The following is a 56,080-nucleotide window of genomic DNA, read 5'->3' as shown; positions in this document are numbered from 1 at the left end:
TACAATATCGAGCGGTCCGGCGAGGACAGCTATCGGATCTCGCTGGCAGTTGCCGGCTTTGGCGTGAATGACATCATCGTCACCGCCGAGCAGGACGTGCTCACGATCGAAGGCAGGAAACCTGAGGGACCGGCGCGCGATTATCTCTACCAGGGCATCGCCGCGCGACCGTTCCGGCGGGTATTCAGCCTCGCTGACCATGTGCAGGTTAGGCAGGCCTCCATCAAGGATGGTCTCTTGATCGTCCATCTCGTCCGCGAGGTGCCGGAATCGATGAAGCCGCGACGCATCCCGATCGCGGGTACGGGCTCCCGAGCAATCGAGCAGAAGCAGGCGGCCTGACTTTGCCTGATACTTGACGAGGACACGCGTGGGCCAAGCCGCCCGCGCGGGAGATCGTAGCTGAGACAAGGAGGATAAGATGGCTTTTCGTGATCTCATTCCCTGGTCGAAGAACCAGGAGCTTACGCCGACGCGCGAGAATTTCGATCCTTTCATCACGCTTCACCGCGAGATGAACCGTCTGTTCGACGACGTGTTCCGCGGTTTCGGCTCCTTCGGTCCCATCAGCAGCCCGCTGTTGGAAGGCCGCTTCGGTTGGCCGAAGATCGAGCTCAGCGAAACCGACAAGGAGCTTACCGTCTCCGCAGAGCTTCCGGGCATGACAGAGAAGGACGTTCAGGTCGAGATCGCCAATGGCGTGCTGACGCTCAGGGGCGAGAAGAAAGCCGAGCGGACGGACAACGGAAAGTACTTCTCCGAACGCTACTACGGCGCGTTCGAGCGGCGGATCGCTCTTGATGGTGTTGCCGAAGACAAGGCGCAAGCTTCCTTCCGCGACGGCGTATTGACGATCACGCTGCCGAAATCAGAGGAAGCGCGCGAGAGCGTCAAACGCATCCCGATCGGCAAGCAATAGCATGAAAGGCGGCGCGTCCGGCGCCGCCTTTCTACTCAAACGGTGTCCTTGGAAAGGAGCGTAAAGGAGACACTCTCGATGAGCGAGGCCAATGTTAGCGCCGCCACACACCCCCTCTTCCACCCCGCCACCCATTACGGCTCACCCGCCCAGGTCCTGGCGGACCCGCAGCTATCCCGATCGGAGAAGCGCGTCATCCTGTCGTCCTGGGCATCCGACATGTTCGCGGTGGAATCCAGCCCCAGCCTGCGCGACATCCCGGGGATCGACCACAGCATTCGCCTGGCCGATATCCTTTCCGCACTGCGGCAGCTAGATGACGACGACGATCCGCCGCCACGCGGCGGCGCTGCGCTGCCGCGGCCTTCGCGAACCAATCTCTCCCATGAGGCCCCGCCTTGTTGACGCCGACTATTTTGGCTTTGGCATGGGTCAATCAGGCGTCCGCGCTGCTGGCGATGCCATGGTTCGCGTGGCAGCGGGATTTGCTTTCTCGCGACATCTTGCGCGCCGGAACCCGGCTGGACCGATAGAGAGAGCGGACGTGAAGCGAGCAATATCGCCTGCATTCGGCGCCGTGCTCGGCGCGCTCATCATCATCGTGCCGGCGGCAGGTCAGGTCCCGAATCTGAAAACCGGGGGCACGGTGCCGACGCTGGCGCCCCTGGTACGCGAAGTGACTCCCGCGGTCGTCAATATCTCCGTGCATGGCAAAATCCGCGAGGACAACCCGCTTTATCGCGATCCGCTGTTCCGCGAATTCTTCGATGTCCCGAAGCAACTCGAGAAGGAGATCAGCGCAACCGGCTCCGGCGTCATCGTCGACGGTGAGCGGGGCTACATCCTCACCAACAATCACGTGGTGGATCAGGTCTCGGCGGTCCAGATCACGACCAAGGACGGTCGTCAGTTCTCTGCCAAGGTAATGGGCCGCGATCCCGCGACCGATATCGCGGTCCTGAAAATCCACTCCCCGACCGCACTCAAGGCGATTGCACTGGGCGACAGCGATGCGCTTGAAGTCGGCGATTTCGTCATTGCCATCGGCAACCCCTTCGGCCTCGGCCAGACCGTGACATCGGGGCTTGTAAGCGCGCTCGGCCGCACCGGGCTGGGCAAACAGGGCTATGAGGATTTCATCCAGACCGACGCCGCGATCAACCCCGGCAACTCCGGCGGCGCGCTGATCAATCTGAAGGGCGAACTGATCGGCATCAACTCGGCGATCATTTCGCCGGCCGGCGGCAATGTCGGCATCGGCTTTGCGATCCCGATCAACATGGCACGCCGCGTGATGGACCAGATCGTCGAGAACGGCAAGGTCGTGCGCGGCCGGATCGGCGTCTCGCTGCAGGATATGCATCCCTCGACGGACGGCGGGCGCAGCGAGGGGGCCAGGATCGCCGACATCAGTCCGGGATCGCCTGCGGAGGCCGCCGGTCTGCGCAAGGGCGATGTCGTGCTGCGAGCCGACGATCGTCCGATCCGCAGCGCTGCGCAGCTCCGTAACCGTGTCGGCCTCGCTCGCATCGGGGAGCAGGTCAGGCTGACAATCGAGCGCGGCGGCGGGACCCAGAATGTCACGGTCGCAGTGGCGCCGATGGTGGACGCCAATGCTGCGGTTTCAAGCAGGACGCAGCGCCGTTAGAGCGTTTTCGAGCGAAGTGGATACCGATTCGCGTGAAGTACGCGTCAAAACAAGAATCTAGAGCGTTTTCGAGCGAAGTGGACACCGGTTCGCGTGAAGAAAACGCGTCAAAACAAGAATCTAGAGCTTCGGTTCTGACCCAATCAGAACCGAAGCTCTAAGCCCGCGCAATGTTTGGAATTCGGCATCGAAAAATCCTCGTCCGCCACGATGTGACGGACGAAGGTCGTTCAAGTTTTTGTTCGGCCCCGGCGCGGTGCACCGGGGCCTAGTGCATAGCCGTCGCGTTGAGGATGTTCTCGATGCTCTTGAAGTGGTCGAGCCGCTCGATCTCGCGGTCGAGCTCCGAGCCATGCTTCTCTTTCAGGTTCTCTTCCATCTCGGCGATGGTTTCCCTGAACTGGGCGCGATCGACTTCCTGGATCGAGGTCGCGACATCAGCGAGCACGGTCAGGCGATTGTCGGAGACCTCCGCAAGACCGCCGAGCACCACCATCTTCTGATGCGCCCCGCCGGTCGTGATGGTCAGGATACCCGGACGGATCGCCGCCACGACCGGTGCGTGACCGGCGAGCACGCCGAAATCGCCTTCCACGCCGGGAACATCGACCTGATCGACCTCGCCGGAGAAAGCGAGCGCTTCGGGGGAGACGAGGTCGAAGTGGAAGGTGGCCATGGTCTTTCCGTTCTTTCCGCTGTCACCCGCGGGCGTGACCCGCGGGTCCATCGATCAAAGAGTTCTGCCTTGATGGAGTGCCGGGCCAAGCCCGGCAATGACGAGTGTGCTTAAGCTGCTTCGGCAGCCAGCTTCTTGCCCTTCTCGACCGCCTCTTCGATGGTGCCGACCATGTAGAAGGCAGCCTCCGGCAGGTGGTCGTACTTGCCTTCGCACAAGCCGCGGAAGCCCTTGATGGTGTCGGCGAGCTCGACGAACTTACCCGGCGAACCGGTGAAGACTTCGGCGACATGGAAGGGCTGCGACAGGAAGCGCTCGATCTTGCGGGCGCGGGCCACCGTCAGCTTGTCCTCTTCCGAAAGCTCGTCCATGCCGAGGATGGCGATGATGTCCTGCAGCGACTTATAGCGCTGCAGCACCTGCTGCACCATGCGCGCAGTGTTATAATGCTCCTCGCCGACGACCAGCGGCGACAGCATGCGGGAGGTCGAGTCGAGCGGGTCCACCGCCGGATAGATGCCCTTCTCCGAGATCGCGCGCGACAGCACGGTGGTGGCGTCCAAGTGGGCGAAGGAGGTCGCCGGCGCCGGGTCGGTCAAGTCGTCGGCCGGCACGTAGATCGCCTGCACCGAAGTGATCGAGCCCTTCTGGGTGGTGGTGATGCGCTCCTGCAGCGCGCCCATGTCGGTCGCAAGCGTCGGCTGGTAACCCACCGCCGACGGGATGCGGCCGAGCAGCGCCGACACTTCGGAGCCGGCCTGCGTGAAGCGGAAGATGTTGTCGACGAAGAACAGCACGTCCTGACCCTGGTCGCGGAAGTGCTCGGCCACCGTGAGGCCGGTGAGGCCGACGCGCGCGCGTGCGCCCGGCGGTTCGTTCATCTGGCCGAACACCAGCGCGCATTTCGACTGTACGCTCGGATCGGGATTGCGCGGGTCCGCGTTGACCTTGGACTCGATGAACTCGTGATAGAGGTCGTTGCCTTCGCGGGTACGCTCGCCGACGCCGGCGAACACCGAGTAACCGCCGTGCGCTTTCGCAACGTTATTGATCAGTTCCTGGATCAGCACGGTCTTGCCGACGCCGGCGCCGCCGAACAGGCCGATCTTGCCGCCCTTGGCGTAAGGCGCGAGCAAATCGACGACCTTGATGCCGGTGACGAGAATTTCCGCCTCGGTGGACTGGTCGGTATAGGTCGGCGCTTCCTGGTGGATCGCGCGAACGCCTTCGGCCTTGATCGGGCCGGCCTCGTCGATCGGCTCGCCGATGACGTTGATGATGCGGCCGAGCGTACCGACGCCGACCGGCACCCGGATCGGCTCGCCGGTATCGGTCACTTCCTGGCCGCGCACCAGACCCTCGGTCGTATCCATCGCGATCGTCCGCACGGTGGATTCGCCGAGATGCTGCGCCACCTCGAGCACGAGACGGCTGCCGCCGTTCTTGGTTTCCAGCGAGTTGAGAATCGCCGGCAGGTGGCCCTCGAACTGGACGTCGACGACGGCGCCCATAACCTGGGTGACGCGACCGATCTGGTTGGCTGCTGTAGCCATTTACTCTGTCTCCTTCGATCCGAATTTCCAGATCATGATCCGACGGGTCGGATCATGATCGCATCTTTTTTTTCGCGCATGATCTCTTCGGAAAACCGGTCCCCACTTTTCCGGATCATGCTTTAAACCACGGTCAGCTTGACCGGGATATTACCTTTGGTGGCCTTCGAATACGGGCACACCGTGTGAGCTTCCTCGACCAGCGCCTGGACCTTGGCCTTATCAGCGCCTGGGATCGAAACCTTGAGTTCGACGGCGAGCGAAAAGCCGCCATCGGTATTGAGCGTCACGTCGGCCGTGACCTTTGCCGCCTGGCCGTCGACGCCATGGTTCTTGGCGACCACGAGGATGGCCTGGCCAAAGCAGGCCGAATAGCCCAGAGCAAAAAGCTGCTCGGGATTGTGGCCATCGCCGGCGCCGCCCAATTCCTTCGGCAGCGCCATTGCGAGCGCCAGCCCGCCGTTGTCGAGCACGGAGCGGCCGTTGCGTCCCCCCTTGGTGGTAGCCGATGTGACGTAAGCCATTTCGCGCTCCCTTGGTTAGACCGCCTCGGCGCCGGAAATGATTTCGATCAGTTCCTTGGTGATCATCGCCTGACGGGTTCGGTTGTAGACCAGCGTCTGCTTGCGGATCATTTCACCGGCGTTGCGCGTCGCGTTGTCCATCGCGCTCATCTGCGCGCCGTAGAACGAGGCGTTGTTTTCCAGGAGTGCACGGAATACCTGCACGGCGAGGTTGCGCGGCAACAGGCTGGTGAGGATCTCGTCCTCCTCCGGCTCGTACTCGTAGGCGGTCGCCGGACCGCCGTTTCCGGCCGGCGTTTCCACCACCAGCGGAATGACCTGCTGCGCGGTCGGGACTTGCGCGATCACCGATTTGAATTGTGAATAGAACAGCGTGCAGACGTCGAATTCGCTCGCATCGAAGCGCGCCAACACTTTCTTGGCGATGTCCTCGGCATTGACGAAGCCGAGCTGCCGCACCGCGCGCAGGTCGACATGCTCGACGATCTGCCGTTCGAACAGGCGGCGAAGCTGCTCATAGCCCTTGCGGCCGACGCAGAAGAATTTGACTTCCTTGCCCTGACCGAGCAGCGACAGCGCGTGCTCACGCGCCAATCGTACGATCGCGGAGTTGAATGCACCGCAAAGGCCACGTTCGCCGGTGCAGACCAGGAGCAGATGCACCTGGTCCCTGCCCGTCCCGGCGAGCAGCGCGGGCGCGCCGGGCGAGCCTGCGGCGGCGCTGGCGATATTGCCGATCACGGCGCCCATCTTGTCTGCATAGGGCCGGGCGGCCTCGGCCGCGGTCTGCGCGCGGCGCAGCTTTGACGCCGCCACCATCTGCATGGCCTTGGTGATCTTCTGCGTCGCCTTGGTCGAGGCGATGCGGACCCGCATGTCTTTTAGTGACGCCATTCTTCGTCCACCCCGGCGATCCGATCGGGCGATCCGACCGCTAGCCTATCCCATTGTTCTGCCCGGCGCCTGCGCCGGGCATCCGCTTCTCGTCGGCCGGAAGCCGCAGGCGCGAAGACCAGCTCCGCACCCTTGTCCGGCCGCGACGACGTTTAGGCAAACGTCTTGGCGAAACCTTCGACCACGTTCTTCAGCTTGGCGGCGACGTCGTCGTTGAGGTCGCGGCTATCGCGGATCGCGTCGAGGATGTCGGCATTCTTGCCGCGCAGCAGCGACAGCAGGCCGTCCTCGAAGGCGCGCACCTTGTTGAGCGGCAGCGGATCGAGATAGCCGTTGGTGCCGGCCCAGATCACGCAGACCTGTTCTTCCATCTTCAACGGCGAGAACTGCGGCTGCTTCAACAGCTCGGTCAGGCGCGAGCCGCGGTTGAGCAGGCGCTGGGTCGAGGCGTCGAGGTCGGAGCCGAACTGCGCGAACGCCGCCATTTCGCGGTACTGCGCGAGCTCGCCCTTGATCTTGCCGGCGACCTTCTTCATCGCCTTGGTCTGCGCCGACGATCCGACGCGCGACACCGACAGACCGACGTTCACCGCGGGACGGATGCCCTGGAAGAACAGGTCGGTTTCCAGGAAGATCTGACCGTCGGTAATCGAGATCACGTTGGTCGGGATGTAGGCCGACACGTCGTTGGCCTGGGTTTCGATCACCGGCAGCGCGGTCAGCGAGCCCAAACCGTGCTCCTTGTTGAGCTTGGCGGCGCGCTCGAGCAGGCGGGAGTGCAGATAGAACACGTCGCCCGGATAGGCTTCGCGGCCCGGCGGGCGGCGCAGCAGCAGCGACATCTGGCGATAGGCGACGGCCTGCTTCGAAAGATCGTCATAGATGATGACCGCGTGCATGCCGTTGTCGCGGAAATATTCGCCCATCGTGCAGCCGGTGAACGGCGCGATGTACTGCATCGGCGCGGGGTCCGACGCGGTGGCGGCAACCACGATCGAATATTCCAGCGCGCCCTGCTCTTCGAGCACCTTCACGAACTGCGCGACGGTGGAACGCTTCTGGCCGACCGCGACATAGACGCAATACAGCTTGATGCTCTCGTCCGGCTGGGCGTTGAGCGGCTTCTGATTGAGGATGGTGTCGAGCGCGATCGCGGTCTTGCCGGTCTGGCGGTCGCCGATGATCAGCTCGCGCTGGCCGCGGCCGATCGGGATCAGCGCATCGATCGCCTTCAGGCCGGTCGCCATCGGCTCGTTCACCGACTTGCGCGGAATGATACCCGGCGCCTTCACGTCGACGCGCATGCGCTTGTCAGCCTGGATCGGACCCTTGCCATCGATCGGGTTGCCGAGCGCATCGACGACGCGGCCGAGCAGCCCCTTGCCGACCGGCGTGTCGACGATGGCGCGGGTGCGCTTGACGGTCTGGCCTTCCTTGATCTCGCGGTCAGCGCCGAAGATCACGATGCCGACGTTGTCGTTTTCGAGGTTGAGCGCCATGCCGCGGGTGCCGTTCTCGAACTCGACCATTTCACCGGCCTGGACATTGTCCAGCCCGTAGACGCGGGCGATACCGTCACCGACCGACAGCACCTGGCCGACTTCGGTGACCTTGGCCTCCTGGCCGAAATTCTTGATCTGGTCCTTGAGGATCGCGGAAATTTCCGCGGCGCGGATGTCCATCAGCCTGCCTCTTTCATCGCGTGCTTGATCGAATTGAGTTTGGTGCGAAGCGAACTATCCACCATGCGGCTACCGACCTTGACCACAAGGCCGCCGATGATGGAGGGATCGATCTTCACGTTGAGCGCGACGTCCTTGCCCGTCACCGACTTCAGTGCGGCCTTCAGCGCGTCGAGATTCTTGTCATTGAGCGCTTCCGCGACGGTGACCTCGGCGGTCGCCTCGCCCTTGAAGTTCGCCACCAGCGCGTTGTAGGCGCGGATCACGTCCGCGACCGCAAACAAGCGGCGATTGGAGGTGAGCACTTTCAGGAACTTGGCGGTGATGCCGGAGATACCGGCCTTGTCGAGCACCGCCGAGAGCGCCTTCAATTGCGCTTCGGCGGAAAACACCGGACTGCGAACGAGGCGCTTCAGATCGGCGCTCTCATTCAGAAGGGCATTGAATTTATCGAGATCGGACTTCACGGCATCGACGGACTTTTCGTCGCGAGCCAGATCGAACAGGGCCGTTGCGTAACGACCGGCAACTCCCGAAACGGACGGATCTTCAGCAGCCACAGACGCGCTCTTTTTTGCTGTCAAATTCGCAAGGGAAAAACCGTCGCCGCTGCAGCGGCGCCTAGCGATCCAAGCCCTTGGAATTCAAGCGGGACTTCGATTTTCGACCGACACGCGGAGTGCCGGGATCGTTAAAATCGCGGCTTTGCTAGCATGGCAGGCGCGCAGGTGCAACACGACGTCACATCTAGGTGATGCCTTGTCGCACGGCCGCAACGAAGCGCCGCGAGGACCCTGTCGGCGAAATTCTGCGTGCAGGAATTTCGATCGAGAGACAGGGAGGCGACCCATCGTTCCATCGGCAATCGCATGCCTGCCCGGAGCGCGGGCGCGGGAACAAAATGGCCAGCCGCTCTCTATTCCGTGATTACTTGCGGAAATGTTTCCTAAACGTAAATCAACAGTAATCGTAAGTATTCACTGGGTTAAAAATTAGTTAAAGCGAAAGATTAGTGAAAGCTGTCGAGCGGGTACCGGCAGTAACAAGATATTTCAGCCTGATACATTCCGAATTTACTGCCCAATTCATGCCTCATTGCGAAATCACACGGCCTTGGTCGACGAAGGGACGGGGGTTCCATTTGCCACGTATGTGGCAATACTGCTTGAGGGTCTTGAATGTTGAAATACAAGAAGCCGGCTCGGGGCAACGCAACCCGGCCGTCGCGCGCGGCGCTGGCTGTCGTCGCCGCAACTTTCCTGGTTGGTGGAAGCATCACCGAAGCGTCGGCTAAATCCCGGCACCACCATCATCGCCATCACCATCACCAGGCCCGTGCCGCAACCGACGCGGCGTCGCGCGATGCCAATGCGGCGTTTGCGCCCAGCACCGGCGGCCGCAGTTTCTCGGGCGTGGCGTCCTTCTACGGCAACGAATCGGGCAGCCGCACCGCCTCCGGTCAGCGCTTCAACCAGAACGCCATGACCGCGGCCCATCGCAGCCTGCCGTTCGGCACCAAGCTGCGCGTGACCCATGGCGGCCGCAGCGTGATCGTCACCATCAATGATCGTGGCCCGTTTATCCGCGGCCGTGTGCTTGATCTCTCCACGGGCGCCGCCCGTGCCATCGGCCTGACTGGTGCCGGCGTCGGCCGTGTCACCGCCGAGGTCGTCTCCTAAAGGCGCCCCTTCAGGCGCCGTTTCCGACCAGTTTCGGTAAGCGTTGCGTAGAGTACGGCCGCGGAACTTTCCGCGTGCCGATCAGAGCCTGCCGTCAGAAACGACGGCAGGCTTTTTCATGAGTTCGCCGCCGTCATTCCGGGGCACGCGTAGCGAGCCCGGAATGACGGCGAGAGGGCTACAAAAAGCTCTGCGGATCGACGTCGACCTCGAGCTTGAGGTTGCCCGTGGTCTTCGGCCCGGCCGCCAGCCATTCGCGCAAGTACTGCGACAGATCGACCGAACGCAGCGACTTCACCAGCAGGCGGAAGCGGTAGCGGCCCTTGATGACCGCAAGCGGCGCCTCCGCCGGGCCGAGCACCTGGATGCGCTCGTCGAGCGGCGCGACCGAGGCCAGCTTGCGCCCAAAGCCTTCCGCCGTGGGCCGGTCGCCCGCCGAGATGATCAGGCTCGCCAATCGCCCGAACGGCGGATAGCCGGTGCGCTCGCGCGATTCGATCTCGCTGGCGTAGAACGCCTCGCGGTCGTTGGCGACCAGCGCCTTCATCACGGGATGCTCGGGCTGATGGGTCTGCAGATACCCGACACCGCGGCCCTGCTCGCGGCCGGCGCGCCCGATCACCTGGTTGAGGAGCTGGAACGTGCGCTCGGCCGCACGCGGATCGCCATTGCCGAGGCCGATATCGGCATCGACCACGCCGACCAGATTGAGGCGCGGGAAGTTGTGGCCTTTCGCCACAAGCTGCGTGCCGATGATGATGTCGACCCGGCCCTCCGCAATCTCGTTCAGCTCGCTGCGCATGGTCTCGATCGAGGTGATGAGGTCGCTGGAGAGCACCATGGTGCGCGTGCCGGGAAACAGCGCCGCAGCCTCTTCCTGCAGCCGCTCGACGCCGGGGCCGACCGCGACCAGCGATTCCTCCGCTGCGCAATGCGGGCAGATGTTCGGGCGCGGCATCGAGAAGCCGCAATGGTGACAGACCAGGCGCTGGCGGAAACGATGGTCGACCAGCCAGGCGTCGCAGATGGTGCAGGCAAAGCGGTGGCCGCAGGCGCGGCACAGCGTCAGCGGCGCATAGCCGCGGCGATTGAGGAATAAAAGCGCCTGCTCGCGCCGTTCCACCGCGTAACGGATCTGCTCGGCGAGCCGCGGCGAGATGAAGCGGCCCCGCGCCGGCGGCTCGCGCCGCAGGTCGATGGCCTCGATCTGCGGCATGTGCTGACCGCCGAAGCGCGAGGGCAGCGCGATACGCTGATAGCGCCCCTTGCGCGCATTGACCTCGCTCTCGATCGATGGCGTGGCGGAGGCGAGCACGATCGGGATTTTGGCGATGTGCGCGCGCACCACCGCCATGTCGCGGGCATGGTAATGCGCGCCGTCGTCCTGCTTATAGGCCTGGTCGTGCTCCTCATCGACGATAATGAGCCCGAGATCGGCATAGGGCAGGAACAGCGCCGAGCGCGCGCCGACCACCACCGGCGCCTCACCGCCCGAGATCGCCGCCCAATTGCGGGCGCGGGTGCGCGGCGAGAGCTCGGAATGCCATTCCAGCGGACGCACGCCAAAGCGCTGCGCGAAGCGATCGAGGAACTGGCCAGTCAGCGCGATCTCCGGCATCAGGATCAACGACTGCCTGTTACGGCGGATATTTTCGGCGATCGCCTCGAAATAGACCTCGGTCTTGCCCGATCCTGTGACGCCATCGAGCAGGGCCACATGAAAACTGCCGCTCGCCGCCAGCGTCCGCATCGCATCGGCGGCGGCGCGTTGCTGGCCCGAGAAGTCCGGCTGCGCGTAATCCGGATCGGGCATGGGCGGCGCTGGTGGCGGCGGCATCGGCTCGACCGTCAGCGTGCCCTCATCGACGAGGCCGTCGATCACGCCACTGCTCACGCCGGCTTCCCTCGCCGCTTCCGACTTGCCATGCAAGAGGCGGTCGGAGAGCAATTCGATCACCCGATGCCGCGCCGGCGTCATTCGTCGCGGCGGCTCGCCAACCAGCCGTACGCCCAGGCGCATCCGCTCGGGGCCGAGATTTTCGCCCATCCGCAGCGTCATCCGCAGCACCATGCCGCGGGCGGACAGCGTGTAATTGGCCACCCAATCGACGAGCGCGCGCAGCTCCGGTTTCAGCGGCGGCACGTCGAGCTTCTCGCTGACATCCTTCAGCCGGTTGTGCAGCCGCGGATCGGGCTTGGCGTTTTCCGCCCAGACCACCGCCATCACCTCGCGCGCACCGAGCGGTACCGCGACGACATCGCCGGCCTTCAGATCCATGCCGCGCGGCACGCGATAGGAATAGGTCTGGTCGAGCGCGACCGGGACCAGTACATCGACCATGGAGGTCGGCGTGAGCGAGGAAGCGTGGCTGCGCGCGGTGTCCATTCAGGAGATCGTAAGTTCCGATTGCAGGTGAGGTTAGAGCCGCTTGGCGCAAGTTAGCGAACGGTAAACGAAAGCGATGCGATATAATGGCTTAAACCATCGCCTCCAAGACAGGTCCATAAGACAGGTCCATGGCCAAAGCGCTTCCCGCCGTTCCCGTGAACGAACTCGACTGCGCCGACGAAACCGTCACGCAGGAGATGGCGCACTGGCTATCGCATCTGCGTGCCGAACGGCGATTGTCGCCGAAAACGCTGGAGGCCTATGCCCGCGACGTCCGCCAATGCCTCGCCTTTCTTGCCCAGCACTGGGGCGCGCGGGTAACGCTGCAAGGTTTTGCGGCCCTCGAGGCCACCGATATCAGGGCGTTCATGGCGATGCGCCGCGCCGACGATGTCGCCGGACGCTCACTGATGCGGGCCCTGGCTGGCCTGCGCTCGTTCGGCCGATTCCTCGAGCGCGAAGGCAAGGGCAAGGTCGGCGCCCTCTCCGCGATCCGCGCGCCCAAGGTTGCAAAGAGCCTGCCGAAGCCGATCCACGTGGCGGCGGCAAAACGCTTCGCCGATGCCGACGAGCGCGCCGGCGAGGAACGCGAGACCTGGATCCTGGTACGTGATGCGGCGGTGATGGCACTGCTCTATGGCTCGGGCCTGCGCATCTCCGAGGCGCTCGGCTTGAAACGTCGCGACGTGCCGAAACCCGGCGAAGGCGACGTACTGGTCGTGACCGGCAAAGGCAACAAGACCCGCATGGTGCCGGTGCTGCAAAACGTGTTGCAGCTCATTGCCGACTACGCGGCGACCTGCCCGCATCCGCTGCCGCCCACCGGCCCGATGTTCGTCGGCGCCCGCGGCGGCCCGTTGAGCCCGCGCATCATCCAGCTCGCCATGGAGCGGCTGCGCGGCGCGCTCGGCCTGCCCGACAGCGCCACCCCGCACGCGCTGCGGCATTCGTTCGCGACCCACCTGCTCAGCCGCGGCGGCGATTTGCGCGCGATCCAGGAATTGCTCGGGCACGCTTCGCTCTCGACCACGCAAATCTATACCGGCATCGATTCGGAACGACTGCTCGAGGTCTATCGCTCCGCGCATCCGCGGGGCTGACTTCGCTCACGTATTGACGCGTTTTTCCTCGTGTGAGGAGCGATGCCGGGTTCATCCTGACACGCTCGCGTCACATCCGCTTGGCACTTGCGTAAGCGATGTCGTTTCGGCAATCGTGACGGCGGGTCATATCGGAGAGGGGAATCATGAGCGCACACGAGAGTATGGAGCATGCCGAGCACGCCGAGCATGCTTCCGGCGAAAACAAGAAGATCGCGCTGTTGATTGCCGTGATCGCGCTGTTCCTGGCGCTCTCGGAGACGCTGGGCAAGGGGGCGCAGACCGAATCGATCAGCAAGAACGTCGAGGCGTCGAACCTGTGGGCGTTTTTCCAGGCCAAGAGCATCCGCCGCACCGCGGTGCAGACGGCCGCCGAGCAGGGCAAGCTGACCCTTGCCACCACCACAGACGATGCCATCAGGGCGACGATTCAAAAGCAGCTCGATGACTGGCAGAAGACGGCGGCGCGCTACCGCTCCGAGCCCGAAACCGGCGAAGGCACCGAGCAGCTCGCCGAACGTGCCAAACATGCCGAGCACCAGCGCGACGAAGCGACGGCAAAATACCACCACTTCGAGATCGCCTCCGCCGCCTTCCAGATCGCGATCGTGCTGGCATCGGCGACCATCATCACCGGCATCATCGCGCTGGCCTGGATTTCAGGCCTGCTGACGCTCGCCGGCATCGTCATCAGCGCGCTGGGCCTGTACTCGCCGCATTTGCTGCATTTGCATTAGCAAAATGCGCGGCGAGCCCTCTTTACCTCTCCCATAGGGAGAGGTCGCGCCGAAGGCGCGGGTGAGGGGTTACAGTCCCACGATAAAGCGAACCCCCTCACCCGAATTGCTGCGCAATTCGACCTCTCCCTGTGGGAGAGGTGAACCGAGCCCGCGGTTAGACGGTTTGGCGCGATGAGCAATCACCGCGCTTGCTGTACGCTCCTGCGGAAGCGCGCGATCAGCCGGAGCGTTCGCGCCGACCAGCCGTTGCCGTCGCCGCGCAGGGTCTCCACGATGCGCAGCTTGATCGGATCGATCAGCGCGACGGCTTTCGCGCGCATCCTCAGCACGAAATCATAGAGCGCCTCGAACCAGCGCATCTCCAGAAGCTTCGGGCGGGTCACGTCGAAGATAAAAGCGGTGACGCCGACGCCGAGAAACTTCGCGAACAGGAGGGTACCGATCGCGCTCAGCCAATGTTCGTGGGCGAGCAGCCAAAGGCCGACCAGCTTGAGCGGAAACAACGGGATCACCGGCACGATGAACACGATCAGCGTCATTGCCGGCGACAACGAATCGACCCGATCGGCAAGCCACTGCTTGAACGCGCGCAGCGGGATCAGCGCCACCACGCGCGCCACGATCGGCTCGAGGTGATCCCAAAGCCACGCCTCGATCAGGAAGATGATCGCAAGCAGGACCCAGAAAGGCTGAAGCAGGCGGCGCAGCATCTGTTGTCTCGACCCCGGCCAGATTTTACCTTCGAGCATAATCCTTTACGGACCCTGCTCAGGCCGGGCGTCGATCACATATGGATGGCCCGCTTGCCGACCGCAAGCGCAGCTTCCTTGATCGCCTCGGAGCGGGTCGGATGGGCGTGGCAGGTGCGCGCCAGATCCTCGGCGGAGCCGCCGAATTCCATGAGAACCGCGGCTTCATGGATCATTTCGCCGGCTTCGCGGCCGATGATGTGCACGCCAAGCACCCGATCGGTCTTCGCATCTGCGAGAATCTTGACGAATCCTTCCGTGGTCTGGTTGACCTTGGAGCGGCCGTTGGCGGTGAACGGAAATTTCCCGACGGTATAGGCAATGCCGGCCTGCTTGAGCTCTTCCTCGGTCTTGCCGACGGAAGAAACTTCCGGCGTGGTATACACGACTCCTGGGATAACATCGTAGTTCACATGGCCGGCCTGGCCTGCGATGATCTCGGCAACCGCCACGCCTTCATCTTCGGCCTTGTGCGCGAGCATCGGCCCGGCAACGACGTCGCCGATCGCATAGATGCCTTTCACGGTGGTCGCGAAATGCGGGTCGATCTGCACCCGGCCGCGATTGTCGAGCGCGACGCCGGCTTCCTTCAGGCCGAGGCCATCGGTAAAGGGCACGCGGCCGATCGCAACCAGCACCACGTCGGCTTCGATCGTTTCCGAAGCCCCGCCCGCGGCGGGCTCGACCTTGGCCAATAGAGTCTTGCCCGAGGTATCCACGGCGGTCACCTTGGTGCCGAGCTTGAACGCAAAGCCCTGCTTTTCAAGGATGCGCTGAAACTGCTTGGCGATCTCGCCATCCATGCCGGGCAGGATGCGGTCGAGGAATTCGACCACCATGACCTCCGCGCCGAGGCGCTTCCACACCGAGCCGAGTTCGAGTCCGATCACGCCCGCACCGATGATCAAGAGCCTTTCCGGCACCTTCTCCAGCGACAGCGCGCCGGTTGACGACACGATGCGCTTTTCGTCGATCTCGATGCCCTTCAGCCGCGCGATATCGGAGCCGGTGGCAATGACGATGTTCTTGGTCTCGACCGTCTGCGTGCTGCCATTGGCGGAGACCTCGACCTTGCCCGCGCCAAGAATCTTGCCAGCGCCCTTCAGCACGTCGATCTTGTTCTTCTTCATCAGGAAGTCGACGCCCTTGACGTTACCGTCAATGCCCTGTTGCTTGAAGTTCATCATCGAGGGCAGATCGAGTTTCGGCGCCGATACGCTGACGCCCATCTTGGCGAAGGAATGCGCGGCTTCCTCGAACATCTCGGAGGCGTGCAACAGTGCCTTGGACGGCATGCAGCCGACGTTTAGACAGGTGCCGCCAAGCGTCGGGTTCTTCTCGACCACCGCGACCTTCATGCCAAGTTGCGCCGCGCGCACCGCGCAGACATATCCACCGGGCCCGGTGCCGATGACGACGAGATCATAAGAAGCCATTTCGAAGATCCTGCTGCTGAAGTCCGTGACAGGTATTAGCGGCCGCCTGAGACATCAAGGATGGCGCTTGTCACATATGAAGCCTCGTCCGACATCAGCCAGACGATGGCGTTGGCGATTTCCTCCGCGGTGCCGACGCGCTTCATCGGCACCATGTGAGCGAGGCGATGGGCACGATCGGGCTCACCGCCGGAGGCGTGGATTTCGGTATCGATCAGGCCCGGGCGGATCCCGGCGACGCGGATGCCTTCGGCCGCGACTTCATAGCCGAGGCCGATGGTGAAGGAGTCGATCGCGCCTTTCGAGGCGGCGTAGTCGACATAGGTGTTGGGCGAGCCGAGCTTGGCCGCGACCGACGACAGGTTGACAATGACGCCGCCCTGTCCGCCATTGCGTCTCGACATTCGCTTCACCGCCTCGCGCGCGCACAGAATGCTGCCGGTGACGTTGACCGCCATCATGCGCTCGATGCGCTCGGCCGACATGTCCTCGACCCGGATCGACGGACCGACGATGCCGGCATTGTTGACGAGCGCGCCGAGCGCGCCGAATTCGTCGGCCGCCTTGAACAGCGCAAGAATGTCGGCCTCGCTGCCGACATCGCATTTCACCGCGATCGCCTTGCCGTTGCTGGCCTCGATCGCGGAGACGACTTCGTTGGCCGCCGCCTGGTTGCTGGCGTAGCCGACAACGACGCGAAAGCCTCGCGCCGCCGCGGCGATGGCGGCAGCGCGACCGATGCCGCGGCTGCCGCCGGTGATGACAACGACCTTGTCCGTCACATTCGCCCCTGAACGTTCATGCGACACCGGTCACGACGCCCGAGAAATTCGGGCGCCGCACGAAAGCAAGCTCAGAGATCCAGCACCAGCCGCGCCGGGTCTTCCAGGCTTTCCTTGACGCGCACCAGGAAGGTCACGGCTTCCTTGCCGTCGATCACGCGGTGATCGTAGGACAGCGCCAGATACATCATCGGGCGGATCTCGATCTTGCCGCCGACCACGACGGGACGCTCCTGGATCTTGTGCATGCCGAGGATGCCGGACTGCGGCGCGTTCAGGATCGGCGTCGACATCAGCGAACCATAGATGCCGCCATTGGTGATGGTGAAGGTGCCGCCCTGCATCTCCTCGATCTTGAGCTGGCCATCGCGGGCCCTGCGGCCGTAATCGGCGATTCCCTTCTCGATCTCCGCGATCGACTTGGTGTCGCAGTCCCGCACCACCGGCACGACCAGGCCCTTGTCGGTGCCGACGGCGATGCCAACGTGGTAGTAGTTCTTGTAGATAAGGTCGGTGCCGTCGATCTCGGCGTTCGCCGCCGGGATCTCCTTCAAGGCCTGCACGCAGGCCTTGGTGAAGAAGCCCATGAAGCCCAGCTTGACGCCATGCTTCTTCTCGAACGCGTCCTTGTACTGGGAGCGCAGCGCCATGACGTGGCTCATGTCGACCTCGTTGAAGGTCGTCAGCATCGCCGCCGTGTTCTGCACATCCTTCAGCCGCCGCGCGATGGTCTGGCGCAGCCGCGTCATCTTCACGCGCTCTTCGCGCGCGGCATCGTCCGCCGGCGACGGCGCCCGCACCTGCACCGAAGCCGCCGGCTGAAAGACCGGCGTCGGCGCGGAAGCCGCGCGCTCGATCGCCGCCAGCATATCGCCCTTGGTCACACGGCCATCCTTGCCGGAGCCCGGCACGGTGGAGGCATCGATCCCGCTTTCAACCGAGAGCTTGCGCACCGACGGTGCCAGCGGCGTATCCGCAGGGAGTGCCTTCGGTGCTGACGGCGCAGGCGCGGCAGCAGCCGGGGGAGGCGGCGGCGGTGCAGCCGCGGGCTTGGCCGGTGCCGGTGCGGCGGCCGGCTTGGCGGCAGCGCCTGCGGCGCCATCAGTAATCTGGCCGAGCAGCGCGCCGACCGCGACGGTTTCGCCGTCCTTGGCGATGATTTCGCCCAGTGTGCCGGCGGAAGGCGCCGGCACCTCGATCGTGACCTTGTCGGTCTCGAGCTCGACCAAGGGTTCATCGACGGCAACGGCATCGCCGGCCTTCTTGAACCAGCGGCCGATGGTGGCCTCGGTCACGGATTCGCCTAGCGTCGGAACGCGAATTTCAGTCATGGTCTCGTTTCCTTAAAACAACCTGTGCGGTCATAAACTCTAGCTGTCATCCTCCGCGAAAGCGGAGGATCCAATAGCCCGCGGCGGCTGCAATCAAGCAGCGGCAGCGCGGGTTACTGAATGCCTCGCTTTCGCGGGGCATGACGGATCGAATGTCAGTTCAACGCCTCGTCCAGGAACGCCTTGAGCTGCGCGAGATGCTTCGACATCAAGCCCGTGGCGGTCGCCGCAGCGGCCGCGCGGCCGGCGTAGCGCGGACGCCTGTTCGGCGCATGGATCTGGTTCAGCACCCACTCGAGATAGGGCTCGATGAAGTGCCAGGCACCCATGTTGCGCGGCTCTTCCTGGCACCACACGATTTCGGCGCCCTTGAAGCGGCCAAGCTCCTGCACCAGCGCCTTCAACGGCACCGGATAGAGCTGCTCGATACGCAGCAGATAGATGTCGTCGATGCCGCGCTTCTCGCGCTCTTCGTAGAGGTCGTAATAGACCTTGCCCGAGCACAGGATGACGCGGCGGATCTTGGCGTCCGGCTGCAGCTTGATCTTTTCATCCGGCAGCATCTGGGCGTCATCGTAGAGGATGCGGTGGAAGGTCGTACCCTTGGCCAGCTCCTCGAGCCGCGAGACGGCGCGCTTATGCCGCAGCAGCGACTTCGGCGTCATCATGATCAACGGCTTGCGGATCTCGCGATGCAACTGCCGCCGCAGCACGTGGAAATGGTTGGCCGGCGTGGTCGGATAGACCACCTGCATGTTGTCCTCGGCGCACATCTGCAGGTAGCGCTCGAGACGGGCCGAAGAATGTTCCGGACCCTGCCCTTCGTAGCCATGCGGCAGCATGCAGACGAGGCCGGACATGCGCAGCCATTTGCGCTCGCCCGACGAGATGAATTGGTCGAACACCACCTGGGCGCCGTTGGCGAAGTCGCCGAACTGCGCCTCCCAGATTGCCAGCGCATTCGGCTCGGCGAGCGAATAGCCGTATTCGAAGCCGAGCACCGCTTCTTCCGACAACAGCGAGTTGATGACCTCGTAGTGTCCCTGGTCACCGCCGAGATGGTTGAACGGCGTGTAGCGGCTCTCGTCCTCCTGGTCGATCAAGACCGAGTGGCGCTGCGAGAAGGTGCCGCGCTCGGAATCCTGGCCGGACAGGCGGACGTGATGGCCTTCCTCCAGCAGCGAGCAGAATGCCAGCGCCTCAGCGGTCGCCCAGTCGATGCCGACACCGCTGTCGATTGCCTTCGCACGGTTATCGAGGAAGCGCTGGATGGTGCGGTGGACGCGGAAGCCATCCGGCACTTTGGTGATCTTGCGGCCAATGTCCTTGAGCACGGCGGCATCGACGCCGGTGACACCCCGGCGCGCGTCCTCCTCCTGGTCCGCGATCTTGAAGCCGGCCCATTTGCCGTCGAGCCAGTCGGCCTTGTTCGGCTTATAGCTGGCGCCGGCCTCGAATTCAGCATCGAGCCGGGCGCGCCAGTCGGCCTTGGCCTTCTCGACCTCGCCCTCGGTGACAACACCCTCGGCGATCAGCCGCTTGGCATAGATATCCAGCGTGGACGGATGCGAGGCGATCTTCTTGTACATCACCGGCTGGGTGAAAGCCGGCTCGTCGCCCTCGTTGTGGCCATGCCTGCGGTAGCAGAACATGTCGATGACCACGGGCTTGTGGAACTTCTGGCGGAACTCGATCGCGACCTTGGCCGCGAACACCACCGCTTCCGGATCGTCGCCGTTCACATGGAAGATCGGCGCGTCGATCATCTTCGCCACGTCGGACGGATAGGGCGAGGAGCGCGAGTAGCGCGGATAGGTGGTGAAGCCGATCTGGTTGTTGACGATGAAGTGCAGCGAGCCGCCGGTGCGATACCCCTTGAGGTCGGACAGGCTGAAGCATTCCGCCACCACGCCCTGGCCGGCGAACGCCGCGTCGCCATGCATCAAGAGCGGCAGCACGGAAATACGCATGTCCGGCGGATCGCCGTGCTGGTCCTGCTTGGCGCGCACTTTGCCGAGCACCACGGGGTCGACGATCTCGAGATGCGAGGGGTTCGCGGTCAATGACAAATGGATGCTGTTGCCATCGAACTCGCGATCCGAGGAAGCACCGAGGTGGTACTTCACGTCGCCGGAGCCTTCGACGGCGTCGGGATTGGCCGAACCGCCCTTGAATTCGTGGAACAGCGCGCGATGCGGCTTGCCCATCACCTGGGTCAGCACGTTGAGGCGGCCGCGATGCGGCATGCCGACCACGATCTCCTTCACACCGAGATTGCCGCCGCGCTTGATGATCTGCTCCAGCGCCGGAATCAGCGATTCGCCGCCATCTAGGCCGAAACGCTTGGTGCCGGTGAACTTGACGTCACAGAATTTCTCGAAGCCCTCGGTCTCGATCAGCTTGTTCAGGATCGCGCGGCGCCCCTCAGGGGTGAAGCTGATCTCCTTGTCCGGCCCCTCGATGCGCTCCTGAATCCACGCCTTCTGCGCGGCATTGGAGATATGCATGAACTCGACGCCGAGCGTCTGGCAGTAGGTGCGCTCGCAGATCGCGACGATTTCGCGCAAGGTGCCGTATTCGAGCCCGAGCACGTGGTCGAGGAAGATCTTGCGGTCGAAATCGGCTTCCGTGAACCCGTAGGTGCGCGGATCGAGCTCTTCGCGGTCGCGCGGCGCCTCGATGCCGAGCGGGTCGAGCTTGGCGTGGAAGTGGCCCCGCATGCGGTAGGCGCGGATCAGCATCAGCGCACGGACCGAATCGCGCGTCGCCTGGTTGACGTCGGCTGGCGAGAGTTCGGCGCCCTTGGCCTGCGCCTTGGCGGCGATCTTGTTGCCGACGGCCTTCTCGACCTGCGCCCAATTGCCGTCCAGCGCCGAGGTCAGGTCGTCACGCGGCGTTACCGGCCAGTTGGGACGGCTCCAGGACGGCCCTTCGGCGTTCTTCTGGACGTCCGCCGGGGTGTCCTTCAGGCTCTTGAAGAAATCCTGCCAGTCGGTGTCAACCGACGCCGGGTCCTGCTCGTAGCGGGCGTAGAGATCGTCGATGTAGGTGGCGTTGGTGCCCTGCAAAAAGGAGGAAAGGGCAAAAGCGGCGTTCGCGTCCTGGCGAGACATGATAGCGTCCTGGTGATTTTCGGTTCGCGCGCAAGTGACGGCGCAAGCCGCCGGCCCGGAAGGCCGGCTGGCTGAGATTAGGATGGTTTACCCTATTTAATCCTAAACTTCGCGCCGAAAAGAACCAAGGACTGAATCAAGACTTCAATTTCTCGGCAAGGGTATGCCCGAGGCGTGCGGGTGACGGAGAAACGGTGATTCCGGCCGCTTCCATGGCCGCGGTCTTGGAACCGGCGTCGCCCTTGCCGCCGGAGATGATCGCACCGGCATGACCCATGCGGCGGCCGGGAGGGGCGGTAACGCCGGCGATGAAGCCGACCATCGGCTTCTTGCGGCCCCGCTTGGCCTCGTCCTTGATGAACTGGGCGGCATCCTCCTCGGCCGAGCCGCCAATCTCGCCGATCATGATGATCGACTTGGTAGCGTCGTCCTTCAGGAACATTTCCAGTACATCGATGAATTCGGTGCCCTTGACCGGGTCGCCGCCGATGCCGACAGCCGTGGTCTGGCCGAGCCCCTCCTGCGAGGTCTGGAACACGGCCTCGTACGTCAACGTGCCCGAGCGCGAAACGATCCCGACGCTGCCGGGCCGGAAGATGTTGGCCGGCATGATCCCGATCTTGCACTCGCCGGCGGTCATGACGCCCGGGCAGTTCGGCCCGATCAGCCGCGACTTCGAGCCTGACAGCGAGCGCTTGACGCGCACCATGTCGAGCACCGGGATGCCCTCGGTGATGCAGACGATCAGCGGGATCTCCGCATCGATCGCCTCGCAGATCGCGTCCGCCGCGCCCGGCGGCGGCACATAGATCACCGACGCATCGGCGCCGGTCTTCTCGCGCGCCTCGCGCACGGTGTCGAACACCGGCAGGCCGAGATGGGTCGAGCCGCCTTTGCCGGGCGACGTGCCGCCGACCATCTTGGTTCCGTAGGCAATCGCCGCTTCCGAATGGAAAGTGCCGTTCTTGCCGGTGAAACCCTGGCAGATGACCTTGGTGTTGTTGTCGATCAGGATGGACATGTCTTCAGATGCTTTCGCGAAACGCCGGTGACAGGTTTAGTTGTTTGAGCCGGATCAGGCTTAGTGGACACGCCGATACACGCCGGTGAGCACGTCTGCCCATCCTTCCGCGTCGGGCGAGAACTGGATCTTCATGGTGTAGCTGTCGTCGTCGACGACCTCGTAGAGGTGACGCGCGTTGCCGCGCAGCGAGCCGCGCACGAGCGTCAGCGTCTTGCCGACCCAGCTTCCGGACGCGGGCGACGGCGGGTAGTAGCCGAGCGAATCGTGCCAGAACAATTTGTAGAGCCGGTCGTCACGGTCATAGGTGAACAGGGCATGGGTAGCGAATATCTCCTGGCCATCGCGCGTCTGCCGCGAGTCCTGGATCAGGTAGAAGCCGTTGAGATCGATGCGCGCCACCACATGCGAGGTGGCGGGACCGCCCGGGTTCCAGCGCGACGGGTAGACCACCTCCTCGCCGGCCCATTCACCCGCGAAGACTCCGAGCTTCTTGTGCTCCGGAAGCGGTGACGGTGCGGCGAGATGGTCCTGAGCCATTGCTAGCCTCCCTTGACGGCATTCACGATTTTCTGCGCGGCGTCATCGAGATTGTCAGCGGGCAGGACATTGAGACCGCTATTGTTGATGATCTTCTTGCCCTGCTCGACATTGGTGCCTTCGAGCCGCACCACCAACGGCACCTTCAGGCCGACCTGCTTGACCGCAGCGACGACACCCTCGGCAATCACATCGCATTTCATGATGCCGCCGAAGATGTTGACCAGGATGCCCTTCACATTGGGGTCCGCGGTGATGATCTTGAACGCTGCGGCCACCTTGTCGACACTAGCACCGCCGCCGACGTCGAGGAAGTTCGCGGGCTCCATGCCATAGAGCTTGATGATGTCCATGGTCGCCATGGCAAGCCCAGCGCCGTTGACCATGCAGCCGATGGTGCCGTCGAGCGCAACATAGTTGAGGTCGTATTTCGACGCCTCGATCTCCTTGGCATCCTCCTCGGTCTCGTCGCGCAGCGCCGCGACGTCGGGATGGCGGAACATGGCGTTATCGTCGAAGGACACCTTGGCGTCGAGCACGCGGAGCTGCCCCTGCTTGGTGACGACGAGCGGATTGATCTCCAGCATCGCCATGTCCTTGGCGGTGAACGCGGCATAAAGCTGGCTTACGAGCTTTTCCGCCTGCTTGGCGAGATCGCCGGAAAGGTTCAGCGCCTTCGCGACGGTGCGGCCGTGATGCGGCATGATGCCGGTGGCCGGATCGACCGAGAAGGTAATGATCTTCTCCGGGGTCGAGTGCGCGACGTCCTCGATGTTGACGCCGCCTTCGGTCGAAACCACGAACGAGACCTCAGAGGTCTCGCGGCTGACCAGGATCGAGAGATAGAACTCCTTGTCGATCTCGGAGCCTTCCTCGATGTAGAGGCGGTTGACCTGCTTGCCATGCGCCCCGGTCTGCACCGTCACGAGCGTCGCGCCGAGCATCTGCTTGGCGAACGCAGCAACCTCGGCCACCGACTTGGCGATGCGGACGCCGCCCTTGTCGCCGGCGGAGGCCTCCTTGAACTTGCCTTTGCCGCGGCCGCCGGCGTGGATCTGGCTCTTCACCACCCAGATCGGGCCGGGAAGCGTCTTGGCCGCCACCTCAGCATCCTCAGGCTTCAGCACGGGTACGCCGCGCGAGATCGGCACGCCGAAGTCGTGCAGCAATGCCTTGGCCTGATATTCGTGGATATTCATCGGGACGCTCCCCAAAACCCTCTACGGCGAAGTTCTACAGTTCACCTTGGTAGTTGGCATACCACATACCAAAAGAACTGCAACCCAGAAACGCTTTCGGCCCCGATCGGGGCCGAAAACTGAACGAAATCAATGACCGAGCAGATCGGGCGCGATCTTCTTGCAGGCGTCGACCAGACCCTGCACCGCGCCAACCGACTTGTCGAACGCCTCGCGGTCCTTGCCGGCCAGCTCGATCTCGACCACGCGCTCGACGCCCTTGGAGCCGATCACCACGGGCACGCCGACATACATATCCTTCACGCCGTATTCCCCGTTGAGGTAGGCGGCGCAAGGCAGCACGCGCTTCTTGTCCTTCAGATAGCTCTCGGCCATCGCGATCGCGGATGCCGCCGGCGCATAGAAGGCCGAACCGGTCTTCAGGAGGTTGACGATCTCGGCGCCGCCATTGCGGGTGCGGTCGACGATCTCGTCGATGCGCGCCTGCGAGGTCCAGCCCATCTTGACCAGATCGGGCAGCGGGATGCCTGCGACCGTGGAGTAGCGCGTCAGCGGCACCATGGTGTCGCCATGACCGCCAAGCACGAAGGCGGTGACGTCCTCAACACTGACGTTGAACTCGTCGGCGAGGAAATAGCGGAAGCGCGCCGAATCGAGCACGCCAGCCATGCCGACGACCTTCTTGCTCGGCATGCCGGAGGCCTTCTGCAGCGCCCAGACCATGGCGTCGAGCGGATTGGTGATGCAGATGACGAAGGCGTCGGGGGCATACTTCTTGATGCCGGCGCCGACCTGCTCCATCACTTTCAGATTGATGCTCAGGAGATCGTCGCGGCTCATGCCGGGCTTGCGCGGCACGCCGGCGGTGACAATGCAGACCTTGGCGCCATCGAGCGCCTCGTAGGAATTGGCGCCGGCCAGCTTGGAATCGAAGCCGTCGACCGGCGAGGACTGCGCGATATCAAGCGCCTTGCCCTGCGGCACGCCCTCGGCGATGTCGAACAGCACGACGTCGCCAAGCTCTTTCAGGCCGATCATGTGAGCCAGCGTTCCGCCGATCTGGCCGGAGCCAATCAAAGCAATCTTGTCGCGCGCCATGGGAAATCTGTCCTTTGAGCACAAAGAGGAGGATGGATAGCAGATCGGATCGCTGGTTATCCCTTTCGAATGATCCATTCAAGTCGCGGCCATGCCCAATTGTCGGGCCGGCTCCGCATCCTGATCGCAGGCATACCAGCGTTGCCTGTCATTCCGGGGCGCGCGTCAGCGCGAGCCCGGATCTGGAGATTATGATTCGAGCTTCCAGGTTCATCGCTGCGCGACACCCCGGAACGACTGGGTGACGCACTTAAGTCTCCACCAGTCCCGTGCTCGAGCCGCTGGCCGTGGAATCCTTTCGCTTCCCGTGCGGAAGCGCCAGATAGGAGGCCGAGCTCATTTCGATCAGGCGCGAGGACGTGCGCTTGAATTCGTTGGCCTCGACACCTTCGGTCGCGAGGTAAAGCGACACCGGGTTGGCTTGGGCAGAGGCCATCAGTTTCACGGCATTGTCATAGAGCGTATCAATCAGCGAGATGAAGCGCTTGGCAGCGTTCCGATCGGCCAGATCCATCACCGGGATCCGATCGATCAGAATGGTGTGATAATCGTGCGCGAGTCTCAGATAGTCGGAGGCAGCCAATGGCCTCTCGCAAATCTCGGCAAAGCTGAAACGCGCCACGCCATGCGACGAGCAGGGCACCTGCAGGATGCGACCCTTGATCGGAATGTCGCGCGGCTTGCAGGGCGCATTGCCGGTCATCCTGGCCCAGGCCGTATTCAGCGCGGCCTCCGCCTCCTCATCGGCCGGCACCAGCCACATCTTCCCGCCGGCAAGTTTTTCCAGACGGAAATCGGTGCGCGCATCGAGCCGCAGCACGTCCATATGCTCAGAGATCTGCGCGATGAAGGGCAGGAACAGCGCGCGGTTGAGGCCGCCTTTGTAGAGATCTTCCGGCGCGACGTTGGAGGTCGCGACCACGACGGTGCCGAACTCGAACAGTTTGGCGAACAGCCGCCCCAGGATCATCGCATCCGCGATGTCGGTGACGTGGAATTCGTCGAAGCAGAGCAGCCAGGCCTCATCGAAGATCGCCTGCGCGGTGAGCGCGATCACGTCGGCATCGGCGATCTCGCCGCGCGCGATCTGCTGCCGGTAGCCGTAGATCCGCTCGTGCGCCTCGGCCATGAATTCGTGAAAATGGGCGCGGCGCTTGTGCTCGATCGGACACTGCTGGAAGAACAGGTCCATCAGCATGGTCTTGCCGCGGCCGACCTCGCCATGGACGTACAGCCCGTGCGGCGGCTCGTTCTTGTCGCCGCCGAACAGCCGGCCGAACAGGCCCTGCTTGCGCGAGGGCTTATAGCTTGCAAGGCGGTCCTCGAGCGAGCCGAAAGCGTCGGCGACGCGAGCCTGCTCCGGATCGGCTTCGATCGCCCCGGAGTCAACGAGAGCCTGATAATGCGCGCGGAAGGAACTCGGCGAGGTGGAGAGCATGCCCCTTTCGGCCCTATGGGACGAAAAATTGCAAGCCGTGAATGACGCCGGGGCTATGACAAATTCTAACGGCGGTCATGCCCCGGTGGTTGGCCCGGAGGAATCCCCACGTCGCCATCTACGCCCTGACCGGCGCTCACGCGCTCAGCGCGTATGAATCCTCGACCACATAGGGTCCGCCGCCGGTGGAGGCGCGCGAGGAGAACAGCACGAAGCGCGAAGCCAGGAAGGTGCGGCTCGGGAAGTAGCCGCGCACCGAAAGATAGTCGGCGACGTCCTGGCTCGAAGCGTCATGCAACCGCGCCAGCGTGACATGCGGCGTGAATTTGCGCCCTTCCGGATCGAGCCCGATCCGCTGCATCAACCGCTCAAGCTCGGCCTGCAGGTCGATCAACGGCTTGCTCGGCTCGACGGAGGCAACCACGGCGCGCGGCTTGCGTCCGCCAAAGCTCGACAGCCCCTGCAGCTTGACCTCGAACGGCTTGCGGTTGATCCGCAGCAGCATCGACGCGATCTCGTTGGCAGAGGCGCCGTCGATATCGCCGATGAAGCGCAAGGTGACGTGATAATTTTCGGGATCGATCCAGCGTGCGCCTGGAAGGCCGCCACGCAAGCCGGAAAGGGTCTGGCCGATCTCGGCCGGGATTTCCAGTCCAGTGAACAGACGCGGCATCGCAAGATCCTCGATGCAGAGCGTGAGCTCGAAGAGCCCTCGCTGAGAATAGCCCGGCAGCGAATCACCGGTGATTATTTCTAGCCGACTTATATGACTCTGCGAAGCATGCGACATTAACAGCTCGTAAACCTACGGAAAAACCGCAAGCCAGGCTTGTCCACTGCCTGCTTTTCAACTCCGTTGCCCAGAGATCGTGCCAACAAATGCCTCCACCGTGGGCAGCATATTTTTTACGATGATGTCGATGCCGTCGGCGGTCGGATGCATGCCGTCGGCCTGGTTGAGCTTGGCGTCGGCCGCGACACCTTCAAGAAAGAACGGGTAAAGCGGCACGCCGAAGGATTTCGAAAGCTCCGGATAGATCGCATTGAAGCGCGCCGCATAGTCGCTTCCGTAGTTGGGCGGCGCAAGCATGCCGCAGATGAGCACCGCTATGCCGCGCGCCTTCAGCCGCGACAGAATGTCGGAGAGAGCGGCACGGGTCACCGCAGGATCGGTGCCGCGCAGCCCGTCGTTGGCTCCGAGTTCGAGAATGACGGCGTCGGTTCCCTCGGGCACCGACCAATCGAGCCGCTCGCGGCCGCTGGAGGCGGTATCGCCGGACACCCCGGCATTGATCATATCGACCCTTATCCCCTTGGTCTCCAAAGCCTTTTTCAGTTTCGTGGGGAACGCGGCATTGGCCGGAAGACCGAGCCCGGCGCTCAAGGAATCGCCCAATACCACCATCTTGATCGGTTTGGGCGCCCCGGCCGATTGTCCCTGTGCCGTTGCCATAGCCACCGTCATCAAGGCCACAATCAACACAGTTAAGTGCACGAGGGTCGCAATCCGGCCCTCGACCCGCGCGGCGGAAGTGCCATATGACCGAGCCATGGACAGTCTCATAGAATCCTCTTCGCTTTCCGGCGTCGCGCCGGAGACCATTTCCATTTCCAACGTCAACCTCTCGCTCGGCACCGGTGCAGCCCGGGTTCATATCCTGAAAGATATCAGCCTTCGTGTGGCATCGGGGGAAGCGATCGGACTGATCGGGCCGTCAGGCTCGGGCAAGTCGACGCTGTTGATGGTGATGGCGGGATTGGAACGTCCTGACAGCGGTGAGGTGGTAGTCAACGGCACGCCGTTCAATACGCTGGATGAGGACGCGCTGGCGCGTTTCCGCGGGCGCCAGGTCGGTATCGTCTTTCAGTCGTTCCACTTGATCCCCACCATGACGGCGCTGGAAAATGTCGCGGTGCCGCTCGAACTCGCCGGCAATCCCGACGCTGCCGAACGCGCCGCCGCGGAACTGACATCGGTCGGCCTCGGCCACCGGCTGCACCACTATCCGACCCAACTCTCCGGCGGCGAGCAGCAGCGCGTGGCGCTTGCGCGTGCGCTGGCGCCTGATCCTGCGATCCTGGTCGCGGACGAGCCGACCGGCAATCTCGATGAGGCAACGGGAAAGCAGATCGTCGACCTGCTGTTCACCAAACATGCCGAGCGCGGGATGACGCTGGTGCTTGTCACCCATGATTCTTCGCTGGCGCAGCGCTGCGACCGCGTGGTGCGGCTGCGCTCGGGACGGATCGACGGACAGTCCGCAACATGAGCATTGCTGTCGAAGCTGCCACGACGAGCCGCGCACCGTCGCTTGCTCTACGCTATGCGCTGCGCGAGTTGCGCGGCGGCCTGCGCGGCTTCTATGTCTTTATCGCCTGCATCGCGCTCGGCGTGATGGCCATCGCCGGCGTCGGCTCGGTGGCGGCGAGCCTGAGCGAAGGGCTGACACGCGAGGGCCGCTCGCTGCTTGGCGGCGACGTCAGCTTTTCCCTGATGCAGCGCGAGGCCAAGCCGGCCGAGATCGCGTTCCTGCGCACACATGGCGACGTCTCAGTCGGCGCAACGCTGCGCGCGATGGCGCGCAATCCGGCGGGCACGCTGGCGCTGGTCGAACTCAAGGCCGTCGACGGGTCTTATCCCCTGCTCGGCGAACTGACGCTCAATCCGAAGATGCCGGTCTCCGACCTCTTCGCCGAACGCAACGGCGTGTTCGGCGCCGGCGTCGATTCGACCTTGCTGGCGAGGCTTGATCTGAAGCTCGGTGACGACGTCAGCATCGGCGGCGCGACGTTCCAGATCCGCAGCGTGGTCGAGGCCGAGCCGGACAAGCTCGTCGGCGGCGTCGGCCTGGGCCCCCGCTTCCTTGTCAGCGAGGCGGGCCTGCGCGCAACCGGGTTGCTGCAGCCCGGCAGCCTGGTGCGCTGGATCTACCGCGTGAAGCTGCCGGGCAACGCCAATGACGACCGCGCGACCACGACGTTCATCGGTGGCGCGCGCAATGCGCTGCCCGAAGCTGGCTGGGAGATCCGCAGCCGCGACAACGCCTCGCCGCAACTCGAACGCAATATCAATCGCTTCACTCAGTTCCTGACCCTGGTCGGGCTCGCCGCGCTGTTGGTCGGCGGCGTCGGCGTCGCCAACGCCGTCAAGAGCCACATTGACCGCCGGCGCGACGTCATCGCCTCGTTCAAGGCGCTTGGCGCCACCGGCCGCGACGTCTTCACGATCTATCTGACACAGGTGATCGTGCTCGCCACCATCGGCTCGGTGATCGGGCTGGCGCTCGGCGCGGCCCTGCCCTTCGTCATCGTCGGCATATTCGGAAAGCTGCTGCCGCTGCCGGTGATCCCGGCGCTGCATCCCGATGAACTTGCATTGTCGTTCGTCTACGGCCTCCTGACCGCGCTGGCGTTCGGCCTGTGGCCGCTCGGCCGGGTGCACGACGTGCCGGTGGCGGCGCTGTTCCGCGATACGGTCGCCAGCGAATGGCACCGGCCGCGCTGGAGCTATCTGACGCTGATGGGCGCGGTGATCGCGCTATTGATCGCGGTTGCGGTCGGACTTTCCTACGACAAGCGCATCGCCGCCGTGTTCGTCGCCTCCTCCATCGCAGTCTTCGTGCTGCTGCGTTTGATCGCCGCCGGGTTGATGGCGCTGGCGCGGCGGCTGCCGCGTAGCCGCATCACCATGGTGCGGCTGGCGGTCGCCAACATCCACCGGCCCGGCGCGCTGACGCCATCGGTGGTGCTTTCGCTCGGCCTCGGGCTCGCCGTGCTCGTCACCATCACCCAGATCGACGGCAATTTGCGCCGCCAGTTCCTCGCCGCGCTGCCCGACCGCGCCCCCTCGTTCTTTTTCATCGATATTCCCTCCACCGAGGCCGACCGGTTCAGCGCTTTTCTGAAGCAGACCACGCCGGACGGAACGGTCGAGGACGTGCCGATGCTGCGCGGGCGCATCGTTGCCGCCCGCGGCGTCAAGGCGGACGAGTTGAAACCATCGGTCGACGCCGAATGGGTGCTGCAGAGCGACCGCGGCCTGACCTACACCGGAGAGGTTCCCAAAGGCTCGAAGATCGTCGAGGGCGAATGGTGGGGCGCCGACTATCACGGCCCGCCGCTGGTCTCGATGGAGAAGAAGATCGCCGACGGGCTGAGGCTCAAGATCGGCGACGAGATCGTCGTCAACGTGCTCGGCCGCGACATTTCGGCGAAGATCGCCAATCTCCGCAACATCGACTGGCAGGGGCTCGGCATCAATTTCGTGCTGGTGTTTTCGCCCAACGCCTTCAAGGGCGCCCCGCACAGCCATGTGGCGACCCTGACGGAGGCGCATCCGTCCCCTTCCGATGACGCCCGCATCATCAAGCAGGTCTCCGACGCTTTCCCGATGGTGACGAGCGTCCGGGTCCGTGAGGCGCTGGAGACCATCGGCAGCGTCGTCACCAATCTCGTGCTGGCGATCCGCGGCGCCAGCGCGGTGACGCTGATCTCGGCCATCCTGGTGCTGGGCGGCGCGCTCGCCGCCGGCCACCGCCACCGCGTCTATGACGCGGTGATCCTGAAGACGCTCGGCGCCACCCGCGCCCGCCTGCTGGGCGCCTATGCGCTCGAATATCTCATGATCGGCTTCGCCACCGCGCTGTTCGGCGTATTCGCCGGCTCGATCGCCGCCTGGCTGATCGTCACCCGGCTGATGACGCTGAGTTTCGTCTGGGAGGCCGGCAGCGCTGCGGCGGTGGTGGTCGCGGCCCTGATCGTCACCGTCGGGCTCGGGCTGGCCGGCACGCTGCTCGCCTTGAACCAGAAGCCCGCGGCAGTGTTGCGGAATTTGTGACAATTTGAAGCGGGGAACGAGGCCGGTTAATACCGGCTTTGCCTTGAAATAAGGGCCAGAGCGACATTCAGCCGCGCGTGGAAGCTTGCGGCGGTTGTGTTAGTTTCCCACATACGCCTTGGGTCGGATGGGCGGTTTGATGACACGGATTTTAATGTCCGCAGGCCGCGCTATCTGAGATAGATTATACTCGGTCCCGCAAATCCCTTGCGACCGGAACAACCACGGGAATTCGACCATGTCGGACCTAGACCGTAACTATGCCTCTCCCTTCGGCCGGGCCGCCGGTCGCATTGACACTGCGACGGTCGACGCCGGTCTGCGCGCCTACATGCTGCGCATCTACAACTACATGTCGATCGGCCTCGCGATCACGGGCCTGGCCGCGCTCGGCGTCTATATGGCGGCGGTGACGGCGGATCCGTCCGCAGCCGTCGCAAAGTTCGGCAACGCCTATCTGACGCAGTTCGGCTATGCGATGTTCGTCAGCCCGCTGAAGTGGCTGTTCATCCTCGCACCGCTGGTGATGGTGTTCGTGATCTCGGCCGGCATTAACCGGCTGCAGCCCGCGACTGCTCAGCTCCTGTTCTGGGTGTTCTCGGCGCTGATGGGCCTCTCGCTGTCGTCGATCTTCCTGGTGTATACGCACACCTCGATCGTGCGGGTGTTCTTCATCACCGCGGCGACCTTTGGTGCGCTCAGCCTCTACGGCTACACCACCAAGCGTGACATGAGCGGCATGGGCTCGTTCCTGTTCATGGGCCTGATCGGCATCATCATCGCCAGCCTGGTGAACCTGTTCCTGGCGAGTTCGGCGCTGCAGTTCATCGTTTCGGTGGTCGGCGTGCTGGTGTTCGCGGGCCTCACCGCTTGGGATACCCAGCGGCTGAAGAACGACTACATCTACGGCTACGCCTCACAGGGTGGCGCGATTGCCGAGCGTGCGGCGATTACCGGCGCACTCTCGCTCTACTTGAACTTCATCAACCTGTTCACGCTGCTCCTGCAGCTCCTTGGACAGCGCGACTAAGCGCCTCCGGCAGTACCAACGATCGAAGCCCCGGCCTCACCGCCGGGGCTTTTCGTTTGCGCACTCAGTCCCCTACCCGGGCTCGTTCCCCGAGCATCCACCCTTGGCGAGAAAGGCGTGGATGGCCGGGTCGAGCCCGGCCATGACAGATAAGGAGAGCGTTGCTCCCGGGAAACCTGCTGCTATCTTGCCGCCATGTCCGCCGTCGAGATCAGGCCCGCCACTGAGGCCGACCTTCCCTCCGTCACTGCAATTTACGAGCACGCGGTGCGCTTCGGCACCGCGACGTTCGAGCTGGTCCCGCCGGACCTCGCGGAGATGACGCGCCGCTTCAGGGCGCTGACGGATGGCGGCTTTCCCTATTTCATCGCCGCCCTTGACGGAGGCGTGGTCGGTTACGCCTATGCCGGCGCCTACCGCCCGCGTCCGGCCTATCGCTTCACGGTGGAGAATTCGATTTATCTGGATCCCTCGATCCACCGCCGCGGCGTCGGCCTGCAACTGCTGCAGCGGCTGATCAGCGAATGCGAGGCGCGCGGCTACCGGCAGATGATCGCGGTGATCGGAGACTCCGCCAACGCCGGCTCAATTGGCGTTCACCTCAAGACCGGCTTCACGCTGATCGGAACCCATCCGAGCGTCGGCCTCAAATTCGGCCGCTGGCTCGACACGGTGATGATGCAGCGCGCGCTCGGCGACGGCGCCACCACGGTGCCGACCGACGATCCGGGCCGGCGTTAATTCTCTGTCATTCCGGGGCGCGCGTAAGTGCGAACCCGGAATCCAGAGGTTGGTGAGAGCGCAATTTGCCGCACGAGACTCCGGGTTCGCTTCGCGCCCCGGAATGACGGACGCCGCGGCCTTAAACAACCGCCAGCTTGCGGTCGATCACGAGCAGCACGCGCTCCAGCTCATGGCCGCGGCGCAGGATCAGGCCGGTCGCCGAGATCACGCTGTACATGCCCTGCTTGCGGGCGAGCCGCGGGTCCTTTTCGATTCGATAGATCGGGACTTCGGAGGAGCGGCGGAACACCGAGAACACGGCGCGATCCTTCAGGAAGTCGATGGCGTAATCCCGCCACTCGCCATCGGCGACCATGCGGCCATAGAGATTGAGGATGCGATTGAGTTCGAGACGATTGAACGTGACGCGGTTCTGTAGCGGGCTGGCAGCGACGGGCCGCGCCGCCGCGCGAAGCCCGCTTGGATCGGTGTCCTCCGATATCGATATCATCAAGCGCCTCCTGTCATGCGGCTGACATGATTGCGCTAACCGGGCAGCGCCGCAAGGGTTCAGAGCCGCCGTGCGACGAATGGGAAGATTTTCCAGGAGTCACAGTATCGTTAGAAAGAATCTTATTGCTGCCCCACTTCCGCCCACCGCCCGCCCCGCTGCCCTGCGAAAAGGAAATCCTGCGTTGGCCCGGTTCTTTCGGTTCCGGATTCCTCAGCCCCCAGCCCCCCGGGGCCGTCGGGACCGGGCCTGTTCGCAGGGGAGTTAACTCCCTTTTGACTGGGCCAACGAGAGTTGGTCCTTTTCTTTTTTGGGGTCCGTCGCGATACGTCATTCCAGGGCACGCGCCGGCGTGAACCCGGAATCTGGACATGATGACGGGAGATTCCGGCTTCGCGCGATGCGCGCCGGAACGACAAGGTGTGTTGGGTTTGATCTAGATCTTTACCGCAGCGGCGTCATGGCCGCACCGAGCATCGGGCCCGGCTTGTCGCGATTGCCGTCCTGGACATAGACGACGGCGGCATCGACGCCTTCACGCGAGATGTTCTCGATCGGCACCGTCCAGCTTCCCGCGCTGCCGTTCCAGTCGCCGACCTTCAACAGGTTACGCACCACGTTGTGATAGGTGATCTCTTGCCCGCGATTCTCGCCGCGCCCGATCGAGATCGGCACCGCCTTGGAGATCGAGCAAATCCAGACTTCGCCATGCTTGACGCGCGGCCCATTGCTCGCCGCCACCGAGACATTGATCTGCTTGCCGGACAGCGACATCGTCACCGGCACCGACATCACGCCCTCGGTTGCGGTATCCTTGATCGCAGTCTCAATGCCGACGCGATCGCTGCCGATCACCTTCGCCGAGCCGTTAACGATGACTTGCGGCGTATAGACGTCGCGGTCGCCGCGCACATGCGAATAGGCTTTCTGGCGCGCGCTGAAGCGCGAATCAGCCAGCGTGTCCTTCCAGCCGAGATAATCCCAGTAGTCGATCGGCATGCTGAGCGCGATGACATTCGGGTCTTTGGCGAGTTCGCCGATGATCTTGTCGGCGGGCGGGCAGGACGAACAACCCTGTGAGGTGAAGAGCTCGACGACCGCACGCGGATCGGCGTGGGCGGGTCGGATGATCGCGATAATGGCGCAAACACTGAGTGCGCCGGACCAAAGCGAAAGACGATTATAGGCCATCATCGCTGTCATTCTGAGAACCGATCGTGATGATTTCCATCCGTACTTGTACGGGGCATGAGAGACGACCCTGAAGAGTATGCCCCTGACGTGCGAAAGCGGCCTTTTTCATAGGCCGCCCGCATTTTCCTAGCCATTCACGTAGCAGTGAGGCACCGATCACAAATCCGCGTTAGGCCGCGAGCTTGCGCAACACGTAGTGCAGGATGCCGCCGTTGCGATAATAATCGAGCTCATCGAGCGTATCGATGCGGCAAAGCAGCGGGACATGCTGCACTTTGCCATCGCTGGAGGTGACGTCCGCCGTCAGCATCTGGCGGGGCTTCAAATCGCCCTGCAAGCCACGAATCGTGACCTTCTCGTCGCCCTTGATGCCGAGCGACTGCCATGACGTGCCCGGCTCGAAGGTGAGTGGCAGCACACCCATGCCGACCAGATTGGAGCGATGGATGCGCTCGAAGCTCTGGCAGATCACCGCGCGAACACCGAGCAGGCGGGTGCCCTTGGCCGCCCAGTCGCGCGATGAGCCGTTGCCGTACTCGGCGCCGGCGAACACCACCAGCGGCACGCCTTCCGCTTGGTACTTCATCGCGGCATCGTAGATCGACATCTGCTCGCCGTCGGGCCAGTGCTTGGTGTTTCCGCCTTCCGGAATGTTGCCGTCGGCGCCCTTGAGCATGAAGTTCTTGATGCGGATGTTGGCAAAGGTGCCGCGCATCATGACCTCATGGTTGCCGCGCCGCGTACCATACTGGTTGAAGTCGGCGGGCCGCACCTGATGCTCGCTCAGGAATTTACCGGCGGGCGACGTCAGCTTGATCGAGCCGGCCGGCGAGATGTGGTCGGTCGTGATCTTGTCGCCGAACATGGCGAGGATCCGCGCCTCGACGATGTCGGTGATCGGCTCGGGCTCCTTCTTCATGCCCTCGAAATAGGGCGGGTTCTGCACATAGGTCGAGCTCATGTTCCAGCGATAGGTCTCGCTCTCGACCGTCTTGATCTTGCGCCAGTTGGTGTCGCCCTTGAACACGTCGGCGTATTTCTTCTTGAAGATCGACGCGGTGACGAACTTCTTCATGAAGGCGTTGATTTCCTTCGCCGTCGGCCAGATGTCCTTCAGGTAGACCGGCTTGCCGTCCTTGCCCTCGCCGATCGGCTCGACCGCGAGATCCTTGGTCACGGTGCCTGCCAGCGCGTGCGCGACGACCAGCGGCGGCGAGGCGAGATAGTTCGCCTGCACGTCAGGACTGACGCGACCCTCGAAGTTGCGGTTGCCCGACAGCACGGCGGCGGCGACGATGCCGTTGTCGTTGATCGATTTCGAAATCTCTTCCGGCAGCGGGCCGGAATTGCCGATGCAGGTGGTGCAGCCGAAGCCGACCAGGTTGAAGCCGACCTTGTCGAGATCGGCCTGCAGGCCGGAATTGGCGAGATATTCCGCCACCACCTGGCTGCCCGGGGCAAGCGAGGTCTTCACCCAAGGCTTCGCTTTCAGGCCCTTGGCAACGGCATTGCGGGCGAGCAGGCCGGCGCCGATCAGGACGCTCGGGTTGGAGGTGTTGGTGCAGGAGGTGATCGCCGCGATCACGACGTCGCCGTGGCCGAGATCGAAGTTGCGGCCCTCGACCTGATAGCGCTTCTCCGCATCATCGGCCTTCTTGTATTCGCTGGCGAGCGCCGTTGCGAAGCCGGTCGCGACCGCAGGAAGGGCGACGCGGCCCTCGGGGCGCTTCGGACCGGCCATCGACGGCACGACATCCTTGAGATCCAGAATCAGCTTTTCCGTGAACACCGGATCGGTCGATTTCGCCGTGCGGAACAGGCCCTGCGCCTTGGCATAGGCGGCGACCAGCGCGACACGTTCCGCCTTGCGGCCGGAGGTCTTGAGATAATCGATGGTCGCGGCGTCCACCGGGAAGAAGCCGCAGGTCGCGCCATATTCCGGCGCCATGTTGCCGATCGTCGCCTTGTCCGCGACCGAAAGATAATCGAGGCCAGGGCCGAAGAACTCGACGAACTTGCCGACGACGCCCTGCTTGCGCAGCATCTGCGTCACCGTCAGCACCAGGTCGGTCGCGGTGACACCTTCCTTGAGCTGGCCCTTGAGCTTGAAGCCGACCACTTCGGGCAGCAGCATCGACAAGGGCTGGCCGAGCATGCAGGCTTCCGCCTCGATGCCGCCGACACCCCAGCCGAGCACGGCAAGGCCGTTAACCATCGTGGTGTGCGAATCAGTGCCGACAAGCGAATCGGGATAGGCGACCTCGAAGGTGCCGGTCTTCTTGCCGACCGTCATCTTCTCCTTCTTGGTCCAGACCGTTTGGGCCAGATATTCGAGATTGACCTGGTGGCAGATGCCGGTACCAGGCGGCACCACCGAGAAGTTCGAGAACGCCTTCTGGCCCCATTTCAGGAACTCGTAGCGCTCCTGATTCTGCTTGTATTCCTCGACCACATTCTTGGCGAAGGCCTTGTTGTCGCCGAAGAAGTTGACGATCACGGAGTGGTCGATGACGAGGTCGACCGGCACCAGGGGGTTGATCTTCTCCGCGTCGCCGCCGAGATTCTGCATCGCGTTGCGCATCGCCGCGAGATCGACCACGGCCGGAACACCCGTGAAATCCTGCATCAGCACGCGCGCGGGGCGGAAGGCGATTTCATGCTCGAGCTTGCGCTTCCTCAGCCACTTGCTGACTGCGACGATATCTTCCTTCTTGACGGTGCGGCCGTCCTCGTTGCGCAGAAGGTTTTCAAGCAGCACCTTCATCGAGTATGGCAGCTTCGAAATGCCCTTCAGACCGTTCTTCTCTGCCGTAGGCAGGCTGTAATAGACGTAGGTCTTGCCACCGACCTTGAGGGTCTTGCGGCATTTGAAGCTGTCGAGCGATGTCATGCGAGGAAATCCCACTTATTCCGTTATACCCGGCAAGGGTATTTTTATACCGGCAGCGGCGAGGTCGGCTTCCCGCTTGCGGAGGCCGATGGTGTGCTGCATCAAGTTCCGGGGCTTATAGAATCTTTCTAGAAGCGCCGCCACACCGACGAGCGCGCCACAGCCTTGCGCCACCCAAAAATTCTCAACGGCTAGCGAAAGATTTCTTTGAGCATGATCCGAAAAAGTGGGGACCGGTTCTCCCCGCGACAAACGCGAAGCGTCTGCGCGGCGATCGTGCTTGGACAGATCTAGAGGGCCGTGAAGGGCATGATGCGGCTCTCGGGACAAAACTTGCGATGCGTGCGGGGCGGCCGCGAAGTGTTTTCCGGATTAGGCTTTGCAGCATCATCGGGCGAAGCGCTTGCCATCACCGGCCCCAACGGCTCGGGCAAGACCTCGCTGTTGCGCGTGATCGCCGGCCTCTTGGTGCCGTCGGACGGCTCGATCACGCTCGATGGCGGCGAGGCCGAACTGACGGTGGCCGAGCAGGCGCACTATCTCGGCCATCGCGACGCGCTGAAGCCGGGCTTAAGCGTGCTCGAAAATCTTTCCTTCTGGCGGGATTTTCTCGGCGGCGAATCGGATGACGCCGGCCGATGCCTCGCCTCCGTCGGTCTTGACCATGCGACCCATCTGCCCGCCGCCTACCTCTCCGCTGGCCAGCGCCGACGGCTGTCGATCGCGCGGCTGCTGGTCGCGCGACGGCCGGTCTGGCTGCTGGACGAACCGACCTCCGCGCTCGACACCAAAGGCCAGGACCTCTTCGTCACTTTGATGCGCGATCATCTCGCAGGCGGCGGCATCCTGATCGCCGCCACCCACACCCCGCTCGGCATCGATGTCAGGGAAATGCGCATGGGGGCTGGGTCATGACCGCGCTCTCGGCACTGATTCGGCGCGACATCCGGATTGCGCTGCGCGTCGGCGGCGGCGCGCTGATCGGCGTGTTGTTCTTCCTCACCGTCACCGTGCTGATGCCGTTCGCGGTCGGGCCGGACCTCGCGCTGCTGACGCGGCTGGGACCCGCGATCCTCTGGCTCGGCGCGCTGCTGGCGAGCCTTCTGACGCTGGACCGGCTGTTCATGGCCGACCACGAGGACGGCTCGCTGGATCTCATCGTGATGAGCCGGACGCCGCTGGAACTCGCCTGCGCGGCGAAGGCGCTGGCGCATTGGCTTGCCGCCGGCCTGCCGTTGATCGTGGCAACGCCCGTGCTCGGGCTGCTGCTCAATCTCGATGGCACCGCGACCTTGGCGGTGGCGCTGACGCTGCTGGCGGGCACCCCCGCGCTCACCTTCACCGGCATGATCGGGGCGGCGCTCGCCGTCACGTTGCACCGCGGCGGGCTGCTGCTGGCCGTGCTCGTGCTGCCGCTATCGATTCCCGTGCTGATTTTCGGCGTCGCGGCCTCGCAAGCCGCGATTATGGGCCCATTGTCGTTCGGAACCCCGTTCTCGATCCTGTGCGCGCTGTCGCTGGTGAGTTTCGTGGTCGGGCCTTTTGCCGCAGCCGCCAGCCTGCGGCATGGGCTGGATTGAGGTCAATCAACTCTTCACGAGAGGTTTTGGGCCAATTGCTTGCGACGCCGGCCGCGACTATCAGAGAAAGCCATGAGCCTGATCGACCTCGCCAACCCCACGAAATTCCTCGCGCTGACCGCGCGCGTGCTGCCGTGGCTGGCGGGCGCGACCGCGATCCTGCTCCTGATCGGGCTCTACCAGTCCGCGATGGCGCCGGACGATTACCAGCAGGGCGCGACAGTCAAGATCATGTTCATCCACGTGCCGAACGCGTGGCTGTCGATGTTCGTCTGGGGCATCATGAGCATCGCCTCGCTCGGCACGCTGGTCTGGCGACATCCGCTCGCTGACGTCGCGGCAAAGGCTGCAGCCCCGATCGGCGCCGCCTTCACCTTCCTCGCCCTCGTCACCGGCTCGCTATGGGGCCGGCCGATGTGGGGGACCTATTGGGAATGGGACGCGCGGCTCACCTCGGTGCTGATCCTGTTTTTGATGTATCTCGGCCTGATCGCGCTGTGGCGCGCGGTGGAGGATCCCTCGCGCGCGGCGCGCGCCGCCGCGGTGCTGACGCTGGTCGGCGCGATCAACATCCCGATCATCAAGTTCTCGGTCGACTGGTGGAACACGCTGCACCAGCCGGCATCCGTGATCCGGATGGGCGGGCCGACGCTGGATAATGCCTTCCTGATTCCGCTCCTGGTGATGGCGATCGCATTCTCGCTGCTGTTCATCACGCTGCACCTGGCGGCGATGCGGAACGAAATCCTGCGCCGCAGGGTGCGCAGCCTGCAGATGATGCAGGCCAATCAAAAGGCGGCATGATGGCAGCGCTCGGCCCCTACGCCTCCTTCATTGCGACATCCTACGGGCTGGTAGCAGCCGTGGTGGTGCTGCTGATCGTCTGGATCTTTCTCGACTACCGCCAGCAGACGGCGCGGCTGCGCGAACTCGAGGCCAGCGGCATTGTCAGGCGCTCCGGGCGCAGCGCGGCGGAGATCTAGAGCATGATCCGGAAAAGGGGAAATCGGCTTTCCGAAAAGATCTCATGAGCGAACCCATTGCCGAAACCGCGCCGCGGAGCCGGCGCTGGCTGGTGGCGCTGCCGCTGGTGGTCTTTGCCGCCCTCGCCGCGCTATTCCTGCTGCGGCTCTATGGCGGCGATCCCTCGAGGATTCCATCGGCACTGATCGGCCGGCCGGCGCCGCAAACCGCGCTGCCCGCGCTCGAAGGGTTGACCAGAGATGGCGCGCAGGTGCCCGGACTCGATCCCGCCGCCTTCAAGGGCAAGGTCAGCCTCGTCAATGTCTGGGCGTCCTGGTGCGTGCCGTGCCATGACGAAGCGCCGCTCTTGACCGAGCTCGCCAAGGACAACCGGCTGCAGCTCGTCGGCATCAACTACAAGGATGCGCCCGATAACGCCCGCCGCTTCCTCGGCCGCTACGGCAATCCGTTCAGCATCGTCGGCGTCGACGCCAACGGCCGCGCCTCGATCGAATGGGGCGTCTATGGCGTGCCCGAGACCTTCATCGTCGGCCGCGAGGGCACCATCGTCTACAAGCTAGTCGGGCCGGTGACGCCGCAGAATTTCGACAGCGTGCTCAAGGTCGAGATCGAGAAGGCGCTCAAAGCCGGGACGTAGCTTTCTCCGTCATTCCGGGGCATCGCGCAGCGATGAACCCGGAATCCATTCCACCACTTGCGCCTGCCGCCCGATGGATTCCGGGCTCGTGCGGAGCCTGTCATCGGGCCGCGCCTCGCGCGGACCCGTTGGCACGCCCCGGAATGACGAGTGGCGGGATTATCCCTTACTCACGTCCCCGGCCTCCGCCTCGCTCCGCTCCAGTGAGACCGGCTCGAGCTGGTAGCGCTTGATCAGCGGCATCTGGGTGACGGCAAACAGCATCGTCAGCGGCACCATGCCGAACACCTTGAAGGTGACCCAGAAATCGGTGGTCTGGGTGCGCCAGACGATCTCGTTCACCACGGCCATCGCCAGGAACCACAATGCCCAGCGGAAGGTGAGAATGCGCCAGCCGTGCGGGGTGAGGTTGAACATCTGGTCGAACATGATCGCGATGAAGGAGCGGCCGAACAGCAGGCCGCCGCCCAAAATCGCGGCGAACAGCGTGTAGACGATGGTCGGCTTCATCTTGATGAAGGTCTCATCATGCAGGATCAGCGTCAGCGTGCCGAATACGACGACAACCACCGCCGTGACGATCGCCATCAAGGGCACATGCCGCGTCACGAGGTAAGCTGCGATGATCGCAATCACCACGGCCACCATGAATACGCCGGTGGCGATGAACAGGTTCGACTTGGCGTTGACGAAGAAGAAGATGAGCAGCGGACCAAGCTCGGTCGCGAGCTTGAACAGAGGATGCGGTGCTTTCTTGTCCATTACTCGATCCCTGCGATCGCCCTGGCGAAATCGCGCGCGGTGAAGGGGGCAAGATCATCGACGCCTTCGCCGACGCCGATGAAATGCACCGGCAATTTGTGTTTCTCCGACAGCGCCACCAGAATGCCGCCCCGTGCGGTGCCGTCCAGTTTCGTCATCACGAGGCCGGTGACGCCAGCAGTACGGTGAAAGGCCTCGACCTGCGACAGCGCATTTTGTCCCACCGTGGCGTCGAGGACCAGGAGCACCGCATGCGGCGCCGTGGCATCGACCTTCCGGATCACGCGCACCACCTTTTCGAGCTCGTTCATCAATTCGGCTTTGTTCTGCAGCCGGCCGGCGGTATCGATCAGCAGCACGTCGAGCTTCTGCTCCCTGGCCGCGCTGAGCGCATTGAAGGCGAGGCTTGCGGAATCCGACCCCTGCGCGCCGGCGATGACGGGAGATTTCGTCCGTTCGCCCCAGATCTTGAGCTGCTCGATCGCGGCGGCCCGGAAGGTGTCACCGGCGGCCAGCATTACCTTGCGGCCTTCGGCGGAAAACTTCGCCGCGAGCTTGCCGATGGTCGTGGTCTTGCCGGAGCCGTTGACGCCGACCACGAGGACGACGAATGGTTTTTTCGCCGCATCGATCTCGAGCGGCTGGGCCACCGGCGCCAGCACCTTCTCGACCTCGGTTGCGACCACGGCCTTGACCTCGTCGGCGGAGATCTCCTTGTCATAGCGTCCGGCGCCGACGGCGTCCGCGATACGCACGGCGACATCGGTGCCGAGATCGGCGCGCAGCAGCACATCCTCGATATCATCGAGCATGGCGCGGTCGAGCTTGCGCTTGGTGACGAGGCCGGCAACGGCAGTGCCGATCGAACTCGAGGTCCGCTTCAGCCCGTTGGAGAGCCGCTTCCACCAGCTCAGTTTGGGTGCAGTGGTATCGTTCATGGCACGGGTGTGTTAGCCGTTTCGCCCCGCAAACGAAAGTCTCGACGCGTGAACGATGTTCCACAATTGACGCCGGCGGAAATCGAGGCCCGCGTGCTCCATCGCGATGGCTTGATGCTGGTGATCGACAAACCGGCCGGAATTCCGGTGCATCGTGGCCCAAAAGGCGGCGCCAACCTGGAAGCCTCGTTCGACGCGCTGCGTTTCGGCCTGCCGCGGCCGCCGGTGCTCGCCCATCGGCTGGACCGGGACACCTCGGGCTGCCTCGTCCTTGGGCGGCATCGCAAGGCGACCGCCTCGCTTGGCCTGTTGTTCAAGCACGGCAAGATATCAAAGACATATTGGGCCGTGGTCGAAGGCGGACCTGCCGAAGAGCAAGGCACGATCGATCTGCCGCTCGGCCGCAAGAACGCCGAACGCGGCTGGTGGCAGAAGCCGGACCCGGAAGGTCAAAAGGCCGTGACAAACTGGAAGGTGCTCGGCCGCGGCGACAGTCTTGCCTGGCTCGCGATGGAACCGGTCACCGGCCGCACCCATCAATTGCGCGTGCACGCTTCCGCCATGGGCTGGCCGATCTTTGGCGACAACATCTACGGCAACGGCCCGCGCTTCGGCGAGCCGCGCCTGCATCTGCACTCGCGCGAATTGGTGATCCCGATCTCGAAGAACAAGGACCCGGTGCGAGTAGTCGCGCCGGCGCCGGAGCACATGCACGAGCGGCTGCGGGCGTGCGGGTGGAATGGGGAGTAGAGTAAGAGAACAACACGATCGCGGCGCCAGTTGATGCGCCCTCGCCCCTTGTGGGAGAGGGCAGCTCCGCAGCGGGCAGCGAACTCACCAGGGTGAGGGGTTCTATCCACAAACACCGGCGCCCGCGGAAACAACCCCTCATCCGGCGTGGACTGCGTCCACGCCACCTTCTCCCACAAGGGGAGAAGGAAGAAGCCTCGCACCATCGTGGCCACTGATCGCAAGCGCCCGCACCGCGCCCGGCGTTTCGCCACTGATCGCGACCGGCAGGAAGTGCTCCGTGCGGCCTTGCCTGTCGCTCTCGATCAGGACCCGACGCGTCGTGCCGATTTCGGCGGCGAGCCGCTTGCGCAACGCCGCGTCGCCCACGGCGCGCAGTCGTCGCGCACGTTCCTTGATCTCTCCGCCTGCCACCTGCGGCATCCGTGCCGCCGGCGTGCCGGGGCGCTTGGAATACGGAAACACATGCAGGAAAGTAAGATCGCATTCCGCGACCAGATCCTGCGAGCGCGCAAACATCTCTTCCGTCTCGGTCGGGAAGCCTGCGATGATGTCGGCGCCGAACGCCATATCCGGCCGCAGCCGCCGTACCTGCGCGCAGAACTCGATCGCGTCCTGACGCGAGTGCCGCCGCTTCATCCGCTTCAGGATCAGATCGTCACCGGACTGCAGCGACAGATGCAGATGCGGCATCAGCCTGTTATCGTCAGCGATGACATCGAGCAGGTCGCGGTCAGCCTCGATGGAATCGATCGAGGAAATGCGCAGGCGCTGCAACTCCGGCACGTGCTTCAGGATCTGCCGCGTCAATGTGCCAAGCTTGGGCGTGCCCGGCAGGTCGGCGCCATAGCTCGTGAGGTCAACGCCCGTCAGTACGATCTCGACATGGCCGCGTTCGACCAGCGCACGGACCTGATCGACCACCGCGCCCATCGGTACCGAACGCGAATTGCCGCGGCCGAACGGGATGATGCAGAAGGTGCAGCGATGGTCGCAGCCGTTCTGCACCTGCACGAACACCCGCGGCAGGCCCTTCTGAAAACCTTCCAGCAGATGCGGCGCCATTTCCCTGACCGCCATGATATCGGCGACCGCGATCTTCTCGCTCGCCGCCACACTAAGGCCCGCATCGAACACCGCGCGTGCATCATGCCAGGCTGCGCTTCGCGTCTTCTCATCATTGCCGATGACGCGATCGACTTCCGCCATGTCAGCGAACATCTGCGCTTGGGTCTGCGCCGCGCAGCCGGTGACGACGATGCGCGCTTCGGGGCGCTCGCGCTTCAACCGGCGGATCGATTGGCGCGCCTGCGCCACCGCCTCATTGGTAACCGCGCAGCTATTGATGACGATGGTGTCGGCAAGGCCGGCATTGTCAGCCTCGTGCCGGATCAGCTCCGATTCGAACGCATTCAGGCGACAGCCGAAGGTGATGACGTCGACGGTCATCTCAGGTGACGCTGGCGCTGGCGAACAGCGCAGGATCGAAGCGGCCTTCATATTCGAAGGTCGCCGTCCCCGTCATCAGCACGTGGTCGTCGCGCTCGCGCCATTCGATATTGAGCTTGCCTCCGGGCAGCGTGATCTCGACGGTACGACTGGCGCGCTTCAGCCGCGCCGCCGCCACCGCGGTCGCGCAGGCGGCCGAGCCGCACGCCTTGGTCAGGCCCGCCCCGCGTTCCCAGGTCCGGATCGTGATGTGGTCGGCATCGACGATATGGGCGAGCGTGATGTTGGCGCGCTCCGGAAAGATCGGATGATTTTCCAGAAGCGGCCCGAAGCGGGAAAGGTCATAGGCGTTGACGTCTTCCACCCAGAAGATCGCGTGCGGATTGCCCATGCTGACGACCGAGGGCGAATGCAGGATCGGCGCATCGATCGGTCCGATCTGCAATTCGATATAACGGGTGTCGCGAAACTCCTCGGCCAGCGGAATGTCCTGCCAGCCGAATTTCGGCGTGCCCATGTCGACGGTGTAGAGATCGGGCGCCGGGCCCTGCCAGCAATTGAGCAGCCCCGCCCGGGTCTCGAAGGTGGCGGCGGTCTGCCCGGTCTTCTCGAACACACGGCGCACCACGCAGCGCATGCCATTGCCGCAGGCGCCGGCTTCCGAGCCATCATTGTTGTAGATCTTGATAAAGGCTTCCGTCCCCTGCAGCCGCGGCGGCTGCAGCACCATGAGCTGGTCGTAGGGCACGCCGGCCGCACCGGCCACCGCGCGGGCGTCCTCCGGCGCTACCTGAGCCTTCGAATCACGCATGTCGACCACGACGATCTCGTTGCCGATACCGTTCATCTTGGCGAATGCGTGGTTGGCGAGCGCGCTCATGGAATTTCCCAATTTATGCCTGCCTTATATGGCGAATGACGCCGAATTGGCCAGAGCATGGTCCGGACCCGGAAGGTGGCGCCCCGTGCAAAGCGGCGTCCATTTCCGAAAAAGATCCCGCTCAGACAGAAAGATGCAGCGGAATGATGTCGCGAAACGACGCTATTTATTCCGCACCCGCGGCCGCCCATGGCACAAGTGTCATGGGACGAAAGCGGAACTTGCGTGTTAGGACTATCGCGCCTTGCGGACGTCAGCCGGGACAAAAAGGCGGCCGCTCGGGATGGGGATGGAGAATATCAAGATGATTCGATTCAATGGTTTCCGCGGCACATTGGTCGCATTGGTCCCGATAATCGCTATTGCCTGGGGCAGCGTGGCGCTGGCGCAAGCGCCGGCTCCAGCCGCCTCGCCTTCGCCGGCGCCTTCGGCCTCGCCGGTGCCGCCTGCGCCCGCCCCCACTCCCGCGCCGCCGCCGGCCGAGACCAAATCGCCGGCCGACGCCCCTTCAACTGCCCAGAGTCCGACGCCCCCGGCCTCCGCGCCGGTCCAGACGGCCGACCCCTTCGGCGAGGAGTTCACGCTGGAGCCGAAGAAGGTTGTCATGGTGAAGGGCAACGCCAACTGGGACTCGGCCTTCGACTCCCTGACCGATTCGCTGAAGGCGCTGACGGCGCTGCTTGAGAAGCAGAACATCAAGCCGACAGGCAATGCGATGATCGTCTACACCTCGACCGATGACACCGGCTTCACCTTCATCGCGGAAATCCCTGTCGACCAGGAGGTGAAGAACCTCGGCAAGAACATGAGCATGGGCAACTCGCCTGACGGCAAAGCCTTGAAGTTCGTCCACCGCGGATCCTACGACAATATGGACAACACCTACGAGGCGATCACCAATCACCTCGACGACAAGAAACTCGAAGCAAAAGACACCTTTATCGAGGAATACACCACCGATCCGCTCAAGACGGCGGAAGACAAGCTGGTGATCAACGTCTACGTCCCCCTGAAGTGAACTGAAGTGAAGTGAAGCGAATGAAACAGCTCGTTGCCCTCGCGGCGCTGGCGCTGGCGGCATCGCCTGCCCTGGCGCAGACGGTCCCGCCTCCTGCGATTTCCGTCAACGGCGAAGCCACCATCTCGGCAGCGCCCGACCAAGCCGAGATCGACGCCGGCGTAACCTCGGAAGCCAAGACCGCGCGCGAGGCGTCCGACATCAACAACGCCGCAATGGGCAAGGTGCTGCTGGCGCTGAAAGGCGCCGGCATCGATGAGAAGGACTACCAGACCTCGCGATTGTCGCTGCAGCCGCAATATCCCACGACCCAAAGCCGGCCGGGGCCGGCAACGATTTCCGGCTATCGCGCCACCAATCGCGTGATCATCAAGGTGCGCGACATCACCAAGATCGCGGGCCTGATCGATGTCCTGGTTGGCGCCGGCGCCAATGAGATCGGCGGTATCGGCTTCTTGGTCTCGCAGGCGTCAAAACTGCTCGATGACGCACGCGAAAAGGCCGTCGCCGACGCGCGTCGCAAGGCGGAAATCTACGCCAGGGCGGCCGGCGTCACGCTTGGCGATGCACTCAGCGTCACGGAAGGCGGACCGCCGACGCCCCTCTTCCGCGGCAAGATGGCCGCGCCAATGGCGGCATCAGCTCCCGTCGCGCCGGGCGAGGAGACGCTGTCGGTCTCAGTGAACGTGTCCTGGGCGATCAAGCCGAAGCAATGAGCAAGCCGAACAGATGAGGCTGTCGTCCCGGGCTCGGCCGGGACGACGTTAGATCTCGAACACCTGTCCCGGCTTCAGCACCGCGAATTTATCGCGCGGCACTTCCGCCTGGTCCAGCGCCTCGCCAAGCGCGATCACCGGCGCATCGATGGCCTCATCGGTGAGCTGGAAGGTGCCATGGTGATGCGCCAGGGCCTGCGCGGCGCCGCAATCGGCCAGCGCCTTCACCGCATCTTCCGGATTCATGTGCTGGTCACGCATGAACCAGCGCGGCTCATAGGCGCCGATCGGCAGGATCGCGAGGCGCAGCGGGCCGTGCGCCTCGGCGACACGGCGAAAATGGCCGCCATCGCCATAGCCGGAATCGCAGACGATGTAGAGTTTGCCGACCGGCGTCTCCAGCACGAAGCTCGCCCACAGCGCCTTGTTGCGGTCGAGCAGCCCGCGCGCCGACCAGTGCCGGGTCGGCACCAGCGTCACGGCGAGGCCGTTGCCAAGCTCGACACGATCCTGCCAGTCGAACGCTTCGGCTTTGATCGCGCGATCCGCCTCGCGCATGGTGACGTCGTTGCCGAGCGGCGTGATCACGCGCGGCGAGAACTTCGCCGCCAGCTTCGACAGCGTCGCGATATCGAGATGATCGTAATGGCCGTGCGATACCAGCACGACATCGATCTCGGGCAGCGCCTCGAAGGCGATGCCGGGATCATTGCGTCGCTTCGGTCCCGCCCAGGAGAACGGTGAGGCGCGCATCGACCACACCGGGTCGACCAATATATTGAGACCGGCGGCCTGGATCAGCCAGCTCACATGGCCGACAAAGGACAGCCGCACCTTGTCGCCCTCGACCCGCGGCGGCGGCGTATCGGCGTGAGGACTTGGCACCCAGTCCGGCCAGGTCACGCGCTTCCGCTCGCCGTCGAACTGCCAGCGCAGCACCTCGGCCAGTTTCTTGGGCGGCGCGCCGTGAGGATCGAAGAAGCGCAAGCCATCGAAATGATCGGAGACGGGGCCGTCATAGGTCTTCATGCGGTCAATCCAAGCAGACGGCACGCCCACTACGGCGGCGGTACCGGCGAGCAGTCCAAAAATGCGGCGACGGGTGATGGGCACGGGCCTGTATCACGGATAGTGACGTGGGAATTTATATGGCGGTGAGTACATAAATTGGAACCGATGACCGAAACATAAGTACTTTCATGTCTTTACGGGTTCAATTCGGATCACCTCACCCGACTTTTCCTTGACTTTCGGCCTCGGTGGGGGTTTAACGCTGCCACTTTCTCGGAAAGATCGTTCTTTTCGACCCGCCGACCGGCCCCTCGAGACCGGAGGCCAACGCCCGACAGCGCTGTGCGCCCTCGGGCGCGAAAGTGTTTGGAAGACCGTCTTTTGGCAGATCGTCTTGGCGTTCTGCGTCGGGACACCTAGGTGGTCATCACCCGCGAAGGCGGGTGATCCAGTAGCCGGCCGCGTTCGTTTTGATGCGAGGTCCCGGCGTACTGGATACCCCGCCTTCGCGGGGTATGACGGACTAAAGAGTCTAAGGCAGCGCCTGTAACAGGCAAAGGACAACGGCATTGTTCGACAATCTGTCGGAAAAGCTTGGTGGCATCCTTGATCGGCTGACAGGGCGCGGTGCGCTCACCGAAAAGGATGTCGACGCCGCGATGCGCGAAGTGCGCCGCGCGCTGCTCGAGGCCGACGTCGCGCTCGAGGTTGTCAGGAGTTTCACCGAGCGCGTGCGCGAGCAGGCGGTCGGCGCCACCGTCGTCAAGTCGGTCACGCCAGGCCAGATGGTGGTCAAGATCGTCCACGACGAGCTGGTCGCCACGCTCGGTTCCGACGGCCAGACCATCGACCTCAACACGGTGCCGCCGATTCCGATCATGATGGTCGGCCTGCAGGGTTCCGGTAAGACGACCACCACCGCAAAGCTCGCCCGCCGCATGGTCCAGCGCGACAAGCGCAAGGTGCTGATGGCTTCGCTCGACGTCTATCGTCCGGCGGCGATGGAGCAATTGGCCGTGCTCGGCCGCGACCTCGACATCCCGACGCTGCCGATCGTCGCCGGCCAGAAGCCGCCGCAGATCGCGCGGCGTGCGATCGAGGCCGGCAAGCTCGGCGGCTATGACGTCGTGCTGCTCGACACCGCCGGCCGCACCACGCTCGACGAAGAGATGATGCAAGAGGCGGCCGAGATCAAAGCCGCCACCAATCCGCATGAAGTGCTCCTGGTCGCGGACTCCCTGACCGGCCAGGACGCCGTCAATCTCGCGCGCTCGTTCGACCAGCGCGTCGGGCTGACCGGCATCGTGCTGACGCGAGTCGACGGCGATGGCCGCGGCGGCGCCGCGCTGTCGATGCGCGCGGTGACCGGCAAGCCGATCAAGCTGATCGGTACCGGCGAAAAGACCGACGCGCTGGAGGACTTCCATCCGAGCCGCATCGCCGGCCGCATCCTCGGCATGGGCGACGTGGTGTCGCTGGTCGAGCGTGCCGCCGCCAACATCGATGCCGAGAAGGCCGCGCGCACCGCCGAGCGGATGCGCAAGGGCCAGTTCGACCTCAATGATATGCGCGAGCAGCTCATGCAGATGGCGAATATGGGCGGCATCAGCGGCCTGATGGGCATGATGCCCGGCATTGCTAAGATGAAGAACCAGATCGCCGCCGCCGGGATCGACGACAAGATCCTGAAGCGCCAGGTCGCGATCATCGATTCGATGACGCGGCAGGAGCGCAAGAACCCGGACATCCTCAAGGCCAGCCGCAAGAAGCGCATCGCTGCGGGCGCCGGCCAGAACGTCGAGCAGGTCAACAAGCTGCTCAAGATGCACCGGAACATGTCCGACATGATGAAGGCCATGGGTTCGGGCAAACGCGGCCCGCTCGCCGGCATCGCGCAGGCGATGGGTTTTGGCGGCAGCATGAAGCCACCTTCGCCGGAAGAGATGAAGGCGTTGGCCGAGAAGATGCAGGGCGCGCCCGGTGGCGGCCTGCCAAACCTGCCGAAGGAACTCCCCGTCGGGCTGCGCCAGGGCCTGCCGAACGTGCCAGGGCTCACCGGCCTCAGCGGCAAGCCGACACTGCCGGGCCTCGGCGGCTTTCCGGGGAAGAAGAAATGACCTCTCTCGTCATTGCGAGGAGCGAAGCGACGAAGCAATCCACGCCTCCACATGCGGCGCTATGGATTGCTTCGCTTGCGCTCGCAATGACGGCGTAACTGACCAACATCCAAATCAAACCATTCATCAGGAGAACTAAATGTCTGTCGTTATCCGTCTTGCGCGCGCCGGCACCAAGAAGCGTCCGGTCTATCACGTCGTCGTCGCCGACTCGCGCTTTCCGCGCGACGGCCGCTTCATCGAGCGGCTCGGCCACTTCAATCCGCTGCTGCCGAAGGACAGCGAGGCGCGGCTGAAGCTCGACATGGACAAGGTGAAGGCCTGGCTCGCCAAGGGCGCGCAGCCGTCGGACCGCGTCACCCGCTTCCTCGATGCGGCCGGCGTCGTGAAGCGCGCGTCGCGCAACAACCCGGAAAAGGCCGTGCCGCGCAAGGAGCGGAAGGCCCAGGCCGAAGCCGCCGCGAAGGCGTAAGCTTTTCGGCGCACGACGGTGTCCACACCGGTTTGCGTCGCTCGGATCGGCGCTGCGCATGGCGTGCGCGGCGCCGTTAAGCTTTGGACCTTCACCGAAGACCCGCTGGCCGTGAAGCATTACGGCCCGCTGACGACCAAGGACGGCACGCGCCAGTTCGAGGTCGCGCATGTCCGCGAGGCGAAGGATCATCTGGTCGCGACGTTCAAGGACGTATCTACGCGCGAAGAGGCCGAGCGGCTGAACGGGCTTGAGCTCTACGTTCCGCGCGAGCGATTGCCCGAAACGGACGACGACGAATACTACCACGCTGATCTGATCGGCCTTGCCGCTGTCACGACCGCCGACCAGCCGCTTGGCAAGGTCGTTGCGATCCATAATTTCGGCGCCGGCGACATCATCGAAATCGCACCGCCGCAGGGCGCGACCATGATGCTGCCGTTCACCAACGCGGTAGTGCCGACCGTCGACCTCTCTGGCGGACGGGTGATCGTCGAATTGCCTGAAGAGATTGAGGGCGAAGATTCATCCCAAGGTCGTCCCCGCGAAGGCGGGGACCCATAACCACGGCTGTCCGTCGTTGCGTTCGCTGGTGCTCCCGCTAAGCACACCATAGGTTTCTGTGGTTATGGGTCCCGGCCTTCGCCGGGACGACGAATGACCTCCACCAGGTCAAGATCTCGACCTCACGGCTGCGGCACCCGAACGGAACCCGATGACCGATGACCATATGGCGCTCCACCGTCCTGACCCTGTTCACGGAGATGTTTCCCGGGCCGCTCGGCGTCAGCCTTGCCGGCAGGGCACTCGCCTCCGGGCTATGGGCTCTGGAAACGCGGGACATCAGGGATTCTGCGATCGACAGGCACCGCAGCGTGGACGACACCCCCGCCGGCGGCGGGCCGGGCATGGTGCTCCGTGCCGACATCCTGGCCGCCGCCATCGATGCCACCGAGATCGCGCCGAACCGGCCACGGCTCTTAATGAGCCCGCGCGGTCGGCCACTGACCCAGTCCCTGGTTGCGGAACTCGCGTCCGGCCCAGGTCCCCTCATCGTCTGCGGCCGTTTCGAGGGAGTCGATGAGCGGGTAATCGAGGCGCGCGGGCTCCAGGAGGTCTCGATCGGGGATTATGTGCTCTCGGGCGGAGAAATCGCCGCCATGGCCCTGATCGACGCCTGCGTGCGGCTGTTGCCGGGGGTGATGGGCAAGCAGGCCTCCGGGGAAGACGAAAGCTTCTCCGAAGGACTACTGGAATACCCTCAATTTACCCGCCCGCAGGAGTTCGAGGGCCGGCCGATCCCGGAAATCCTCACGTCGGGCGATCATGCCAAGGTTGCAGCTTGGCGGCAGGCCCAATCCGAGGCTCTGACCCGGGTCAGGCGGCCGGACTTGTGGGCCGCGCGGCACGGCACAAAAAACACGACAGACGGGTGACAAAGCCTCCGCTTTGCCTTATAGGAGCGCCCAAATCCGCAATCAGGATAGACCGAATTCTTGCGCAGCCCGCGTCGGTGCTGGGCGCGCCTCCGATGGAGATTTCAATGAACCTCATCCAGCAGCTCGAAAAAGAGCAGTACGACAAGCTCGCTGCGACCAAGCAGATCCCGGAATTCGCGCCCGGCGACACCGTGATCGTCAACGTCAAGGTGGTCGAAGGCGACCGCACCCGCGTGCAGGCCTATGAAGGCGTCTGCATCGGCCGTTCGGGCTCCGGCCTCAACGAGAGCTTCACGGTGCGCAAGATCTCCTATGGCGAGGGCGTGGAGCGCGTCTTCCCGGTGATGTCGCCGATGATCGACTCGATCAAGGTGGTGCGCCGCGGCAAGGTGCGTCGCGCCAAGCTTTATTATCTGCGCGGCCTGCGCGGCAAATCGGCCCGCATCGTCGAGAAGCAGGACAAGCAGGATCGCGCCGCCGCGGTCAACGAGTAATCCCATCCGACCAACTCGGATGCGACCAAGAGCGCGGGGCCGGTCCCCGCGCTTTTTTTGTTACCGCCGTCACAGCGGACCCAACTGCTCATCCCTCATCCCGAGGAGCGCGGAAAGCGCGTCTCGAAGGATGAGGCCCCGCCGGTGGCGCGCTCCTCAGGGTGAAGGTCACGTAATCGCGCATATGGCGCATCCTGACGCGCGTTGAAAGCACTCGCGATTCCGGATTGGCCTGCTATATATTTGTAGAATGGTTCCAGATCAGACCAGCATCGAGCCCATCAAGCGCGTCGTGATCGACGATCGCTCGCGGCTGCCTGGCCGGTTCTTCGGGCGCTTTGCGACCTCGGCGACGTCGGAGCTTACGCGCGCAGCTTGATGCTGCGCCGTCCCTTCGTTTGCCCCGGCGCCTAACCGCGCCGATCCGCTATCACAACATCGCTGGAGCTGATGCTCATGTCCAAACCGACCACCCTGTATGACAAGATCTGGAACGACCATCTGGTGCACGAAGCCGAAGACGGCACCTGCCTGCTCTATATCGACCGCCATCTGGTGCACGAAGTCACCTCGCCGCAGGCGTTCGAAGGCCTGCGCACCGCTGGCCGCAAGGTCCACGCGCCGCAAAAGACGCTGGCCGTCGTCGACCATAACGTGCCGACCACCGACCGCACCAAGCCAAACCCCGACCCCGAAAGCATCGAGCAGATCAAGGCGCTGGCCGAGAACGCCAAGGAATTCGGCATCGAATATTACAACGAGTTCGACAAGCGCCAAGGCATCGTCCACGTCATCGGCCCCGAGCAGGGCTTCACGCTGCCCGGCACCACCATCGTCTGCGGTGACAGCCACACCTCGACGCATGGCGCGTTCGGCGCGCTCGCGCACGGCATCGGCACGTCCGAAGTCGAGCATGTGCTGGCGACGCAGACGCTGATCCAGAAGAAAGCCAAGAACATGCGCGTCACCGTCGACGGAAAATTGCCCGAAGGCGTGACCGGCAAGGACATCATCCTCGCCATCATCGGCGAGATCGGTACCGCCGGCGGTACCGGCTACGTGCTGGAATATGCCGGCGAGGCGATCCGCGCACTGTCGATGGAAGGCCGCATGACCGTCTGCAACATGTCGATCGAAGGCGGCGCGCGCGCCGGCCTGGTCGCGCCCGACGAGAAGGCGTTCGACTTCCTGCGCGGCCGTCCGAAGGCACCGAAGGCCGAGGCCTGGGACGCGGCGCTGCGCTATTGGGAGACGCTGCGTTCCGACGAGGGCGCGCATTTCGATCACGAACTTCGGCTGGACGCAGCGAAGCTGCCGCCGATCGTGACCTGGGGCACCTCGCCGGAGGATGTCATCTCGGTTACCGGTTTCGTGCCAGATCCCGACAAGATCGCGGACGAGGCCAAGCGTCTCTCCAAGCATCGCGCGCTGAAATATATGGGTCTGACAGCGGGCACGAAGATCACCGACATCAAGCTCGACCGCGTCTTCATCGGCTCCTGCACCAACGGCCGCATCGAGGATCTGCGCGCCGCGGCCAAGATCGCTGAAGGCAAGACGGTGAATGCCAACGTCAACGCCATGATCGTGCCGGGCTCCGGCATCGTGAAGGAGCAGGCGGAGGCGGAAGGTCTCGACAAGATCTTCATCAAGGCCGGCTTTGAGTGGCGCGAGCCGGGCTGCTCGATGTGCCTTGCCATGAACCCGGACAAGCTGAAGCCGGAAGAGCGCTGCGCCTCCACCTCGAACCGCAACTTCGAGGGACGCCAGGGCTTCAAGGGCCGCACCCATTTGGTGTCGCCGGCAATGGCGGCCGCCGCGGCAATCGCCGGCCACTTCGTCGACGTGAGGGACTGGCGCTAACCGCCTTCGTTCAACCTCGATCGATCCCGGAAACGCCTCGTTAAGCGACGAGGCGCAAACTTGCTCCTTGCGAATGCATCGTTTCGCAAGGAGCCGGCATGGCCGACAAGCGCGAATATGTCGATATGATCAGCGAGGCGACGCGCCAGAGCCGGCGCCGAACCATGCCGCGCGTGATCGATCCAATGCCGCAGGCGAAAGAGACCTCGCGCCTCAGCCACTGGCCGCCGGACCGCTGGGCGCAATGGCGGGTGGAGAATCTGACGCCGTGGAAGCTGAAGTCCTGGAAGTTCAGGGACTGGGACTGATGCACCGCACCGGTTCGAGAGGTCGATTTCGCGACTGACTTGTCACGCCCGGGCTTGACCCCGGGCCTCCACATCTCCTGCGGTTCGCTGCTACGTGCCCAACGATGATTGCGCCGCGTCAGCGGCGTGTCGTCGCGCATGTTCGGCCGCCCCTGTCACGACGTCAGAGATAACGAAGTGAACACCCTATAATACGAAGCGTGCGACGCGGTCGCCCTCTGCTGGGAGGCTTTCCGTCTTCACCACCACCACGGGTCATGCCGGAAGCCGAATGCGTACGGGACCAGCCTGTCATATGGATATGGTCGGAAGTAGTAAGGCTCCGTGTAAGTGCGAACGTAAGGCTGATAGGGCCTGTAATAGAAGCCCGCATAGGACCGATCAACGTTTCGGTAGTATGGCCTGTAGCGGCGCGCGCTGAGATCCGTGGCTTTGCCTGCGTCGGCCGTTTCCGTGACGATCCGCTGCTGCGCTGCTGCCCTCGTCGTCAGCGACGGCGTTGATGCCAATGCCAATACACCGACGACGAGCGCGATACCGATCCAACTTTTCATGACAGAACTCCTTGAAGCAATCGGGCGGGCGATAAGGAAGCCATCATGCCGATTTCGCGGCCAAAATCAAAACAGGCCCGTTGCTAACGGGCCTGTGCGCTCTGCGTTGAATGCCGCGTGCCTGTTAGAGCGTTTCACGTTTTGATGGAAGCATATCCAGCGTTGGCGAAGTAGTTGCTGCATTCGGTAGGCTGGATCGAGGTGACGAGGTCGCCGAGGTGTCGCCAAATGTCTTCGAGGGTGCGCTTCTGCGCGATGCGCATCCAGTGCTTGATCTTGGCGAAAGTCTGTTCGATCGGATTGAGGTCGGGTGAGTAAGGCGGCAGATACCAGAGTCTGGCGCCGGCGCCTCGGATGATGCGACGCAGAGCAGCCGACTTGTGGCTGCCGAGATTATCCATGATCACGATGT

General features: G+C 63.8%; 55 protein-coding genes (1 of these 55 cut by a window edge). 26 read left to right on the top strand and 29 right to left on the bottom strand.

The window, feature by feature from the left end; genetic code table 11:
* The 4 genes from YY7_RS0128850 to YY7_RS0128835 all read left to right on the top strand — a co-directional run.
* On the top strand, positions 1 to 342 hold the 3' portion of the coding sequence (locus tag YY7_RS0128850) for an Hsp20 family protein (RefSeq protein ID WP_028166258.1). The gene continues 111 nt to the left of window position 1, outside the view; 342 of the gene's 453 nt are visible here — the last part of the coding sequence; its start codon lies off the left edge, out of view; the stop codon is at positions 340 to 342.
* Between the two features lie 79 nt (positions 343 to 421).
* On the top strand, positions 422 to 919 hold the full coding sequence (locus YY7_RS0128845; protein WP_028166257.1) for an Hsp20/alpha crystallin family protein: 498 nt from the start codon (positions 422 to 424) through the stop codon (positions 917 to 919).
* A gap of 78 nt (positions 920 to 997) precedes the next feature.
* Positions 998 to 1,324, top strand: coding sequence for a hypothetical protein (locus YY7_RS58590; protein WP_080663893.1), 327 nt, complete (start codon positions 998 to 1,000; stop codon positions 1,322 to 1,324).
* 139 nt (positions 1,325 to 1,463) lie between these two features.
* The gene (locus YY7_RS0128835; protein ID WP_035691178.1) at positions 1,464 to 2,567 is read left to right on the top strand and encodes a trypsin-like peptidase domain-containing protein; all 1,104 of its coding nucleotides are present in this window, start codon (positions 1,464 to 1,466) and stop codon (positions 2,565 to 2,567) included.
* 268 nt (positions 2,568 to 2,835) lie between these two features.
* Here YY7_RS0128835 and YY7_RS0128830 read toward each other — a convergent pair whose 3' ends face one another.
* From YY7_RS0128830 to YY7_RS0128805, 6 genes are all read right to left on the bottom strand, one after another.
* Positions 2,836 to 3,243 carry a F0F1 ATP synthase subunit epsilon gene (locus tag YY7_RS0128830; RefSeq protein ID WP_028166255.1) on the bottom strand — a complete coding sequence of 136 codons (408 nt, stop codon included), beginning with the start codon at positions 3,241 to 3,243 and terminating at the stop codon, positions 2,836 to 2,838.
* 110 nt (positions 3,244 to 3,353) lie between these two features.
* On the bottom strand, positions 3,354 to 4,796 hold the full coding sequence (gene atpD / locus YY7_RS0128825) for a F0F1 ATP synthase subunit beta (protein ID WP_028166254.1): 1,443 nt from the start codon (positions 4,794 to 4,796) through the stop codon (positions 3,354 to 3,356).
* Positions 4,797 to 4,918: 122 nt separating this feature from the next.
* Entirely contained in the window at positions 4,919 to 5,320 is a 402-nt protein-coding gene (locus YY7_RS0128820) for an organic hydroperoxide resistance protein (protein WP_028166253.1), read from the bottom strand.
* A 15-nt stretch (positions 5,321 to 5,335) separates the two neighbouring features.
* Positions 5,336 to 6,214 carry a F0F1 ATP synthase subunit gamma gene (locus tag YY7_RS0128815; RefSeq protein WP_028166252.1) on the bottom strand — a complete coding sequence of 293 codons (879 nt, stop codon included), beginning with the start codon at positions 6,212 to 6,214 and terminating at the stop codon, positions 5,336 to 5,338.
* 152 nt (positions 6,215 to 6,366) lie between these two features.
* Complete coding sequence (atpA, locus tag YY7_RS0128810) at positions 6,367 to 7,896, bottom strand: F0F1 ATP synthase subunit alpha (protein ID WP_028166251.1); 1,530 nt, start codon at positions 7,894 to 7,896, stop codon at positions 6,367 to 6,369.
* Positions 7,896 to 8,456, bottom strand: a complete 561-nt coding sequence (locus YY7_RS0128805) for a F0F1 ATP synthase subunit delta (RefSeq protein ID WP_028166250.1) — start codon at positions 8,454 to 8,456, stop codon at positions 7,896 to 7,898. The genes atpA and YY7_RS0128805 overlap by 1 nt, the downstream gene beginning before the upstream one ends.
* A 618-nt stretch (positions 8,457 to 9,074) precedes the next feature.
* Between YY7_RS0128805 and YY7_RS0128800 the strand changes: the two genes are divergently transcribed.
* The gene (locus YY7_RS0128800) at positions 9,075 to 9,575 is read left to right on the top strand and encodes a septal ring lytic transglycosylase RlpA family protein (RefSeq protein ID WP_028166249.1); all 501 of its coding nucleotides are present in this window, start codon (positions 9,075 to 9,077) and stop codon (positions 9,573 to 9,575) included.
* A gap of 178 nt (positions 9,576 to 9,753) precedes the next feature.
* Here the strand turns inward: YY7_RS0128800 and YY7_RS0128795 are convergent, their stop codons facing one another.
* Positions 9,754 to 11,961, bottom strand: a complete 2,208-nt coding sequence (locus YY7_RS0128795; protein ID WP_028166248.1) for a primosomal protein N' — start codon at positions 11,959 to 11,961, stop codon at positions 9,754 to 9,756.
* Between the two features lie 131 nt (positions 11,962 to 12,092).
* Here YY7_RS0128795 and YY7_RS0128790 point away from each other — a divergent pair, with 131 nt between their 5' ends.
* Positions 12,093 to 13,064, top strand: a complete 972-nt coding sequence (locus YY7_RS0128790) for a tyrosine recombinase XerC (protein ID WP_028166247.1) — start codon at positions 12,093 to 12,095, stop codon at positions 13,062 to 13,064.
* 146 nt (positions 13,065 to 13,210) lie between these two features.
* Positions 13,211 to 13,801 carry a DUF4337 domain-containing protein gene (locus YY7_RS0128785; protein ID WP_028166246.1) on the top strand — a complete coding sequence of 197 codons (591 nt, stop codon included), beginning with the start codon at positions 13,211 to 13,213 and terminating at the stop codon, positions 13,799 to 13,801.
* 182 nt (positions 13,802 to 13,983) lie between these two features.
* Here YY7_RS0128785 and YY7_RS0128780 read toward each other — a convergent pair whose 3' ends face one another.
* The 12 genes from YY7_RS0128780 to YY7_RS0128725 all read right to left on the bottom strand — a co-directional run bounded on the left by YY7_RS0128780 (position 13,984) and on the right by YY7_RS0128725 (position 28,006).
* Positions 13,984 to 14,514: a hypothetical protein gene (locus tag YY7_RS0128780; RefSeq protein ID WP_028166245.1), complete on the bottom strand. Its 531-nt coding sequence runs from the start codon at positions 14,512 to 14,514 to the stop codon at positions 13,984 to 13,986.
* A 74-nt stretch (positions 14,515 to 14,588) separates the two neighbouring features.
* Complete coding sequence (gene lpdA, locus YY7_RS0128775; protein WP_028166244.1) at positions 14,589 to 15,989, bottom strand: dihydrolipoyl dehydrogenase; 1,401 nt, start codon at positions 15,987 to 15,989, stop codon at positions 14,589 to 14,591.
* 35 nt (positions 15,990 to 16,024) lie between these two features.
* Positions 16,025 to 16,771: an SDR family oxidoreductase gene (locus YY7_RS0128770; RefSeq protein ID WP_028166243.1), complete on the bottom strand. Its 747-nt coding sequence runs from the start codon at positions 16,769 to 16,771 to the stop codon at positions 16,025 to 16,027.
* A 71-nt stretch (positions 16,772 to 16,842) separates the two neighbouring features.
* A complete protein-coding gene (gene odhB, locus YY7_RS0128765; protein ID WP_028166242.1) occupies positions 16,843 to 18,102 on the bottom strand; it encodes a 2-oxoglutarate dehydrogenase complex dihydrolipoyllysine-residue succinyltransferase in 1,260 nt (419 codons plus the stop codon).
* Between the two features lie 155 nt (positions 18,103 to 18,257).
* Complete coding sequence (locus YY7_RS0128760) at positions 18,258 to 21,215, bottom strand: 2-oxoglutarate dehydrogenase E1 component (RefSeq protein WP_028166241.1); 2,958 nt, start codon at positions 21,213 to 21,215, stop codon at positions 18,258 to 18,260.
* Between the two features lie 136 nt (positions 21,216 to 21,351).
* On the bottom strand, positions 21,352 to 22,236 hold the full coding sequence (gene sucD, locus YY7_RS0128755; RefSeq protein WP_028166240.1) for a succinate--CoA ligase subunit alpha: 885 nt from the start codon (positions 22,234 to 22,236) through the stop codon (positions 21,352 to 21,354).
* A 60-nt stretch (positions 22,237 to 22,296) separates the two neighbouring features.
* The gene (locus tag YY7_RS0128750) at positions 22,297 to 22,776 is read right to left on the bottom strand and encodes a DUF1579 family protein (RefSeq protein ID WP_028166239.1); all 480 of its coding nucleotides are present in this window, start codon (positions 22,774 to 22,776) and stop codon (positions 22,297 to 22,299) included.
* 2 nt (positions 22,777 to 22,778) lie between these two features.
* Positions 22,779 to 23,975: an ADP-forming succinate--CoA ligase subunit beta gene (gene sucC / locus YY7_RS0128745; RefSeq protein ID WP_028166238.1), complete on the bottom strand. Its 1,197-nt coding sequence runs from the start codon at positions 23,973 to 23,975 to the stop codon at positions 22,779 to 22,781.
* A gap of 129 nt (positions 23,976 to 24,104) precedes the next feature.
* Positions 24,105 to 25,073 carry a malate dehydrogenase gene (mdh, locus tag YY7_RS0128740; protein WP_028166237.1) on the bottom strand — a complete coding sequence of 323 codons (969 nt, stop codon included), beginning with the start codon at positions 25,071 to 25,073 and terminating at the stop codon, positions 24,105 to 24,107.
* Between the two features lie 250 nt (positions 25,074 to 25,323).
* Positions 25,324 to 26,511, bottom strand: a complete 1,188-nt coding sequence (gene zapE, locus YY7_RS0128735; protein ID WP_028166236.1) for a cell division protein ZapE — start codon at positions 26,509 to 26,511, stop codon at positions 25,324 to 25,326.
* A gap of 136 nt (positions 26,512 to 26,647) precedes the next feature.
* The gene (gene thpR, locus YY7_RS0128730) at positions 26,648 to 27,184 is read right to left on the bottom strand and encodes an RNA 2',3'-cyclic phosphodiesterase (protein ID WP_028166235.1); all 537 of its coding nucleotides are present in this window, start codon (positions 27,182 to 27,184) and stop codon (positions 26,648 to 26,650) included.
* A 174-nt stretch (positions 27,185 to 27,358) separates the two neighbouring features.
* A complete protein-coding gene (locus tag YY7_RS0128725) occupies positions 27,359 to 28,006 on the bottom strand; it encodes an arylesterase (protein WP_028166234.1) in 648 nt (215 codons plus the stop codon).
* A 55-nt stretch (positions 28,007 to 28,061) separates the two neighbouring features.
* Between YY7_RS0128725 and YY7_RS0128720 the strand changes: the two genes are divergently transcribed.
* The 4 genes from YY7_RS0128720 to YY7_RS0128705 all read left to right on the top strand — a co-directional run bounded on the left by YY7_RS0128720 (position 28,062) and on the right by YY7_RS0128705 (position 33,119).
* Positions 28,062 to 28,781, top strand: a complete 720-nt coding sequence (locus YY7_RS0128720) for an ABC transporter ATP-binding protein (RefSeq protein ID WP_028166233.1) — start codon at positions 28,062 to 28,064, stop codon at positions 28,779 to 28,781.
* A complete protein-coding gene (locus YY7_RS0128715) occupies positions 28,778 to 31,348 on the top strand; it encodes an ABC transporter permease (RefSeq protein WP_028166232.1) in 2,571 nt (856 codons plus the stop codon). Before YY7_RS0128720 ends, YY7_RS0128715 begins: the two co-directional genes overlap by 4 nt.
* A 238-nt stretch (positions 31,349 to 31,586) precedes the next feature.
* Positions 31,587 to 32,378, top strand: a complete 792-nt coding sequence (locus YY7_RS0128710; RefSeq protein WP_028166231.1) for a Bax inhibitor-1/YccA family protein — start codon at positions 31,587 to 31,589, stop codon at positions 32,376 to 32,378.
* Between the two features lie 195 nt (positions 32,379 to 32,573).
* Positions 32,574 to 33,119, top strand: a complete 546-nt coding sequence (locus tag YY7_RS0128705; protein WP_028166230.1) for a GNAT family N-acetyltransferase — start codon at positions 32,574 to 32,576, stop codon at positions 33,117 to 33,119.
* 121 nt (positions 33,120 to 33,240) lie between these two features.
* Here YY7_RS0128705 and YY7_RS0128700 read toward each other — a convergent pair whose 3' ends face one another.
* The 3 genes from YY7_RS0128700 to acnA all read right to left on the bottom strand — a co-directional run bounded on the left by YY7_RS0128700 (position 33,241) and on the right by acnA (position 37,696).
* Positions 33,241 to 33,612, bottom strand: a complete 372-nt coding sequence (locus tag YY7_RS0128700) for a DUF2794 domain-containing protein (protein WP_028166229.1) — start codon at positions 33,610 to 33,612, stop codon at positions 33,241 to 33,243.
* 444 nt (positions 33,613 to 34,056) lie between these two features.
* Positions 34,057 to 34,815, bottom strand: coding sequence for a DUF1223 domain-containing protein (locus YY7_RS0128695; protein WP_028166228.1), 759 nt, complete (start codon positions 34,813 to 34,815; stop codon positions 34,057 to 34,059).
* Positions 34,816 to 34,975: 160 nt separating this feature from the next.
* Positions 34,976 to 37,696 carry an aconitate hydratase AcnA gene (gene acnA / locus YY7_RS0128690; RefSeq protein WP_028166227.1) on the bottom strand — a complete coding sequence of 907 codons (2,721 nt, stop codon included), beginning with the start codon at positions 37,694 to 37,696 and terminating at the stop codon, positions 34,976 to 34,978.
* Positions 37,697 to 38,008: 312 nt separating this feature from the next.
* On the opposite strand from acnA, the gene ccmA reads away from it, so the two are divergent.
* The 5 genes from ccmA to YY7_RS0128660 all read left to right on the top strand — a co-directional run bounded on the left by ccmA (position 38,009) and on the right by YY7_RS0128660 (position 40,897).
* A complete protein-coding gene (gene ccmA, locus YY7_RS0128680) occupies positions 38,009 to 38,611 on the top strand; it encodes a heme ABC exporter ATP-binding protein CcmA (protein ID WP_028166226.1) in 603 nt (200 codons plus the stop codon).
* Positions 38,608 to 39,276, top strand: coding sequence for a heme exporter protein CcmB (gene ccmB, locus YY7_RS0128675; RefSeq protein WP_028166225.1), 669 nt, complete (start codon positions 38,608 to 38,610; stop codon positions 39,274 to 39,276). The genes ccmA and ccmB overlap by 4 nt, the downstream gene beginning before the upstream one ends.
* 72 nt (positions 39,277 to 39,348) lie before the next feature.
* Entirely contained in the window at positions 39,349 to 40,080 is a 732-nt protein-coding gene (locus YY7_RS0128670) for a heme ABC transporter permease (RefSeq protein WP_028166224.1), read from the top strand.
* Positions 40,077 to 40,259: a heme exporter protein CcmD gene (ccmD, locus tag YY7_RS0128665; protein WP_028166223.1), complete on the top strand. Its 183-nt coding sequence runs from the start codon at positions 40,077 to 40,079 to the stop codon at positions 40,257 to 40,259. The genes YY7_RS0128670 and ccmD overlap by 4 nt, the downstream gene beginning before the upstream one ends.
* 44 nt (positions 40,260 to 40,303) lie before the next feature.
* Positions 40,304 to 40,897: a DsbE family thiol:disulfide interchange protein gene (locus YY7_RS0128660; RefSeq protein ID WP_028166222.1), complete on the top strand. Its 594-nt coding sequence runs from the start codon at positions 40,304 to 40,306 to the stop codon at positions 40,895 to 40,897.
* 159 nt (positions 40,898 to 41,056) lie between these two features.
* Here the strand turns inward: YY7_RS0128660 and YY7_RS0128655 are convergent, their stop codons facing one another.
* Positions 41,057 to 41,659, bottom strand: coding sequence for a septation protein A (locus YY7_RS0128655; protein ID WP_028166221.1), 603 nt, complete (start codon positions 41,657 to 41,659; stop codon positions 41,057 to 41,059).
* Complete coding sequence (gene ftsY / locus YY7_RS0128650) at positions 41,659 to 42,597, bottom strand: signal recognition particle-docking protein FtsY (protein WP_028166220.1); 939 nt, start codon at positions 42,595 to 42,597, stop codon at positions 41,659 to 41,661. Before ftsY ends, YY7_RS0128655 begins: the two co-directional genes overlap by 1 nt.
* Before the next feature lie 48 nt (positions 42,598 to 42,645).
* Between ftsY and YY7_RS0128645 the strand changes: the two genes are divergently transcribed.
* Complete coding sequence (locus YY7_RS0128645; protein WP_028166219.1) at positions 42,646 to 43,347, top strand: RluA family pseudouridine synthase; 702 nt, start codon at positions 42,646 to 42,648, stop codon at positions 43,345 to 43,347.
* Between the two features lie 138 nt (positions 43,348 to 43,485).
* On the opposite strand, the gene mtaB is transcribed toward YY7_RS0128645, so the two are convergent.
* Positions 43,486 to 44,796 carry a tRNA (N(6)-L-threonylcarbamoyladenosine(37)-C(2))-methylthiotransferase MtaB gene (gene mtaB, locus YY7_RS53145; protein WP_051396985.1) on the bottom strand — a complete coding sequence of 437 codons (1,311 nt, stop codon included), beginning with the start codon at positions 44,794 to 44,796 and terminating at the stop codon, positions 43,486 to 43,488.
* 1 nt (position 44,797) lies between these two features.
* Positions 44,798 to 45,676 (bottom strand): diaminopimelate epimerase, encoded by an 879-nt coding sequence (dapF, locus tag YY7_RS0128635; protein ID WP_028166218.1) that lies wholly within the window; start codon positions 45,674 to 45,676, stop codon positions 44,798 to 44,800.
* 304 nt (positions 45,677 to 45,980) lie between these two features.
* Here dapF and YY7_RS0128630 point away from each other — a divergent pair, with 304 nt between their 5' ends.
* The gene (locus YY7_RS0128630; RefSeq protein WP_028166217.1) at positions 45,981 to 46,694 is read left to right on the top strand and encodes a GyrI-like domain-containing protein; all 714 of its coding nucleotides are present in this window, start codon (positions 45,981 to 45,983) and stop codon (positions 46,692 to 46,694) included.
* Positions 46,695 to 46,714: 20 nt separating this feature from the next.
* On the top strand, positions 46,715 to 47,410 hold the full coding sequence (locus tag YY7_RS0128625) for an SIMPL domain-containing protein (RefSeq protein ID WP_028166216.1): 696 nt from the start codon (positions 46,715 to 46,717) through the stop codon (positions 47,408 to 47,410).
* A gap of 48 nt (positions 47,411 to 47,458) precedes the next feature.
* Here the strand turns inward: YY7_RS0128625 and YY7_RS0128620 are convergent, their stop codons facing one another.
* Positions 47,459 to 48,523 (bottom strand): MBL fold metallo-hydrolase, encoded by a 1,065-nt coding sequence (locus tag YY7_RS0128620; protein WP_028166215.1) that lies wholly within the window; start codon positions 48,521 to 48,523, stop codon positions 47,459 to 47,461.
* A 467-nt stretch (positions 48,524 to 48,990) separates the two neighbouring features.
* Here YY7_RS0128620 and ffh point away from each other — a divergent pair, with 467 nt between their 5' ends.
* The 7 genes from ffh to YY7_RS0128580 all read left to right on the top strand — a co-directional run bounded on the left by ffh (position 48,991) and on the right by YY7_RS0128580 (position 55,114).
* Entirely contained in the window at positions 48,991 to 50,538 is a 1,548-nt protein-coding gene (gene ffh, locus YY7_RS0128615; RefSeq protein WP_028166214.1) for a signal recognition particle protein, read from the top strand.
* Positions 50,539 to 50,677: 139 nt separating this feature from the next.
* Positions 50,678 to 51,010, top strand: a complete 333-nt coding sequence (gene rpsP, locus YY7_RS0128610) for a 30S ribosomal protein S16 (protein WP_028166213.1) — start codon at positions 50,678 to 50,680, stop codon at positions 51,008 to 51,010.
* An 18-nt stretch (positions 51,011 to 51,028) separates the two neighbouring features.
* Complete coding sequence (gene rimM, locus YY7_RS0128605; protein WP_028166212.1) at positions 51,029 to 51,574, top strand: ribosome maturation factor RimM; 546 nt, start codon at positions 51,029 to 51,031, stop codon at positions 51,572 to 51,574.
* A 158-nt stretch (positions 51,575 to 51,732) separates the two neighbouring features.
* Entirely contained in the window at positions 51,733 to 52,446 is a 714-nt protein-coding gene (gene trmD, locus YY7_RS0128600; protein WP_028166211.1) for a tRNA (guanosine(37)-N1)-methyltransferase TrmD, read from the top strand.
* A gap of 107 nt (positions 52,447 to 52,553) precedes the next feature.
* A complete protein-coding gene (gene rplS, locus YY7_RS0128595; protein ID WP_028166210.1) occupies positions 52,554 to 52,943 on the top strand; it encodes a 50S ribosomal protein L19 in 390 nt (129 codons plus the stop codon).
* 456 nt (positions 52,944 to 53,399) lie between these two features.
* A complete protein-coding gene (gene leuC / locus YY7_RS0128585; RefSeq protein ID WP_028166209.1) occupies positions 53,400 to 54,806 on the top strand; it encodes a 3-isopropylmalate dehydratase large subunit in 1,407 nt (468 codons plus the stop codon).
* A gap of 98 nt (positions 54,807 to 54,904) precedes the next feature.
* Positions 54,905 to 55,114, top strand: coding sequence for a hypothetical protein (locus tag YY7_RS0128580; RefSeq protein ID WP_028166208.1), 210 nt, complete (start codon positions 54,905 to 54,907; stop codon positions 55,112 to 55,114).
* A gap of 239 nt (positions 55,115 to 55,353) precedes the next feature.
* Here the strand turns inward: YY7_RS0128580 and YY7_RS53140 are convergent, their stop codons facing one another.
* The gene (locus YY7_RS53140) at positions 55,354 to 55,668 is read right to left on the bottom strand and encodes a hypothetical protein (RefSeq protein ID WP_035691155.1); all 315 of its coding nucleotides are present in this window, start codon (positions 55,666 to 55,668) and stop codon (positions 55,354 to 55,356) included.
* A gap of 134 nt (positions 55,669 to 55,802) precedes the next feature.
* On the bottom strand, positions 55,803 to 56,080 hold a 278-nt coding region (locus tag YY7_RS0128570), incomplete at its 5' end, for a transposase (protein ID WP_028166207.1).

Origin of the sequence: Bradyrhizobium elkanii WSM2783 (assembly GCF_000472865.1) — a bacterium.
Lineage (GTDB): Bacteria > Pseudomonadota > Alphaproteobacteria > Rhizobiales > Xanthobacteraceae > Bradyrhizobium > Bradyrhizobium elkanii_A.
Note: the sequence above shows the minus strand (reverse complement) of the source record. Positions and strands in the feature narration are given on the sequence as shown.

What these genes read in the sequence shown, in the direction of transcription:
- YY7_RS0128750 (WP_028166239.1), bottom strand. Translation starts at nt 22,776, where the DNA reads ATGGCTCAGGACCATCTCGCCGCACCGTCACCGCTTCCGGAGCACAAG.
- YY7_RS0128720 (WP_028166233.1), top strand. Translation starts at nt 28,062, where the DNA reads ATGGACAGTCTCATAGAATCCTCTTCGCTTTCCGGCGTCGCGCCGGAG.
- sucC (WP_028166238.1), bottom strand. Translation starts at nt 23,975, where the DNA reads ATGAATATCCACGAATATCAGGCCAAGGCATTGCTGCACGACTTCGGC.
- ccmD (WP_028166223.1), top strand. Translation starts at nt 40,077, where the DNA reads ATGATGGCAGCGCTCGGCCCCTACGCCTCCTTCATTGCGACATCCTAC.
- zapE (WP_028166236.1), bottom strand. Translation starts at nt 26,511, where the DNA reads ATGCTCTCCACCTCGCCGAGTTCCTTCCGCGCGCATTATCAGGCTCTC.
- acnA (WP_028166227.1), bottom strand. Translation starts at nt 37,696, where the DNA reads ATGACATCGCTCGACAGCTTCAAATGCCGCAAGACCCTCAAGGTCGGT.
- YY7_RS0128785 (WP_028166246.1), top strand. Translation starts at nt 13,211, where the DNA reads ATGAGCGCACACGAGAGTATGGAGCATGCCGAGCACGCCGAGCATGCT.
- YY7_RS0128695 (WP_028166228.1), bottom strand. Translation starts at nt 34,815, where the DNA reads ATGACAGCGATGATGGCCTATAATCGTCTTTCGCTTTGGTCCGGCGCA.
- YY7_RS58590 (WP_080663893.1), top strand. Translation starts at nt 998, where the DNA reads ATGAGCGAGGCCAATGTTAGCGCCGCCACACACCCCCTCTTCCACCCC.
- mtaB (WP_051396985.1), bottom strand. Translation starts at nt 44,796, where the DNA reads ATGACCGTCGACGTCATCACCTTCGGCTGTCGCCTGAATGCGTTCGAA.
- YY7_RS0128655 (WP_028166221.1), bottom strand. Translation starts at nt 41,659, where the DNA reads ATGGACAAGAAAGCACCGCATCCTCTGTTCAAGCTCGCGACCGAGCTT.
- YY7_RS0128705 (WP_028166230.1), top strand. Translation starts at nt 32,574, where the DNA reads ATGTCCGCCGTCGAGATCAGGCCCGCCACTGAGGCCGACCTTCCCTCC.
- ccmB (WP_028166225.1), top strand. Translation starts at nt 38,608, where the DNA reads ATGACCGCGCTCTCGGCACTGATTCGGCGCGACATCCGGATTGCGCTG.
- YY7_RS0128660 (WP_028166222.1), top strand. Translation starts at nt 40,304, where the DNA reads ATGAGCGAACCCATTGCCGAAACCGCGCCGCGGAGCCGGCGCTGGCTG.
- rplS (WP_028166210.1), top strand. Translation starts at nt 52,554, where the DNA reads ATGAACCTCATCCAGCAGCTCGAAAAAGAGCAGTACGACAAGCTCGCT.
- trmD (WP_028166211.1), top strand. Translation starts at nt 51,733, where the DNA reads ATGACCATATGGCGCTCCACCGTCCTGACCCTGTTCACGGAGATGTTT.
- YY7_RS0128815 (WP_028166252.1), bottom strand. Translation starts at nt 6,214, where the DNA reads ATGGCGTCACTAAAAGACATGCGGGTCCGCATCGCCTCGACCAAGGCG.
- sucD (WP_028166240.1), bottom strand. Translation starts at nt 22,236, where the DNA reads ATGTCCATCCTGATCGACAACAACACCAAGGTCATCTGCCAGGGTTTC.
- YY7_RS0128630 (WP_028166217.1), top strand. Translation starts at nt 45,981, where the DNA reads ATGATTCGATTCAATGGTTTCCGCGGCACATTGGTCGCATTGGTCCCG.
- leuC (WP_028166209.1), top strand. Translation starts at nt 53,400, where the DNA reads ATGTCCAAACCGACCACCCTGTATGACAAGATCTGGAACGACCATCTG.
- YY7_RS0128845 (WP_028166257.1), top strand. Translation starts at nt 422, where the DNA reads ATGGCTTTTCGTGATCTCATTCCCTGGTCGAAGAACCAGGAGCTTACG.
- dapF (WP_028166218.1), bottom strand. Translation starts at nt 45,676, where the DNA reads ATGAGCGCGCTCGCCAACCACGCATTCGCCAAGATGAACGGTATCGGC.
- mdh (WP_028166237.1), bottom strand. Translation starts at nt 25,073, where the DNA reads ATGGCGCGCGACAAGATTGCTTTGATTGGCTCCGGCCAGATCGGCGGA.
- YY7_RS0128830 (WP_028166255.1), bottom strand. Translation starts at nt 3,243, where the DNA reads ATGGCCACCTTCCACTTCGACCTCGTCTCCCCCGAAGCGCTCGCTTTC.
- YY7_RS0128760 (WP_028166241.1), bottom strand. Translation starts at nt 21,215, where the DNA reads ATGTCTCGCCAGGACGCGAACGCCGCTTTTGCCCTTTCCTCCTTTTTG.
- atpA (WP_028166251.1), bottom strand. Translation starts at nt 7,896, where the DNA reads ATGGACATCCGCGCCGCGGAAATTTCCGCGATCCTCAAGGACCAGATC.
- YY7_RS0128710 (WP_028166231.1), top strand. Translation starts at nt 31,587, where the DNA reads ATGTCGGACCTAGACCGTAACTATGCCTCTCCCTTCGGCCGGGCCGCC.
- YY7_RS53140 (WP_035691155.1), bottom strand. Translation starts at nt 55,668, where the DNA reads ATGAAAAGTTGGATCGGTATCGCGCTCGTCGTCGGTGTATTGGCATTG.
- YY7_RS0128580 (WP_028166208.1), top strand. Translation starts at nt 54,905, where the DNA reads ATGGCCGACAAGCGCGAATATGTCGATATGATCAGCGAGGCGACGCGC.
- YY7_RS0128625 (WP_028166216.1), top strand. Translation starts at nt 46,715, where the DNA reads ATGAAACAGCTCGTTGCCCTCGCGGCGCTGGCGCTGGCGGCATCGCCT.
- YY7_RS0128790 (WP_028166247.1), top strand. Translation starts at nt 12,093, where the DNA reads ATGGCCAAAGCGCTTCCCGCCGTTCCCGTGAACGAACTCGACTGCGCC.
- YY7_RS0128670 (WP_028166224.1), top strand. Translation starts at nt 39,349, where the DNA reads ATGAGCCTGATCGACCTCGCCAACCCCACGAAATTCCTCGCGCTGACC.
- ccmA (WP_028166226.1), top strand. Translation starts at nt 38,009, where the DNA reads ATGCGGCTCTCGGGACAAAACTTGCGATGCGTGCGGGGCGGCCGCGAA.
- atpD (WP_028166254.1), bottom strand. Translation starts at nt 4,796, where the DNA reads ATGGCTACAGCAGCCAACCAGATCGGTCGCGTCACCCAGGTTATGGGC.
- YY7_RS0128715 (WP_028166232.1), top strand. Translation starts at nt 28,778, where the DNA reads ATGAGCATTGCTGTCGAAGCTGCCACGACGAGCCGCGCACCGTCGCTT.
- YY7_RS0128795 (WP_028166248.1), bottom strand. Translation starts at nt 11,961, where the DNA reads ATGGACACCGCGCGCAGCCACGCTTCCTCGCTCACGCCGACCTCCATG.
- YY7_RS0128800 (WP_028166249.1), top strand. Translation starts at nt 9,075, where the DNA reads ATGTTGAAATACAAGAAGCCGGCTCGGGGCAACGCAACCCGGCCGTCG.
- lpdA (WP_028166244.1), bottom strand. Translation starts at nt 15,989, where the DNA reads ATGGCTTCTTATGATCTCGTCGTCATCGGCACCGGGCCCGGTGGATAT.
- YY7_RS0128780 (WP_028166245.1), bottom strand. Translation starts at nt 14,514, where the DNA reads ATGCTGCGCCGCCTGCTTCAGCCTTTCTGGGTCCTGCTTGCGATCATC.
- YY7_RS0128820 (WP_028166253.1), bottom strand. Translation starts at nt 5,320, where the DNA reads ATGGCTTACGTCACATCGGCTACCACCAAGGGGGGACGCAACGGCCGC.
- rpsP (WP_028166213.1), top strand. Translation starts at nt 50,678, where the DNA reads ATGTCTGTCGTTATCCGTCTTGCGCGCGCCGGCACCAAGAAGCGTCCG.
- ftsY (WP_028166220.1), bottom strand. Translation starts at nt 42,597, where the DNA reads ATGAACGATACCACTGCACCCAAACTGAGCTGGTGGAAGCGGCTCTCC.
- YY7_RS0128700 (WP_028166229.1), bottom strand. Translation starts at nt 33,612, where the DNA reads ATGATATCGATATCGGAGGACACCGATCCAAGCGGGCTTCGCGCGGCG.
- odhB (WP_028166242.1), bottom strand. Translation starts at nt 18,102, where the DNA reads ATGACTGAAATTCGCGTTCCGACGCTAGGCGAATCCGTGACCGAGGCC.
- thpR (WP_028166235.1), bottom strand. Translation starts at nt 27,184, where the DNA reads ATGCCGCGTCTGTTCACTGGACTGGAAATCCCGGCCGAGATCGGCCAG.